The sequence below is a fragment of the Labrys sp. (in: a-proteobacteria) genome, from assembly GCF_047605565.1.
Lineage (GTDB): Bacteria > Pseudomonadota > Alphaproteobacteria > Rhizobiales > Labraceae > Labrys > Labrys neptuniae.
The window spans coordinates 1-56949 of the sequence record NZ_JASGFM010000040.1; the positions used below are offsets into that span (position 1 = coordinate 1).

Here is a 56949-nt window from a genome sequence, read left to right on the forward strand (position 1 = left end):
CCGCTTCGACGCCGCCGCCAAGGAGGCCGGCTACAAGATCGACTGGCGCCAGTTCAGCTCGGCCGGCGACATCACCACCGCGCTGGCCTCGGGCGACGTGCCGATCGGTGTCATCGGCTCCACCGGCACCGCCGCTGCCGCCACCCGTGGGGTCGACCTGCAACTCTTCTGGATCCTCGACAATATCGGCAAGTCCGAAGCGCTGGTGGCGCGCGAGGGTTCCGGCATCACCAAGCCGGAGGACCTGAAGGGCAAGAAGGTCGCCGTCCCCTTCGTCTCGACCTCCCACTTCCATCTTCTGGTCGGTATGAAGCAGGTCTGGAAGCTCGACCCGCGCGAGGTCAACATCCTCAATCTCAAGCCGCCGCAGATCGTGGCCGCCTGGCAGCGCGGCGACATCGATGCCGCCTATGTCTGGCCGCCCGCTTTGTCGGAAATCCTGAAATCGGGCAAGGTGATCGCCGATTCCGAGGGCATAGGCGCCGCCAGCGTACCAACCTTCGACGGCCTCGTGGTCTCAAAGGGCTGGGCGGAGGAAAATCCCAAACTCATGGCAGCCTTCACCAAGGTCCTGGCGCAGGCCTATGCCGACTACAACGCCAACAAGGCGGCGTGGACCGCTGACTCCCCGCAGGTCCGCGGCATCGTCAAGCTGATCGGAGGCGATGGCCCCAGCACTGTCGAGGCCCTGAAGCTGCTCTCCTTCCCCAATGCAGCCGAACAGGCTTCGGATAGCTGGCTCGGCGGCGGCGCGGTGCGCGCCCTCAATGCGAGCGCAAAGTTCCTGGTCGAGCAGAAACAGATCAGCAAGTCGCTCGACGACTACGCGCCCTATGTGAACGCGAGCTTTGCCCGGAGCGCGGCCAAATAGAGCGCCCCGATCGCGCACACCGTCGATCGCCCGTGCAACCCTTGCTCCGGGCGGCCGACAGCACATCCAACGTGCCCCGTGACCAAGCTGCCGGGAGGCATTCGTTATGGAAACGCTTAGTGTCAAGAACGTCAGCCTGACATATCCAGGCCTCTATTCGGACCAGGCCGTCATAGCCCTCAAGGGCGTCAATCTCAGCATCAACAGCGGGGATTTCGTCGTTGCCCTCGGTGCATCGGGGTGCGGCAAGACCACATTGCTCAACATCATGGCCGGTTTCATGGCGCCGTCCGATGGCGAGATCTCACTCGGGAACAATCGGATCAGCGGTCCGGGCGCCGACCGGGGCGTGGTGTTCCAGAAACATGCGCTGCTGCCCTGGCTCAACGTGATCGACAACACCGAGTTCGGCCTCAAGCTGCGCGGCGTCGACAAGACCAGGCGGCGGGAGCTCGCCACCAAGAACCTGGCCCTGGTCGGCCTGCAGGACTTCCATCGCCACATGATCTACCACCTGTCGGGCGGCATGCAGCAGCGCGTGGGCATCGCCAGAGCCCTGACTTGCGACCCGGCCATGCTCCTGATGGACGAACCGATGGCGGCGTTGGACGCGCTGACCCGCGAGACCATCCAGGAACTGCTGCTCAAGGTCTGGCAGCTCACCAACAAGATGTTCTTCTTCATCACCCACAGCGTCGAGGAAGCGCTGTTCCTGGGGTCGCGGCTGATCGTGATGTCGCCGCGCCCCGGCCGCATCACCCACACCTACGAACTCGATTTCAATCGCCAGTTCCTCGCGGAGGGTAACGCCCGTGCCATCAAGTCCAGCCCCCAGTTCATCAGGATGCGTGAAGAAGTACTCGGCATCATCTATGGCGACGAGCGCGCCAATCCGGAGGCAGCCCATGCTTGAGGGTGTCCTGAAGGCGCGGCCCGTCCAGCCCGGCAAGATCTTCGGTGCCCCCGGCGACGGCAGCAGCGGCCTGATCAGCCTGGCCACCGCCATCGTCCTGATCGCCCTGTGGTTCCTCGTCACGGAAACCGGCTGGGTCAAGCCCCTATTCCTGCCATCCCCCCTGGCCGTCTGGGACAAGTTCGTACTGGCGCTCACCGACGGCGTCTCCAACTCGACCCTCGCCGAACACACCATGGCCAGTCTCGGCCGCGTCGTCGGTGCCTTCCTGCTCGCCCTGGTTACCGCCGTGCCGATCGGCATCCTGATGGGTGTCAACCGCTTCGTACGCGGCCTGTTCGATCCGATCATCGAGTTCTACCGGCCACTGCCGCCACTCGCCTATCTGCCGCTGATCATCATCTGGCTCGGCATCGGCGAGTTCCCGAAAGTATTCCTGATCTATCTGGCAATCTTCGCACCGATGGCCATCGCGGCCCGGGCCGGCGTGCGCTCGGTCTCGACCGAACAGATCCATGCCGCCTATGCGATGGGGGGTACCCGCAGCCAGGTCATCAGCCAGGTCATTCTGAAGGCCGCCCTTCCGGAGATCTTCACCGGCATGCGCATCGGCATCGGCGTCGGCTGGACCACGCTCGTCGCGGCCGAAATGGTCGCCGCGAACCGAGGCCTCGGCTTCATGGTGCTCAACGCGGCCGAGAATCTGGAAAGCGACACGGTGATCATGGGCATCTTCATCATCGGCATCTTCGCTTTCGCCTTCGACCTTTTGATCCGCCACCTGGAAAAGGCGCTCATCCCCTGGAAGGGCAAGATCTGACGGCCGCGCAACCGTACTTGAGGGTGCCCACCCTGGGCTGATCGCCCGACGCCGGCGCCGCACCGGACCAACTTGAAAACAAGACCAACGGGCCGCCCAGCCGGCTCACGGCGAAGCTTTGCCCGAAGGGTCGCCGCGAAAATACGAGGAAACTGAAATGTCGATGACCGCAGCCGATCTTGCCCGCCTCTTCGATGCCTTCAACCGGCACGACATCGACGGCGTCATGGCCTTCTTCGCCCCGGACTGCGTGTTCGACGCCGTCGGCGGGCCGGAAGTCTACGGCACCCGCTTTTCCGGCGGCCAGGCCATCGCCGATGCCTTCAGCGCTGTGTGGCAGGCGATGCCCGATGCGCGCTGGGCCCATCACAGCCATTTCGTCCATGACGACCGGGCGGTTTCGGAATGGGTCTTCTCCGGCACCCAGGCCGACGGCAGCCGCATCGAGGCGGAGGGTTGCGACCTCTTCACCCTCGCCGACGGCAAGATCATCCGCAAACAGGCCTTCCGCAAGAACCGGCCGCCGCAGGCTGCGCAGGGCTGAGCTCAGCGCGGGAGGACAATCCGATGGACCAGCTGCTTGCCAGGACGACGGCGCCAAGACAGCCCTTCGATCCGGCCTATGATCCGATCCATGCCCCCGATCCGGGCACCGGCAAGGACTATGCGCCGACCTACTGGATCGGCACGGCGGGCACGCCGCCCGCCGACGATGGCCCCGTGACCAGAGACCTCGATGTCGATGTCGCCATCATCGGCTCGGGCTATACGGGTCTGTCCTGCGCCATCCATCTTGCCAGGGAACATGGCATCAAGGCGACGGTACTGGAAGCCAACGGCGTCGCCTGGGGCTGCTCGACTCGCAATGGCGGCCAGGCGCAGATCTCATCGGGCCGATTGAAGCGCTCGCAATGGATCGAGCGCTGGGGGATGGATGTCGCCAAAAAGCTCCATGGCGAGATCGCCGATGCCTTCGAGCTGTTCCGAGAACTGATCCGCTCGCCGGAGATCGACTGCGAGCCCCAGGATGGCGGCCATCTCTACATCGCCCATCGCGAGAAGATGATGCCGGCGCTGGAGAAGGAAACGCAGCTGCTGAACGAGGTGTTCGGCTACCGTGCCCGCATGGTCGGACGCGACGAGATCCACAGCGATTTCGTGCGCGACGCCGAGGCCAAGGGCGCCATGTACGAGCCCGACGGCATCGGCATCCATGCCGCCAAGCTCGCCTTCGGCTATCTGAAGCTGGCACGCAAGCTCGGAGCCAGGGTGCATGTCTCGAGCCCCGTGCTCGGCTGCGAACTCAAGGGCGGCGTCCATCATCTGAGGACGCCGGGGGGAACCGTGCACGCCCGCGCCGTCTGCATCGCCACGGCCGGCTACACCTCGCCCGGGTTGCATCCCCTGACCCGGCACCGGCTGATGCCGATCCTGTCCAACTCGGTCGTCACCCGCTCGCTCACGCAGGAAGAGCGAGAAGCGCTGAATTTCAGGACCCACATCCCGCTGACCGATACGCGCACCTTGCGCCATTATTATCGCCTGCTGCCGGATGGCCGCCTGCAGATCGGCAGCCGCAGCGCCATCACCGGCGGCGATGCGGCCAATCCCAAGCATCTCAACCTGCTGGTCGAAGGGCTCTACCGGAAGTTCCCGATCCTGCGCGGCATCGAGATCGACTATTCCTGGTGGGGCTGGGTCGATGTCAGCCACGACATGATGCCGCGCATCTTCCGCCCCGACCCGGCCCAGCCGCTGTTCTACGCCATGGGCTATGGCGGCAACGGCGTCATGTACTCGGCGCAGGCCGGCCGCCGCATGGCCCAGATGGTCGCCGGCAAGGGCGGCGGCCTCGATTTGCCGATCTTCACCTCGCCGCTGCCGAGCCACGGGCTGCTGACGCCGTTCAGGCGCCTGGGACAGTGGGGCATGTACCGCTGGTACTACCTCAAGGATGAGATTTTCTAGAGCGCCTGCCGATCAAATTGGTTTTGAAAACCAATGTATCTATTTGAAATAGAAAATGAAAATTAAAACACCCTCTCAGCATCGAATGGCCCCTTCGAAAGGAACCAAGCCATGAAAATGACCACGGAAGAAGCCTTCGTCAAAGTCCTCCAGATGCACGGCATCGAGCATGCCTTTGGCATCATCGGCTCGGCCATGATGCCGGTGTCGGACCTCTTTCCCAAGGCCGGCGTCAAGTTCTGGGACTGCGCTCACGAGACCAATGCCGGCATGATGGCCGACGGCTTCAGTCGCGCCACCGGCACCATGGCCATGGCGATCGGCCAGAACGGACCGGGTGTTACCGGCTTCATCACCGCCATGAAGACGGCCTATTGGAACCACACCCCGCTCCTGATGGTCACCCCCCAGGCGGCCAACAAGACCATCGGCCAGGGCGGCTTCCAGGAAGTCGACCAGATGGCGATGTTCGAGGAGATGGTGTGCTATCAGGAAGAGGTGCGCGATCCCTCGCGCATTCCCGAAGTGCTGAACCGGGTGATCGAGAAGGCCTGGCGCGGCTGCGCTCCGGCGCAGATCAATGTTCCCCGCGACTTCTGGACCCAGGTGATCGATGTCGATTTGCCGGCGATCGTCCGCTTCGAACGCCCGGCCGGCGGGCCGCAGGCGATCGCCCAGGCCGCCAAGCTCCTGTCCGAGGCGAAATTCCCGGTGATCCTCAACGGCGCCGGCGTCGTCATCGGCAATGCCATCGGCGAGTCCATGGCGCTGGCCGAACGGCTCGATGCGCCGGTGTGCTGCGGCTATCAGCACAACGACGCCTTCCCAGGCAGCCATCGCCTCGCCGTCGGGCCGCTCGGCTATAACGGCTCCAAGGCCGCGATGGAACTGATCGCCAAGGCCGACGTGGTGCTGGCGCTCGGCACCCGCCTCAACCCGTTCTCGACCCTGCCGGGCTACGGCATCGACTATTGGCCGAAACAGGCTGCGATCATCCAGGTCGACATCAATGCCGACCGCATCGGCCTCACCAAGAAGGTCACCGTCGGCATTTGCGGCGACGCCAGGCAGGTGGCGGGCCAGATTCTGGCGCAATTGTCGCCGGCGGCCGGCGATACGGGCCGCAAGGAGCGCGTGGCCACCATCCACCAGACCCGTTCGGCCTGGCTGCAGCAGCTCTCCTCGATGGACCATGAAGACGACGATCCGGGCACGGAATGGAACGACGGTGCCCGCCGGCGCGAGCCCAACCGCATGTCGCCGCGCCAGGCCTGGCGCGCCATCCAGGCCGCGCTGCCGAAGGAGGCGATCATCTCCACCGACATCGGCAACAATTGCGCGATCGGCAATGCCTATCCGAGCTTCGAGCAGGGTCGCAAATATCTGGCGCCCGGCATGTTCGGTCCCTGCGGCTACGGTTTCCCCTCCATCGTCGGCGCCAAGATCGGCTGTCCCAACACGCCGGTGGTGGGCTTTGCCGGCGACGGCGCCTTCGGCATCTCGATGAACGAGATGGGGGCGATCGGCCGCGAGGACTGGCCGGCCATCACCATGGTGATCTTCCGCAACTACCAATGGGGCGCGGAAAAGCGCAACACCACGCTGTGGTACGCCAACAATTTCGTCGGCACCGAGCTCAACCCCAATCTCAGCTACGCCAAGGTGGCCGAGGGTTGCGGGCTCAAGGGCGTCAGCGTCGACACGCCGGCCGGCCTGACCGAGGCTCTCGCCAGGGCGCTCGACGATCAGGCCAGGGGCGTAACCACCTTCGTCGAGGTCGTGCTCAACCAGGAGCTGGGCGAACCCTTCCGGCGCGACGCCATGAAGAAGCCCGTGCCGGTCGCCGGCATCGACCGCGCCGACATGCGGCCTCAGCAGCGCGCCTGACCGACTGCGGCCTGCCCCGAACCGGGCAGGCCCTTCGCGCCGCATGCCAGCTTCCCGACCACAGGACACGCGCCCATGACGACCTCAGCCGTAACGCCCAGCCGGTTCGGAGGGCTTCCCTCGGCGGCAGTCCGCTATTGGCCGGGCGTGGCGGTGACCGGTGCCACCGCCATCGCCGCCCAATTCCTGTCCGACCATTACGGCGCGCCGGCCATGCTGATGGCGCTGCTGCTCGGCATCGCCCTGCATTTCCTGTCGGAGGAAGGGCGCTGCGTTCCCGGCATCGACCTGTGCGCCAGGAAGGTGCTTCGCCTCGGCGTGGCCTTGCTGGGCATGCGCATCAGCGTCGACCTGCTGATCGGGCTCGGCGCCGGCACCATCCTCCTCTTGGTCGCGGCCATCGCGGCCACCATCGGCTTTGGCCTGCTGGCCGCCAAGGTGCTCGGCCGGGGCTGGCGGCTGGCGCTGATAACCAGCGGCTCGGTGGCGATCTGCGGTGCCTCTGCCGCCATGGCCATTGCGGCCGTGCTGCCCAAGAACGAGTTCTCCGAGCGCAATCTGATCTTCACGGTGCTCTCGGTCACCGTGCTCAGCACCATCGCCATGATCGTCTATCCGATCCTCGCCCACGCGATCGGGCTTGATGCGCGCGCCACCGGCATCTTCTTCGGCGGCACCATCCACGACGTCGCCCAGGTGGTCGGGGCGGGCTTTTCCGTCTCGCCGGAGGCCGGCGAGGCGGCCACGCTGGTTAAGCTCATCCGCGTGGCCATGCTGGCGCCGGTGGTGCTGGTCTATTCGCTGGCCACCCGCAACATTGCCGGCCCGGACGATGCTGCCGGCCGCCCGCCCCTGCTGCCCGGCTTCGTCATTACCTTCCTCATCCTGGCCGCGATCAATTCGTTCGGCCTGATCCCGCGGGTGGTCGCCGAAGCGGGCGCCGAGGTCTCGCGCTGGGCCCTGCTGGCGGGCATCGTCTCCGTCGGCATGAAGACGGCGCTGCGCCGGGTGCTCGAAGTCGGCGGTGACGCAGTCGCCCTGATCGTCGCCGAGACCGTCTTCCTCGCCCTCTTCATCCTCGCCGGCATGTATCTCCTGGGGCATGTGTCATGAAACCGCTCGACCGCATCATCGCCGCGGCCAAGGCCGCACCCAGGCGCATCGTCCTTGCCGAGGGCGAGGACCCGCGCATCGTCGAGGCGGCCTTGCGGGCCAGCCGGGATGGCATTGCCCAGATCATCCTCGTCGGCAGCGGCGACATCATCAGGCAGCGTCTGCTCGAAGCCGGTGCCGCAAGCGAAGAGATCCGCATCGAGGACCCGGCCACCTCGCCGCTCGCCCCTCGCCTGGCCGCCGCCTATCACCGGCTGCGCCAATCCAAGGGCGTCGACGCGCAGGCGGCGGTCGAGGCGTTGCGCTCGCCTTTGACCTTCGCCGCCATGATGGTGCGCGAGGGCGAGGTCGACGGCACGGTGGGCGGTGCCGTGGCGACCACCGCCGATACCGTGCGCGCGGCGCTGCAATGCATCGGCCGGGCGCCCGGCGCCGCCCTGGTCTCCAGCTTCTTCCTGATGATGCTGTGCCAGCCCTACCACGTGAAGAAGGGCGCCTTCCTGTTTGCCGATTGCGGCCTCGTCATCGATCCCGATGCGGCAGAGCTCGCCGATATCGCGCGGGTGTCCGCCCGCTCCTACCAGGCCCTAGCCGGCGTATCGGCCAAGGTGGCGATGCTGTCCTTCTCCACGATCGGCAGCGCTTCGCACGAACGCGTCTCCAAAGTGGTGGAGGCGACGCGCCTTGCCCATGCCGCCGATCCCGATCTTGCCATCGACGGAGAGCTGCAGTTCGACAGTGCGTTCGTCGAAGCGGTGAGTGCCGCCAAGGCACCGAACTCACCCCTGCACGGCGGCGCCAATGTCTTCATCTTTCCCAATCTCGACGCTTCCAACATCGGCTACAAGATCGCCCAGCGCATCGGCGGGGCGAGCGCCATCGGGCCGATCCTGCAGGGGCTGGCCAAGCCTGCCAACGACCTCTCGCGCGGCTGCAGCGCCGAGGATGCCTATCACATGATCGCGGTCACCACGCTCCAGGCGGCCGACATGCGTCAGCCGACTGCGTCCTTCCTCCATGGCGGTGACGGTGACTCCAAGCCTTGAGGCATGGGACAGGAACAAGGCGGCCGGCCTCGCGTTTTTCCGGTCAAGTCAACGCCCGCATATCTGCGCAAACGACCGCACGACACCACCAACGATAACCCCAGGAAGGTGACCATGATCAGCCGACGCAATGTCCTGAAGCTGGGCGGCTCGACTGCCGCCGCCTTGGCAAGCGGAATGATTTTGCCGCCTCTCGCCCACGCGGAAGAGACGGTCACCCTGCCCTTTGCCAATGGCGAGCGCCCCTTGGTGACATATCCCGGCAAGCGCCCCCTGATCGGGCTGACCGAGCGCCCGCCGCAGCTCGAAACGCCCTTCCAGATCTTCAATGAAGGCATCATCACCCCGAACGACGCCTTCTTCGTGCGCTACCACCTCTCCGACATCCCGCTCGGGATCGATCCCCAGACCTACCGGGTCGAGGTCAAGGGGCTGGTCAGGACGCCGCTTTCCCTGTCGCTGGATGACCTCAAGGCTTTCGAGCCGATCGAAATGGTGGCCGCCCACCAGTGCTCGGGCAACAGCCGCGGCTTCGTCGAACCGCGCGTCGCCGGCGGACAGCTCGCCAACGGCGCCATGGGCAATGCCAGCTGGAAAGGCGTTCCCCTCAGGGCTATTCTCGACAAGGCCGGCGTGCAGCCCGGCGCGGTGCAGGTATCGTTCGGCGGCCTGGACGGTCCGGCCGCGCCCGATACACCCGATTTCGTCAAGGCTCTCGACATCGACCATGCCCGCGACGGCGAGGTGATGCTGGCCTATGCCATGAACGGCGAGGACCTGCCCTGGCTGAACGGCTTCCCGGTTCGCCTGGTCGTACCGGGCTGGTACGGCACCTACTGGCTCAAGCACCTCAACGAGATCACCGTGCTCGACAAGCCGTTCGAGGGCTTCTGGATGAAATCCGCCTACCGCATTCCCGACAATGACTGCGCCTGTACCGAACCCGGCAAGGCGCCGGACAAGACCGTGCCGATCAACCGGTTCAATGTGCGCTCCTTCATCACCAGCGTGCTCGACGGCCAGAAAGTGCCGGCCGGCGCACCCATGAAGCTGCGCGGCTTCGCCTTCGATGGCGGCTCGGGCATCAGGCAGGTTTCCATCTCGACCGACGACGGCGCCACCTGGCTGCCGGCACGCCTCGGCGAGGATCTCGGCAATTATTCCTTCCGGGAGTGGACCACCGATATTCGGCTCGAGCCGGGAGCCCATGTGCTCAAGGTGCGCGCCACCGGCAATGACGGCAAGACCCAGCCCGACAAGCCGCTGTGGAACCCGGCCGGCTACATGCGCAACTGCGTCGAAGCCACCAAGGTCACGGCAGCCTGAGGAGAGCCATGATGAAACGTATCGTCACCGCATCACTGGCAGCCGCCCTCGCTTTGCTGCCTGTCTCCCTGGTCTTCGCCCGGCCGCTGACCTACCAGCTTCCCGACGAGGCTTCCAAATTCAAGGACGGGCCGAACCTCGAAACCGCGCAGAACAATTGTACCGCCTGTCATTCGGCGGACTATATCCGCACGCAGCCGCCGAAGAAGGGACAGGCCTTCTGGGCTGCCGAAGTCAACAAGATGATCAAGACCTACAAGGCGCCGATCGCCGAAGCCGACGTGAAGGCGATCGTCGAATATCTTGACTCAACATACTGACATATCACGATAAAATCATATATGGAGATCGCAGGGCGATCTCCGCCAACGGGTGGCGGCATCGTCAGCCCCGACGAGCCGCCTCGATCGCCGCGACGTCGATCTTGCGCATCGCCATCATCGCTTCGAAGGCGCGTTTGGCTTCCGCGCCACCGGCAGCCAAGGCCTCTGTCAACACCCGCGGCGTGATCTGCCAGGAGATGCCCCATCTGTCCTTGCACCAGCCGCACGCGCTTTCCTGGCCGCCATTGCCGACGATGGCATTCCAGTAGCGATCCGTCTCCTCCTGGTCGTCCGTGGCGATCTGGAAGGAAAAGGCTTCGCTGTGCTTGAACGCGGGTCCGCCATTGAGGCCGAGGCAGGGAATGCCGGCAACGGTGAATTCGACCGTCAGCACGTCGCCCTCCTTGCCTGACGGGTAGTCGCCGGGTGCGCGATGGACGGCATGCACCGTGCTGTCGGGAAAGATCTCGGCATAGAAGCGGGCCGCAGCCTCGGCTTCCTTGTCGTACCATACGCAGATCGTGTTCTTGGCGACGGCCATTGCTTGTCCTTTCACTTTCAAGGCCAATACGGCCCTGGAATGTCACTGAACCTCGCTCAGTGTCGCTGAATCTCGCTCGCCCTCGGTTAACTCCATGTCAGTCCCGCCCCAGTATCTCGATATGAAAAGCCTCGCTCGCTTCGTCAGCCGGGAACATGCATTCGATGCGCAGTTCCTGGGCGGCGACCGCCTGGGGCGTACCAACGGTGGTGACCATTGAGAAATAGTCGAGCACCCTGCCGTCCTTGACAAGGCCGATCGGGATGACCGGCATCGCCGCAAGGGGGCTTGCAGCCTCGGGCGAGGTCCACGCGGGCTCGACATCCGGATAGGCCAGAAGTGCCGCCAGCAGTTCCTTGACCTTGTCGTCGATGATGCGTCCCACGGCTTCACGATGAACACGCTGGATCAGGCTTCGTGCAACAGCCGGCCAATCCGCAATGAAGCGGCGCAGGCCATTTGGATCAAAAACCAGATGCAGCAGGTTGCGCGGCGCCTTGCGCACCGACAAATCCGTGAAACGGCTGAAGAGGCGCGGCGCAGATCGGTTCGTCATGAGCACGTTCCAATAGCGATCCATGACCAGGGCCGGGAATGGTTCGTGCTGATGCAGCATACGCTCCAGGGCCTTGGTGATGCTGCGCATCTCCACGCCGTCCCAGGCACCATCGCGATATATGGGCGCGTAACCGCCAGCCAGCAGCAGCGTATTCCGGTCGCGCAAGGGCATGTCCAGAGCGGTGGCGAGGTCGATCAGCATCTGACGACTGGGCACCGTGCGACCGACCTCGATGAAACTGAGATGTCGCTGCGACACGCCCGTGTCGAATGAGAGTTCCAATTGGCTCTTGCGACGCAAATCACGCCAATGGCGCAGCAGGGCGCCCACTTGGCCACCCCGCGGCGTGGCTATCGTATCCTGCATGGACATGGCCAAGCCCCTTCGGAAACGTCGTTGGATGGGAGAGCGCCGTGCCAGGGCACGGCGCCGGCGATGTGGCCGGTCAGGCTCGCCAGGCATGCGGCTGCAAGAAGCCTTCGAGTGGCGGCCGGGCAATGGTGCCGACATAATTGGTGATCGTCGAGGCCGCGGTCACGGCCAGCATCTCCAACACCTGCTCCCCATGGAACCCGGCGTTGACGAAGGTTTCGAGATCGTGGTCGCTCACATGGCCGCGCCTCTCGATCAGCTTCCGGGCCAGGCTGGACAGCGCAGCCAGCCTTCCATCCGCAGGGATGCCGCGCCTGCGGACCGCCTCGACATCGGCAGGCGCGAGGCCCTCCTTCAGAGCCAGCATGGTGTGGAACGCCACCGCCCAATCGCAGGAATTGGCGACGGCATTGGTCAGCAGCAGGATCTGGATCTCCGCCTCGGTGAACGTACCGGAATGAACCTGCCGGAACAGGCCGGCGAACGCCTTGATCAGCGCCGGCGAGTTTGCCATCGCACCTGCGATGTTGGGGATCACGCCGAAGGTTTTGGCGAGTTCACCGAGAACCGGCCGCGCCTCCTCGGGCGCGGTGGCGACGGTGTGGATGGGATAGGATGGCATGTTGGCTCCTCGTCATTTCTGGCGAACGGCATCGTTCGCGTCGAGGGGAGTAAAGCCACTTGCTGGGGGTCGCCCAACTACCTCCGGGGTAGTGGCGTTGGGCAGCGCGGGAGCGAATAGGCCGGCAGATGGTTTCGTAGCTCCCGTTTCCTGCGCCTGGGCGCCAGGCATGGCTGGAGCGACCGCGCGGCCGACTTGTTCGCGTGCCGTCGCCAAGGTCTCGGCACCGGCCGACTTCCTGGTCACCGAATTGGCGGATGCGCGCTGGAGCACGCAAGTGGTGATGGGTTGGCAGTTACTGCCTCACCATCGAAGAACAACTGCAGCGAGCGCGCCGGCCGCACGTCCAGGACAAGCAGCACTGCCAGCAACTCTCATGCATGCAGCGGCTTGGGTTCTCGCAGGTTCGGTAGGAGCACCGTGAGAATTCCGAGTGCCGGCAGGAAGGCGCAGAGTTGGAAGACGAAATTGATGCCCGTCCAGTCGGCCAGCGTGCCGAGCGCCGCCGCCCCGATGCCGCCGATGCCGAAGATGAAGCCGAAGAACAGGCCGGAGACCATGCCGACGCGGCCAGGCATCAGTTCCTGCCCATAGACCACGATTGCAGGGAAGGCCGAGGAGATCACAAAGCCGATGATCACGCTCAGCACGGCGGTTGCCATCAATCCGACATGCGGCAGCAGCAGGGAGAACGGCAGCACACCCAGGATGGAAACCCAGATCACGACCTTCCGGCCGAGCCTGTCGCCGATCGGCCCGCCGGCAATCGTACCGGCCGCAACCGCCGCGAAGAACACGAACTGGTAGATCTGGGCCGTCTGCGTGGCCAGGCCGAACTTGTCCTTGAGATAGAAGATGTAATAGCTCGTGAAGCTGCCGAGATAGATATATTTGGAGAAAAGCAGCGCGATCAATATGGCCATTGCCCGCGAAACCTGCCCACGCGACAAGGTCGCATGATGGGTGGGTGCCTTGTGTGACGGCCGCCTGGCATGGCCGTTGAGCCGGTACCAGTGCCCGAGCGCCGTCAATATGACGATGCCGGCAAGAGCTGCGAGCGCGAACCAGGCCAAGCCGGCCTGCCCACGCGGCAGCACGAAGAAGGCGGCGGCCAGGGGACCGAGCGCCGAGCCGAAATTGCCGCCGACCTGGAACAGCGATTGCGCCAGCCCATGAGCCCCGCCCGATGCCAGGCGAGCGATACGCGAGGACTCCGGATGAAAGATCGAGGAGCCAAGTCCCAGCAGCATGGAACCGATCAACAGGACGCCGTAGTTCGGGGCGAAGGCGAGCGTCAATAAGCCGGACATCGATGAAGTCATGCCGACCGGCAAGGAATATGGCAGGGGCCGACGATCGGTATAGTAGCCGATGAAAGGCTGAAACAGCGACGCCGTGATCTGGTAGATGAAGGTCAGAAAGCCGACCTGCGCGAAAGTGAGCTCGAAATTACCCTGGAGGATCGGATAGACGGCGGGCAGAAGCGCCTGCAGCATGTCATTCAGCAAGTGACAGAAACTTGCGGCCCACAGGACGGAGAACACTGTCTTCGTATTCTTCTGCGGCTGCGGATGTATGCGTTGACGCGGTAGATCTTGGGTAGACACGGAAGATCCTCAGAGAAAGCCATGGTCGATCGGCGCGAAAATCTTGCGCACGGCCTATCAACAGCGTACCGAGAGGTCGTACGGCCTGCCACCAATGTTGGGCCATATTCCTACGAGAGTGGGCCAACATGCGCGATGTCCATATCGACACGGTCGACCATATCCCCCGACCGATCATCGCGATCGGTCGCGATTATCCCGACGGCTTCATCGTCCCGCCCCACCATCATCGACGAGGACAATTGATCTCGGGGGCGTCCGGCGTCGTCGTGCTCGCGACGCCGAGCGGCACCTGGGTCATGCCCCCGCAGCGCGGCATGTGGATTCCTCCCGGCACGACGCATCACGTGCGCATGGTCGGTGCGGTCGGCATGCAAAGCCTCTATCTCGAACCCGACGCGGTTCCCAGCATGCCCGCCCACTGCCAGGTCGTCTCCATTTCGCCCTTCATGCGAAGCCTGTTGACCGAGGCGCTCAACCTGCCGCTCGAATATGACCTCGACAGCCGCTCGGGCGCCTTGATGGAGTTGATACGGCACGAAATGCAGCAAATGCCGGTGCTGCCGCTTTCCCTGCATTATCCATCGCATGGGGCGTTGGCCCTTCGCTGCCGACGCTTCGTCGAGCGGCCGACCATTCATGAGAGGATCGACGACTGGAGCACGGCGCTCGGCATGAGCCGGCGCACCTTCACCCGCCTCTTTCGGCGCGAGACCGGCCTCAGCTTCCTGGCCTGGCGCCAGCAGGCCTGCCTGTTGTGCGCAATGCCCCGCCTGGCCGCAGGTGACCCCGTCACGACGGTTGCAATTGATCTGGGCTATGAGAACCCTGCCGCCTTCACGATCATGTTCAAGCGCGCCTTCGGCAGCCCGCCCCTGACCTATCTCGGCATGCGGAATAGTCGCACCGCCTGAACCGATAGTGCGAAGGACTTTGCGAAGTTCGTCCACAATCTCGACAAGTGCCGCGGCGGCCCCAAAGATCCATGTCGCCCGGAAATCCGCCTCGATCTACCCGTCGTCTCGAAGATCCGAAGTTGTGCTCTGGCGTTTCATATGGTCGATGAAGGCGCGCAGTTTCGGCAAGACCTGCCGTCTGTCCGGATAGTAAAGAAAGACGCCAGGCACGGTAATGGCGTAAGGCGCCATCACCGCCTGCAATCGACCTTCGGCGATCGGCGCCCTGGCGAGCGGGCCGGGCAAGTGGGCAAGTCCCAGCCCCCGGATCGCCGCGCCCAGGAGGGTGGGAAAGTCATGTGCGATCAGCGGCCCTGAGACGATCGCCTCCACCGTTCTATTGCCCTCGACAAAACGCCATGGCGCGATCGATCCATCCGAGCGGCGCATCCGCATGCAGGCATGCTGGCGCAGATCGTCGATGCGCTCGGGGCCCTTGCGCTTGACTAGATATTCCGGACTGCCGACGACCACGAACGGGAACGCAGGCGTCAGGCGCAGCGCGATCATGTCGGCCGCAATGAACTGCCCCATCCGGATGCCGGCATCGAATCCCTGAGCCACAAGATCGATCAGTTCCCCGCTCGCCGCGATCTCTACCTCGATTTCCGGATAAGCCTGGCAGAAGGATGCGATCAGCGGCTCGAGCAAAACCGACACCACGCCAGGGGGCACGGCAAGGCGCAGCAGGCCGGTCGGCCTGCTTCCGAGCGCGCGCGCAACCTCGCTTGCGGCAACCAGTTCCTCGAAGGCGGGCCTTGCCCGCGACAAGAAGCGTTCGCCGGCTTCGCTCAGCCCGACGCTGCGTGTCGTCCTCAGGAGAAGCGCTGCGCCGAGGCGCGCCTCCAGCGCCCGTACCGACTGGCTTATCGCCGACGGTGTCACCCCGAGCGCGGCGGCCGCGCGACGGAAACTGCGGTGCTGGGCGACGTTCAAGAACGCCTCCACACCGTCCAGCGCGCTGTGTCTGACTGTGAAGTTTTGCTTCATAGCACATCAACATTATCGCAGATATGCGCTCATCGAAAGGGAGCATAGTTTGAGGGGCGTTTTCGAAGCGTTCCGGCCCGAAGGCCGGGCAATCGCGTCAACCCGTGAGAGGGCTCCACATGTCGCCGGCAACCATCTTCCTGCTGCATCTGGTATTGGGCTATGTGCCATGGCTGCTATGTTTCGGTGCCTATGGCTGGCCGAGGCTTCGGTCGATGGACAGGGTCGAGGCGCAACGTGCCATCGCAACCCTGCACAGCTTTCGGTTTTTCGGGCTCGTCTTCCTCGTTCCGGGTGTGGTCGGTCCCAATCTGCCCAGCGGCTTTGCCGAGTTCGCCGCCTATGGCGACTTCGCCACCGGCTTGCTGGCCATGCTGGCCCTTGTGATGGTCAGGATACGCCCGCTGTTCTGGAGCTTCGTGGTCGCCTTCAACGTCGCGGGAACAATCGACATCATCGTCGACTATTATCACGGCAACCAGCTCGGCCTTCCGGATCTCGCCGGGGCGTTGGGCGCCGCCTACGCGATCCCGATGCTCTACGTACCCCTGCTGATGATCACGCATGTTGCCGCATTCTATATGCTGGCACGTCGCCAGCCGCAGGCAACTCAGGCCTTCTCCGCGAACCACTGAACACGGATGACGCTACGCCAGACCACACCCAATTCAGCTTGGCGAGCAGCCATCATACAGCATTGGCAAACAGAAGGCGGCGGCAACTCATTCTGTCCGCACGCGGCGCTTCCCAACAAGAAGATCGAATCACTTCAATACTTGAAATACCTGAGACGTCTTCCACTGCCTGGTTATGTCCGCATTGTCTTTAAAAAATATCGTACCGTATTCATCGGGTACGCGAGTTACAACATCGCCTGTTTTTCCTGTCGAGATCCTGGCGATATTCACTAATGACTGCGTTCCGTTGTCCAGATATGCACCATGGCCCTCAGCCCCTTCAGTTGAGAAAGTTATGGCACCGAAGTTCCTGTCGGTCGGCTCACTATCGGCGAGCCACCCCTGAGGCACCACGTCATCTCCCTTGGCACGCGCTGCCCAGACATGTCCCTGCGAACCAAGCTCGGTTGCATTGGTCCCGTCCACTCCAGGCGAGCCAACTACGACAAGATCGTCAACACGAAGACCATTTTCATGAATGGCTACACTCGCCATATAAGACCCATAGCTGTGTCCAATAAGAGTGATGTGACTATGGGGATTCGTCCTCGCCACTTCGTATCCGGTGACATCCTCTTTTAGCGCTTGCGCGCCATGACGACTATCGCCGTAAGTTCCATTTATGCCTGCAGGAATATTGTCGGGCATATCCGCCCCCATCCAGACAATGATGGAATTTTTAGCGTTAGGTTGTCCCTCGAAATTCATCTGGTGAAAGAGAGAGAGGCCCTGCGTCACAGTCGGGAACTGAGATCCGATCCCATCTTCTTTTTTGGCGTCATGACTGACGCCGGGAACGAGAACACCTATATTGTGAGCTGTATCAGGATTTCCCAAGGCTACGGCAAATCGTCCATCATCTGCAGGATCATATGTAAGAAGATAGGCCTCCGATCCTCCTTGTGAATCGAGCATCTCCATCTGAATGTGGATTTTTTTGGCAATTGAAAGTTCACCTCTCAGGCGGCTTTGCTCATCTTTCAACGCCCGGATCTTCTCCTGATAGTTTACTCCGTCTCTTCCTGCCTCCCCACTCGGCATGGCATTTTTCAGCGCTTGAATTTCGTTAGGGATTTCCCAAAGTCTTTCCTGGTCCCTGGCAATATCCAGATTGACGCGCTTCCTGTTTATCTTGTCGATGTCCTCGGCCGGCAAACCTCTGAGCTTTCCAAGCTCGTCGGTGTGATTGGCGATCAGATCCTGGCGCGTCTCAGTGGACAGAGTGCCCCACCATGATGACACCACCGACGGATCGCTGCCTTCGGGAAGCACGGTTGTGTGATCCGGCTCAGGCTCGCTGATCGGCCTTTGGTGGATCGGCGTGTTGGCGTAGGCGAAGGTTTTCTTCGGAGCGGACGTCTTGGATACCGACGTCCTTGCTTCATCGAGAGCCGCGTCGAACGATACCTGATGCGACAGGGCGACAGAAGAATCCGGCCTGGATGATGGGAGAGCACCACCTATCGCACCGATTGCAGGATTGCTCATGAGACCTGTTCCTTCTCAAGATGTCATGGCCTGATTGTTGCGCAGGTTCTGCGTGGAGGACTATTCCCCCGGGGACTGCGCCAGTTTCCTTTTGCTCGGCTGCGATTGTTTGAGGTCCCGGACTCGCCGGCGGAAACGGCGTCTCCATCGCACCAAATACAGGAATAGGTCGTGAATCGGGATCTACCGTGCCAATCCCAGCACCCCCACCGTTCGTGACGTCGTCCCGACCCGTATTGGCAACACCCGAAAAGTCGATGAGGGCTTAGGCGTGGCGGGGTACCGGCCCGCTGTGGATCGCGATATCGCTGGAACCGGCAGGAACATGACGATCAGGATCCCACCAGGGGCATGCTGACGGTCCGCCGCCCTTGCGTTTTGGGAGCGCCGCCAAACACGCTGCGCTTCAAACCTGTGCCGGCTGCCCGCTACCGACATCGATCGCATGGCAGGCGACGCGCACGTCGCTTTCGACCATGCGCATCTCAGGCCGCTCGCGCTTGCAGATCTCCATGGCCAGCGGGCAGCGCGGATGGAAGGCGCAGCCCGGCGGAGGATTGAGCGGGCTCGGCAGGTCGCCGGCCAGGGGAGCCCGGTCGCGGTTGGGGTTTTCGATATCAGGGATCGTCTCGAGCAGCAGCCGCGTATAGGGATGGCGCGGCCTGTCGAACACGGTGCGGCCCGGCCCCTCCTCCACCAGGCGGCCGAGATACATCACGCCGATGCGGTCGGTCAGGAAGCGCACCACCGACAGATTATGGCTGATGAACAGGTAGGTCAGGCCGAGGCGCTGCTGTAGGTCCTTGAGCAGGTTGAGCACCTGCGCCTGGACCGAGACGTCGAGAGCGGAGGTCGGCTCGTCCAGAAGCAGCAATTCGGCCTCGGCAGCCAAGGCGCGGGCAATGGAGATGCGCTGGCGCTGGCCGCCGGAGAACTCATGCGGATATTTGGTGCCGTCACCGGGCGCCAGCCCGACGGTCGACAGCAGGGCACCGACCCGGGCACGGCGCTCGGCCCGCGGCAGATGCCGCATCGGCTCGGCGATGCTGCGCCCGATGCGCCAGCGCGGATTAAGGCTGCCGACCGGATCCTGGAACACCATCTGCAAGTGTACCGGCTTGCCGCCCTGGCCGACGAAGTCGATGCGGCCCTCGCTCGGCGCCTCCAGCCCGGCGATCAGGCGGGTGATGGTGGATTTGCCGCAGCCGGACTCGCCCACGATCGAGAAGGTGGTGCCCCGCGGGATCGAAAAGCTCACGCCGTCGACGGCCCGCACCAGCTTGCGGCCGGCGTGGGTGACGACGCGCTGCAGGAAGGGCGCGGAGACGTCGAAGATCTTGGAGAGATCGGTGACCTCGACCAGCGCGGCGGCGTTGTCCTGCTTCATGGCACCTCGCCGTCGATCCATTGATTGTCGGCGGCCACCACCCGGCCCCGCTTCACCACGAGTGCGCGCGCCGGACGATCCACCAGGATCTGCGCCAGGTTCTCGCCCGCGATCAGGACGAGGCTGCCCTCGCAGCCCACCTCGAGCCCATAGCCTTCCAGGCCGAGCAGGTCGGCGCCGCGGCGCGTGCCCATGTCGAGGGCCCTGAGCAGCTCCGCATCGGTGCGGCAATGGGTGCGGTAGGCCAGGAGCCAGCAGCGGTCGAGCATGTCGCCGTCGCCGTGCGGGTTCCAGGTGTCACGCAGGGAATCCGAGGCGACGGCACAGCGCACGCCGCGCGCGGCGAGCTCGAACATCGGCGGGAAGCCGATCTCGCCCGGCACGGCGGAAATGATGCCGATCCCCGCTTCGGCCAGCACGTCGATCATGCGCTGCACCTTGTGCGCCGGGCCGTCGCCAAGGCAGAAGGCATGGCTGACGACCACCCGCCCCTGCATGCCCAGCGCCCGCGTGCGCTCGGCGATCATGCCGAGCTCGAACAAGCCGAGCTCCCCCGGCTCGTGCAGATGGATGTCGATCTTGGCACCCTTCCGGCTGGCGATGCCGAAGATGGTGTCGAGATGGCCCTTGGGGTCGGCGTCGATGGTGGCAGGGTCGATACCGCCGATGACGGAAGCGCCTTCGTCCAGAGCTGCCTCCATCAGTTCCGCGGTGCCGGGGTCGATCATCAGGCCGGTCTGGGGAAAGGCGACGAGTTCGAGGCCGACGGCATGCTTCACTTTCTCCCAGGCTTCCAGGACACCATGGAGATTGTCGAGCTTGTAGCCGGTAGAGATATCGACATGGCTGCGGATATGGGTCGAGCCCATTTCCACGCAGCGCCGCATCAGATTGCCGGCACGCTCGGGCACGCCCCAGGGCAGATCCTTGCGGATGGCGACCTCGTTGTCGATCATCGCCCGGAGCGATGGCGGCACGTTGATGGAGTGCCAGGGCAGGCCCCACAGTATCTTGTCGAGATGGACATGCGCCTCGACAAAGGGCGCGATGGCGATGGCCCCCTTGCCGTCGACCACCGGCACACCCTCGGGCCGGTCGAGATCGCGGCCGATGGCGGCGATCCGGCCGCCGCGGATCAGGATGTCGGCGCTTTGCCTGGCGTCCGGGCGGATATTGGCGAGAAGAAGATCGGTCATTTCACAACTCGGGCATCAACGAAGACGGGGATTGAGGACATCGCGCAGCCAGTCGCCGACGATGTTGACGGAAAGGACGAGCAGGACGAGCGCTGCGCCGGGGAACAGCGAAATCCACCATTCGCCGGACAGCAGGAGGTCGTTTCCGGCGCGGATCAACGTACCGAGCGAGGGCTGGGATGGCGGCATGCCGAGCCCGAGGAAGGACAGGATCGCCTCGGTGAGGATGGCGACGCCGAGGCCCAGCGTGGCGAGCACCAGCACCGGCCCGATCGTGTTGGGCAGGATATGGGAGAGCACGATCCTGAAGCTCGATACCTTGGAGATCCGCGCGGCGGCGACATAGTCCTTGCGCCGCTCGATCATGGTGGTAGCGCGGACGGTGCGGGCGAATTGCACCCAATCGGCGACGCCGATGGCAAGGATCACCACGTAGAAGCGCATGTCCTCGCGCAGCGCCGCCGGCATCACGATCTTGGCGACGCCATCGATGAAGAAGGCGATCATGATGGTGGGAAAGGAGAGCTGCACATCGCCCAGGCGCATGATCACGGCATCGACCCAGCCCCCGAAATAGCCGGCGAGCAGGCCGAGCAGTACGCCCAGCGTCACCGAGAACAGCACGGCCGCGACGCCGACCAGGAGGGAGATGCGCATGCCGTAGAAGATCGCCGACAGGATGTCGCGCCCCTGCTCGTCGGTGCCGAGCAGATAACGCGCGCTCCCTCCTTCCGACCAGACCGGTGGCAGGCGCGCATCCATGATGTCGAGGGTGGCCGGATCGAAGGGATCATGCGGTGCGATCAGGTTGGCGAAGACCGCGCATAGCACCAGAAGGCCGAAGATGATCGTGGCTATGATGACGGCAGGCGAGGTCCGAAAGCGCCAGGCGAGTTCGCTGGCAGCCACGCTTCTGACGATGGCGGCAAGTTGGCTCATTTCACCCTCAATCTCGGATCGACCAGCAGATAGGTCAGGTCGACGATCAAATTGATCAGCACGAAGCTGAAGCCGACGAAGGCGAGATAGGCCGCCATCACCGGAAAGTCGGCGAACTCGATCGCCTGCAGGATCAGGAGGCCCATGCCGGGCCATTGGAACACTGCCTCGACCACGATGGCGAAGGCGATCAGCGAGCCGATCTGCAGGCCGACGATGGTGATCACCGGCAACAGACTGTTTCGTAGCGCATGGGTGAGATGCACCGCCCGGTCCGACAGGCCGCGTGCCCGGGCGAACTTGATGAAATCGGAGCGCAGCACCTCCAGCATCTCGCCGCGGATCAGGCGCATGATCATCGAGACCTGGAAGACGGCGAGCGTGATGGTGGGCATGATCAGGGCCTTGAGGCCGCTCACGGTGAGGAAGCCGGTGGTCCACCAGCCGATCCGCACCGTGTCGCCGCGCCCGAAGGCCGACAGCCAGCGCAGCTCCACCGAAAAGACCAGGATCAGCAGCATGCCGATCAGGAATTGCGGCATGGAAATGCCGAGAAGCGAGCCCATCTGAAACAGGCGGCTCAACCAGCCGCGCGGCCTCAAGGCCGTGTAGACCCCCATGGGAATGCCGACCAGCAGGGCGGTCAGGGTCGCCGCGAAGACCAGCTCCAGCGTCGCCGGCAGGCGGGTGAGGATAAGGTCGAGGACGGGCTGCCTGTTGCGGTAGGAAACGCCGAAATCGCCGACCACGGCCCGTTCGACGAAACGCCAGAACTGCACGATCGTCGGCTGGTCGAGGCCGAGGGCGGCCCGCAATTCCTCGCGCTGCGCCAGCGTTGCATTGACGCCGAGCACGTTGTTCACGGGGTCGCCGAGGAAGTTGAAGATGCAGAAGGACAACCCGGTGACGACCAGCATGACCAGGATGACGCTGGTGAGACGAGTTGCGAGCATGGAGATCATGAGGGTCTCTCGATCCCTGGCGCATTTTCCGGAAGAGCCCATCGGCTCTTCGATGAGGAAGATGCATCAATGCGAAAAATTGGACGAAGTCTGCGGCCCAACGGTAGTGAATCCGGATTGTGCTGCCCCTCACCCCTACCCTCTCCCCGCAAGAGCCGGGCGAGGTAGGTTGAGGTGCGGCGCTACCTCGTCAGCACGGCTCGGAACTTGCGGAGGGGCGGTGGGAGATACCGCCCCTCCGTTTGCGCATGATGCCGGACAGTTTCGGGGGACCCGGAAAAAACATCATGCGGCAAAGCGAAGGCCGGAGCAGATGCGGCAGGCGCCTGCCCTCGCGCGCCTCAGTTCATGGTGTAGTACCAGAAGCGCGTATACTCGTCGGCGGGCACCACGGCATTGACCTTGTCGCTCATGCCCCAGGTCAGGAACTGCTGGTGCAGCATGATCTTGCCGACTTCGTCGCGGTGGATCTTCACCACTTCCGAGATCATGGCCTGGCGCTTGGCCGGATCATATTCGGTACCGATCTGCTCGATCAGCTTGTCGACCTTGGGGTTGGAATAGCCCTTGGGGTTCCAGGTGCCCAGATCTCCGGTCGGCGTATGGATCGTCGCCGACATGATGTTGTAGGCATCGATCGAGGGCAGGCCGGCCCAACCGAGCATGTAGAAGGAATATTTGCCGGCCGGCAGTTCGGTATCGGTCTGGACCGGCGTGTGCATGGTCAACTGGACCTTGATGCCGATCTTGGCGAGCATGCCGACGGTGGCCTGGCAGATCCTTTCGTCATTGATGAAGGAGCCGGCCGGGCAATCCATCGGCAGGGTAAAGCCCTTGGCATAGCCCGCTTCCGCCAGCAGGGCCTTGGCGGCCGCCACGTCATAGGGGAAGCGAACGTCCAGGCTGGCGTCGTAGAAGGGCAGCTCGGGCGCGAGCGGCACGGCCGTCGGGCGCGAATTGCCGCGCATGATGCTGCGCTTGATGCCTTCGATATCGATGGCCTGGTAGATGGCCTTGCGCACCCTGACATCCGCAAGCGGATTGCCCTCGACCCCACTGCCCGGCAGCGTCTTGCTCTGCTGGTCCATGCCGAAGAAGATCGAGCGCAGATGCGGCGCGCGCATGATCTTCATGCCGGGTGTCGATGCGATGCGGTCCACGTCCTGTGGGGGTGCATTGCGGATGAAGTCGACCTCTCCCGACAAGAGGGCGGCGACGCGGGTGGCGGCATTGGTGATCGGCGTGTAGACGATCTCGTCGAGATTGTGCTGGGGCTTGTCCCACCAGTCCTCGTTCTTGACCAGCACGGTGCGGATATCGGGCTGGCGCGAAGCCAGCTTGAACGGCCCGGTGCCGATGCCCTGGGTGGTCATGGCGCCGCCGGTGTTGGAGGACAGGTCGATCGGCTTGGTGGCACCGACCGATTCCTGGAACTTCTTGTCCAGGATGTACCAGCCGGCGAAATCGTTGAGCAGCAGCGCATATTTGCGCTTGAGCGTCACCGTCACCGTATGGTCGTCGACCTTGGTGATCTTGGCGATCGGCTCAAGCAGGCCGGCGAAGGGTGAGCCCGGCGCGCCCGCCCGCTCGAAGGAGAAGATCACGTCATCGGCCGTGAAGGGGTCGCCATTGTGGAACTTGACGCCCTTGCGCAGATGGAACCGCCACTCGGTGTCCGAAACGGCCTCCCAGCTCTCGGCCAAAGCCGGCTCGAGCTTGAGGTCTTTATTCCAGCGCACCAATCCTTCATAGACATTGCTGAGCAGGCTGAGCGTGAAGTCGTCTCGCGCCGCATGCGGGTCCATGGAACTGATTTCCTGGGCTTCGGCGAAGCGCAGCGTCTTGGCGCTGGCTGCTCCCGTGGCCAGCACGGCGCACGAAGCGATCAGCAGGATCTTCAAATAGGTCTTCACGGATATCTCCCGGTTAAACGGTCCTTCGTCAGCGGTCACGACGGCGCGGCTTTGTTGTTGTCTCGCGCTTCGTCACCAAGCGACCGGCTGCTTGTCGGACGGTCGGTGACACCGTTCGCCGCAGACGATCCATTCCCCTGCCCATCCTCAGATCGGCCACTGCGATCATTCCATAAGCGGCAACAGCCGTCTACAAATTTGTACTATATAGAGTATACAATCTTGTACGACGACGTTGGAGACGAGTTTCGACGACGCGGGAAACAGCATTCCCTCGCGATCGTCAGAGCGTCGTACCGCCTTGATGCAAGAAACAGGCTGCCGTGGTGGCGCCTGCACTGGCGAGCCGGGGACTCTCGGCCTGGCAGCGCGGCCCGTTTTGCCGGCAGCGCGGATGGAAGGCGCAGCCTTTCGGCCAGTTGCCCAGGCGCGGCATCGCCCCGTCGATCTGGGCCAGACGCTCGACCTGGCGGCCCAACGAGGGAATCGAAGCCATCAGGCCGGCTGCATAGGGATGGCTCGGCCGCTGCACTACGGCCTCCACCGGGCCGATCTCCACCACGCGGCCGGCATACATCACCGCTACCCGGTCGGCGATCTCGGCAATCACCCCCATATCGTGGGTCACCAGCATGATGGCCGTGTTCTTCTCCCGCGCCAGGCGCTTCAGCAAAGCGAGGATCTGGGCCTGGATCGAGACATCGAGCGCCGTCGTCGGCTCGTCGGCGATAATCAGCTCCGGTTCCCCCGCCAGCGCCAGGGCAATCACGATACGCTGGCGCATGCCGCCCGAAAACTGGTGGGGATATTGCTCGAAACGATTGACGGGATCGGCGATTCCAACTTCGGTGAGGAGGCGGATCGCTTGGCTGCGAGCCTCCTCGCGACCGAGGGCCGGAAAATGGGTGCGGATGGTTTCGGTCAGCTGGCGCCCGACGGTGAACAGCGGATCGAGGCTCGTCAACGGATCCTGGAAAATGGCGCCGATGCGACGACCGCGGATCAAGCGCTGACGATGGGGAGGAAGGTTGTCGATGCGCTCGCCACTCAGATGGATACTGCCGGCCGCAATACGCCCCGGCGCTTGCAGGAGCCCGATCAGGGCATTGCCGGTCATCGACTTGCCCGCGCCCGATTCACCGACCACCCCGAGGATCTCGCCCGGTGCGATATCGAAGGAGACATTGTCGATGGCGACCAGCGTACCGGTACGCACCGGAAATTCGATGCGCAGGCCCCGGACTTCCAGCACCGGCGGAGGCAACGACGTCGCCCTGCCTGCTTCATCGTGCGCGCTGGTCATGCCGCCTCGCAATCAGGGCGTCGCGCCTTGGCTGCGGCCGCCGCAACAGAGGTTGTTTCCAACTCGATAATATACAATGTAGAATACACTTGTTTTCCTCCCTAGAGTCAAATCGCAAGGCCACACCATGCCTCCATCGTCCGGGCTTCTCGCCAAGCAAGTGCCTGCTGCCCCCAAGCGCCGCGGACGGGCCGATGAGCGGATCCATTCGGAGATCTATTCGGCCATCATCAACCATCAGCTTCGCCCGGCGACCCCCTTGCAGGAGGATGCGCTCGCCACGGCCTTCGGCGTCAGCCGCACACTGATCCGAAAGGTCCTACAGCAGCTCTCCCACGAGAAGCTGGTCGAGCTCATTCCCAACAAAGGCGCGATCGTGGCCCGGCCCTCGGTGGAGGAGGCCCGGCAGGTGTTCGAGGCGCGACGCGAGATCGAGTGCATCCTGATCCGCCGCCTGGCCGCGACCATCACCGATGCGGAGATCACCAGGCTGCGGGCCGCAGTGGAAGCCGAGGCCCGGGCCCAGGAACAGGGCGACAAGCGCCGGCGGCTGCAGCTTTCGGGAGACTTTCATCGTGAACTCGCCTCCCTGGCTGGCAATGACGTTCTCAAGGATTTCGTGCATGAGCTCGTCTCGCGCTCCTCGCTGGTGATCGCCCTCTATGAATCCCCTGGCGCGGTTCCCTGCGCCTATGACGAACACAAGCGCATCGTCGATGCGCTGGCCAAGCGCGATGGCGAGGATGCCGCCCGCAACATGGAGCACCATCTGCGCCATGTCGAAGCCCAGGTCGACCTGTCAGACGTTCCGGCCCGCATCGACTTCAAATCGCTCTTCCGGCCGCTGGGCTGACCCCCGCCAGCTGGCGGGCGCATAGGCGGCCAGCTTACCAGCATAGGGCTTGGCAAGCGGGTAAGCGAGATCACCATGCTTGGAGGTCTTGAGGCCCATGCCGACCAGGGCCTCGGCGAATTTGACCGCCGCGCAGACGCCGTCGATCACCGGAATCTGCAGCCTGTCCTCGAGATAGTCGGCCAGGCCCGCCATGCCGGCGCAGCCGAGCACGATCGCCCCGGCCTTGTCCTCCTCCAGCGCTCTGAGGCATTCGGCCAGGATGACGTCACGCGCCCGCGTGCCCGGCTGTTCGAGTTCGAGCACCGGCAGTTCCGTCGCCCGCACGCGGCGGCAATGATGCTGCATGCCGTAATTGCGCACCAGATGCTCGGCGATGATGCGCGTGCGCTCCAGCGTGGTGACCACGGAAAAGCCGGTGGCCACGAAGGCGGCCGCATGCATGGCCGCCTCGGCAATGCCGATCACCGGAGCGTCGGTGATCTCGCGCGCCGCCAGCAGGCCGGGATCGCCGAAGCAGGCGATGACATAGGCATCGGCCGGCGGCCCGTCGCGGATTTCGTCGACCAGGCCGATGACGCTCATGGCTTCATCGAAATGGCCCTCGATCGAAGCCGCCCCCGAGCGCGAGGTCGCGGCGGCGATCTCGGTGCCGGGCGCAGCCACGGCGCAGGCACTGACACGCATCGCCTCGGTCATCGATGCCGTGGTGTTGGGATTGATCAGCTTGATGCGCATGGGCTTCCTCAGGTGGCGGAATATCTTGTTCTTAGTATTGTATACGATGTTGTATCTTTATGTGATTTCCAACGAGCGTCAATGGCGTTGATGCGCATCGACAGTCCCACGCCGTCCAGCGCATGAGTGCGATCGGCCGAACCTCTGGCGCCGGATCGGATCAGGGATCTCCGCTTGGCAGGAAGAAGCGCGGCGCGAAAGTCCGTGAATTCGGCGCGCTCGACCCGTCGGATGCAATACATCCATAGATTGAATTTCATTGTTGACACATAATTGTATACATGTGAGGCTTTGAATCGTATCCGACAGAACCGCCTGCAAGGGAGATGTCGATGGATGGCGATAACCACCCCGTCCTCAGGGTGCGCAATCTCAAGACCGGGTTTGCCACGCCGGCAGGCATGGTGGTGGCGGTCGATGGCGTCGACTTCGACCTCCATCGCAACGAGATCCTGGCGATCATCGGCGAATCCGGCTCGGGCAAGACCGTGACGGCCCTCTCGCTGATCCGGCTGATCACCTCGCCGCCCGGGCGCTATCTCGGCGGCTCGATCGAGATCGATGAGCGTGACCTGCTCAGCCTCGACGAGACGGCGATGGAGACGGTTCGCGGCAAGACCATCGGCATGATCTTCCAGAACCCGCGCGCCTCGCTCGACCCCTCCTTCACCATCGAATCCCAGCTCACGGAGACATTGCTGCGCCACGACGCGGCCCTCGGCCGCAAGGGCGCCCGCGCCGCCGCGACCAAGGCATTGCAGGAAGTCGGCTTTCCCGACATTCCGCGCGTGCTGGCAAGCTATCCCCACCAGCTCAGTGGCGGCATGTGCCAGCGCATCGGCCTGGCCATGGTGCTGGCCTGCAAGCCCGAACTCCTCATCGCCGACGAGCCGACCACCGCCCTCGATGTCGGGGTCCAGGCCAAGATCCTGCTGCTCCTGAAGAAGCGCAGCCGCGAAACCGGCCTGCCGATCGTCATCATCACCCATGATATCGGCGTGGTCCGCGCCATCGCCACCCGAGTGCTGGTGATGTATGGCGGCCATGTCCAGGAGGCCGGCGAGATCGACGAGCTCCTGGCCGAGCCGCTGCATCCCTATACCAAGGCCCTGATCCGATCCATTCCCGATCCGGATGCCCCGGCCGACACCATGACCTTCATCAAGGGCGAGCCGCCCAATTTGCTGGCGCCGCCGCCCGGATGCCGCTTCGCGCCGCGCTGCGACCAGGCGATCGGACTGTGCCACCAGAAGCTGCCGGAGTGGCGTGCGGCCGGCCCGGGCCGGATGGTGCGCTGCCATCTCGCCGCTGCGGGAGGGCCGCAATGACCCGCCCTGCCCTGATCGAGGTGCGGTCCGTCAACAAGACCTTCAGCGTCAGCAAGGGCGGCCTGTTCCGTCGGCCCGCCGCCAGCACCAAGGCGGTCAACGATGTCAGCCTGACCATCGCCAAGGGCGAGATCCTGGGCTGCGTCGGCGGCTCGGGATCGGGCAAGTCGACGCTCGGGCGCATCATCCTGCGTCTCATCGAGCCCGACAGCGGCGAAGTGCGCTATGGCGGCACCGACCTGCGCGCCCTCTCGCGCGAGCAGATGCGGCAATATCGCCGCCGGCTGCAGATCGTCTTCCAGGATCCGCTGCAATCGCTCAATCCGCGGCGCACGGTGGCTGAGAACATCGCCCGGCCCCTGCTCAATTTCGGCGTCGCGACCGTGGCCGCCAACCGGCGCGTCGACGAACTGCTCGAACTCGTCGGCCTCGATCCGCGCCAGTCCTATCGCTATCCGCACGAATATAGCGGGGGCCAGTGCCAGCGCATCGCCATCGCCCGCGCCTTGGCGCTCGAGCCGGAATTCCTGTTCCTGGACGAGCCGGTCTCGGCCCTCGACGTCTCGATCCAGGCCCAGATCCTCAACCTCCTGGCGGAGCTGAGAAAGAAGCTCGATCTCACCTTCCTGTTCGTTTCCCACGATTTGAAGATCGTCAAGCAGTTCTGCGACCGCACCATGGTGATGTATCGCGGCTGCGTGCTCGAAGAGGGCAGCAGCCAGCAGGTCTATGCCGAGCCGCTTCATCCCTTCACCCGCGACTTCCTAGGCACCGTGCTGCATCTGCGCAAGGACTCGCGCTGGGAACAGGCGGCCGAGCGGGCCGAGGATCTGGAAGGCACGGCCGGGCTCACGGGATCGGGCTGCATCTATGCAGGCAACTGCGCCGAACGCTTCGAGCCCTGCACCCGATCGGCACCGGCACTGACGGCTCTCACCGGCGAAAGGAGGGTCGCCTGTTTCCGCCATAGCGGGCCCTGAACGTCCAGACACCATCCCAACGACAATCAAAAATCACGAGGGGAACCATCATGACGACAACACATCGCAAGGAACGAACGAGACCGCGCAGATCCTGGAAGGGCCTGCTGCGCGCCGGCGTGACGGCGGCGGCACTGGTCGCCGGCGGTCTTGCGGTCTTCGGCACGTCGCAGGCGTTCGCGGCCGGCAATACCATCACCTTCGCGGTGGAATCGGATTTCAGCCGCCTCGACCCGCATGCCTCGCGCACCTGGAACACCTTCAAGGTCGTGCGCCATCTGTTCGAGACCTTCGTCGAGGAGGACCTTACCAAGGGCCCCGATATCGCGCCCAAGATCGTGCCGGCCCTGGCCGAGAGCTGGGACGTCTCGCCCGACGGCAAGAGCTATACTTTCCACCTGCGCAAGGGCGTCCAGTTCCACGACGGCACGCCCTGGAACGCCCAGGCGGCGAAGTTCAATCTCGACCGCATGACGGACAAGAATTTCAAATATTTCCAGCCCGTCTCCCCTGGCCTGATGGGCTGGATGTGGCAGGACCTCGCCGGCTATGAGGTGGTCGACGACTATACCTTCAAGATCAATCTCAAGCAGCCCAATGCCGAATTCCTGCGCCGCATGGCCGCCGGCGGTTCCGGTGCGCCGCGCATGATCAGTCCCACCGCTGTCGAAACCTATGGCAACGACAAGATCGAGCAGCATCCCATCGGCACCGGCCCTTTCAAATTCGTGGAGCGAGTGGTGGGCGAGAAGCTGGTGATCGCCCGCAACGACAATTACTGGGATCCGGCGCGCAAGCCCAAGGCCGACCAGATCATCTTCAGGGGCATTCCCGAAGTCGCCACGCGTGAACTGGCGCTGGTCGGCGGCGAGGTGGACGTGATCGGCACCCCCTCCCCCGATTCACTCGACTTCCTCAAGCAGCAGGGCATCCAGATCATCTCGGGCCAGAGCCCGATGATCTATGTGCTCTGGCTCAACCACAAGGACGAGCATTTCAAGGATGTGCGCGTGCGCAAGGCCGCCTGCATGGCGATCAACCGCGACGACATGGCAAAGTACCAGCGCAAGGGCCTGGCGCGCCCGGCCTACGGCGTGCTCAATCCCGGCGGTCCGGGCTTCGATCCCGGCTACAAGGACTGCAACTACGATCCCGAAGGCGCCAAGAAGCTGCTGGCCGAGGCCGGTTACCCCAACGGCTTCACCACACGAATGGACTGGACCTTCGGTGCCGGCGCCGACGTCAACACCAAGGGTGACGCCGAATGGCTGCAGCGTGATTTCGAGAAGATCGGCATCAAGGCCAGCATCGAGATGTTCGACAACAACACCTTCTGGGAGATGATGTCGAAGGGCATGCGCGAGGGCACCGGCCTGACCTCGGCCTCCTGGGGCGAAAGCACCTTTGCCTGGCTCGACCAGATGGTGACGACCACGGCCTTGCCGCCGAACTGCTGCAATTCGGGCTATTATAACAACCCCAAGATCGACACGCTGCTGTCGGAAGCCCGCGGTTCCGCCTCGGCCGAGGCCATGGACAAGAAGCTGCATGAGGTGCGCGACGCCATCGCCACCGACATGGCCTTCACCTCCTATTACACGGCCGACTCCGTCTATGCAGCCAGGCCCGAAGTGAAGGGCTTCGTGCTGGCGCCGCAACATTGGTTCGACCTCACCGGCATCACCAAGCAGTAGCAACAACCTTCGTCCAGTCGCCGCCGCCGAGATTTCGGTGTTCGCGCATCGACGCCGAGACGAGCAAAGCGCAACGATCCCTCCCCGGCTTCGGGGAGGGTGGGCCGGCAAAGCCGGCTCGGGTGGGGTAGCGTGGCGCTCAGGACTGCCAATTGGTCCATGTCGCGCCACTCTCCCCCATCCGCCGGTGCTGCACACCGGCACCTTCCCCGAAATCGGGGAAGGATCTCCGCGCTCCATCCGTCCGGGGTCGAGATGCGTGAATCCGAAGGCTCGGTGGGGACGGCCAGATGTGCCAATGAAGGGCTTTGCCATGTCCATCTTCGCCTTTGCCGGCAACCGGCTGCTCTATGCCATCCCGGTGCTGCTCGGCGTGACGCTGGTGGTGTTCCTGTCGCTCCAGCTCATTCCCGGCGACATCGCCCTGACGCTGCTCGGGCGCATGGCCACCGAAGCGCAGCTCGAAGCCCTGCGCCAGCGCCTCGGCCTCGACCAGCCGCTGATCCTGCAATATCTGCGCTGGCTGTGGCACCTCCTGCATGGCGACATCGGCAATTCCGTCTCGCAGCAATTGCCGGTGGTGCAGATCCTGCTGCCCAAGATCCTCAACTCGCTCATCCTGATGGCCGGCAGCCTCGTGATCGTGCTGGCCTGCGGTTTCGGGCTCAGTGTGATCTCGGCCCCGCGCTTCCGCAGCCCGACGGACAAGTCGGTGGTAGCCCTCACTTTGGTGCTGGCCTCGCTGCCGGTGTTCTGGCTCGGCATCGTGCTGCTCTATTTCTTCGGCTTCAAATGGAAGCTCTTCCCGATCTCCGGCATGTACAACATGATCGATCCCGGCGGCCTCGGGCAACTGCTCCATCATATGGTGCTGCCGGCAATCGCCACCGCCGCCTCCTCCATCGCCGTCGTCACCCGCGTCACCCGTTCGCGCATGCTCGACGTTCTCGGCCAGCCCTATATCCTGGCCGCCCGCGCCCGCGGCCTCAGCCGCCGGCAGATCGTGCTGCGCCACGGCGTGCGCAACACGCTGCCGACCTTCGCCAGCATCGGCGGCCTGCAGATCGGCTATCTGTTCGGCGGCGTCATCTTCACCGAGATCATCTTCAACTGGCCCGGAGTCGGCCAACTCCTGTTCGACGCCATCATGCAGCGCGACGTGCCGGTGATCCAGGGCTGCGTGCTCGCCGTCGCCATCGTCTTCGTCCTCGGCAATCTGGTCTCGGACGTCGTCGTCCACGCCCTCGATCCCAAGCAACGGTGAGGCTGCCATGACCGCGGTCCCTTCCCTGGCTCCGGCCAGCAAGCTCTCGCCGCAGCGCCGCGGCAATCTCTATTTCGTCTGGCGCGGCGTGCTCGGCGATCCCGTCGCCCGTATCGCCGCCGGCATCATCATCCTGCTGGTGCTCCTGGCGATCTTCGCGCCTCTTCTCGCGCCCTTCCCGCCCAACGAGGCCAATCCGGCCCTGCGGCTGAAGCCCCCTGGCACGTCGGGCCATCTGCTGGGGCTCGACCAGCAGGGCCGGGACATCCTCTCGCGCCTGATCTACGGCGCGCGCCTCACCTTGATCTCGGGTGTCATCCCGGTGTTCCTGGGGGCGGCCATCTCGATCCCGCTCGGCCTCATCGGCGCCTGGTATCCCCGGCTCGGCGAAGTGATCATGCGCCTGATGGACGTGCTGTTCGCCTTCCCGATGGCGCTGCTCGCCATCATGCTGGCGGCTCTGATGGGCCCGGGCCTGGTCAACATGATGATCGCCCTGGTGGTGACTCTGGTGCCCTACAACACCCGCGTCGTCTATGCGGCGGCCCGCCAGGAGCGGGATCTTGCCTATGTCGAGGCTTCGCGTGCCATGGCCACGCCCGACCTCAAGATCCTGTTCGTGGAGATGCTGCCCAACGTGGTGGCCGCCTCCGTCGTCTATAGCTGCACCATCGTCGGCGCCGTGGTGATCACCGCTGCAGGCCTGAGCTTCCTCGGCCTCGGCGTGCAGCCCCCGATCGCCGAATGGGGCATCATGACCAGCGAAGGCCGCAGCTTCGTGTTCGTGGCGCCCCATATCGCCGCCATCCCGGGCCTCGCCATCACCATCCTGGTGATGGCCTTCAACCTGCTCGGCGACTCCCTGCGCGACTCCCTCGATCCCAAGACGCGCCTGCAGCTGGTCAAGCACCGGGCCGATCCGGCCGACAAGGAGCACTGAGGCCATGCTGACCCTGATCAAGGATGCCCGCGTCCTCACGCTCGACGAAGCCGATGGCGAGCATTCGAGGGCCGACATCCTCATCCGCGGCGACACCATCGAGGCGATCGCCCCGGATCTCGCGGCTGAGGTCACCACCGACGGGGTGCGGGTGATCGAGGCCGCCGGCAAGCTCGCCATGCCGGGCCTGGTCAACGGCCATTTCCATTCGCCCGCCAACTTCATGAAGGGCGCGCTCGACAATTGGCCGCTCGAGCTGTTCATGCTCTACGAAGTGCCGCCCTTGATGCGCGAGGTCGTCTCCGCACGCTTTGCCTATGTGCGCACCATGCTGGGCGCCATGGAGATGCTGCGCCAGGGCGTGACCGCCGTGCATGACGACTGCTTCTTCGTGCCCGTGGTCACGCAGACGGAAGTCGACAATGTCATGCAGGCCTATGAGGATGCCGGCATCAGGGCCACGGTGACGCTCGACCAGCCCAACGTGATCGAGCACACCAAATACCCCTTCCTCAAGGATCTGCTGCCGCCCCACCTGCGCGAACGCATGGAAGCGGTGCCCCTGATGTCGGACGCCGAGCTGCTCGCGCATTACGAGGGCTTCCTCGAGCGCTGGCATGAGCGCGCCGGGGGGCGGCTGCGCTGTGCGGTCTCGTGCTCGGCGCCCCAGCGCGTCACGCCTTCCTATTTCAAGGCGCTCGGCGCTCTCGCCCGCGAACGCGACCTGCCCTACAACATGCACATCCTGGAAACGCGCCTGCAGCGCGTGCTCGGCGAGATCAATTACGGCAAGTCGCTGATCCGCCATGCCCATGAGAGCGGCGTGCTCAACGAGCAGGCCATGGTCATCCATGCCATCTGGATCGACGAGGACGACCTGGCGCTCCTGGCCGATTCCGGCTGCTCGATCGCCCATAATCCCGTGTCGAACCTCAAGATCGGCAGTGGCATCATGCCGTTCAGGCGGCTGCGCGAGCGCGGCATCAATGTCTGCCTCGGCAATGACGAGGCGGCCACCGATGACGGCATCAATCTGTGGACCGTCGGCAAGGTCGCCGGCCTGGTCCACAATGTCGCCGATCCCGATTTCGACCGTTGGCCCGTGCCCCTGGAGATCCTGACGGCGCTGACCTCGGCCGGCGCCAGGGCCATGCGCCTGCCCCGCCCGACCGGGCGGCTGGCACCCGGCTGGCAGGCCGACATCATCCTGCTCGACCTCGACAGCTTCGCCTTCACGCCCCTCAACGACCTCAAGCGCCAGCTCGTCTATTGCGAGAACGGCTCCTCGGTCACCACGGTGATGGTGGGCGGGCGGATCGTCGTCGAGAACCGCCGTCTGCTCACCGTCGACGAGGACGCCCTCAAGCAGGAAGCCCGACTTCTGGCCGGTGAATTCGCCGGCTACATGGCTCGCTGCAAATCCGCCGCCGACGAACTCGAACCCCACTACCGGCGCATGTACCGCCAGGCGCTCGACACGCCGATCGGCCTCAATCGCTGGGCCGGGCCGATGACGCCCTGACTCTCCTTTGCATCTCATCCCGAACGGACCGGAAACCATGACCAGCACCAGAGTGAAAGCGCGCTATGTGATCGGCTTCGACGGCGAGCAGCATCGCACGCTCGTCGATGCCGAAGTCGTCTATCGCGGTGATACCATTGTCTTCGTCGGGCGCGGCTATCAGGGCGAGATCGACGAGGAAATCGACGGGGGCAATGCCATTCTCGGCCCGGGCTTCATCGACCTCAACGCCCTGGGCGATCTCGACACCACCATCCTCGCCTTCGACAACCAGCCCGACTGGGCGAAGGGGCGCGTCTGGCCGGAGGACTATCTCGCCGCCGGTCCGATCGAGATGTATTCAACCGAGGAACAGACCTTCAAGATGAAATATGCCTTTGCGCAGCTGGTGCGCAACGGCATCACCACGGCCTTGCCGATCACCTCGATGTTCTACCGGCAATGGGCGGAGACCTATGACGAATTCGCCCGCTCGGCCGACAGCGCGGCCGAGATCGGCATCCGGGCCTATCTCGGCCCCTGCTACATGACCGGCGTCACCGTCATCCGCCAGGACGGCAGCTTCGATACCTTCTGGGACGAGGAACGCGGCCTCAAGGGGCTGGAGACGGCCAGGGCCTATGTCCGCGCCCATGACGGCGCGCATGGCGGACTAATCCGCGGCATGCTGGCGCCCGATCGCATCGAGAATTGCACCCCCGAGCTGCTGTTGCGCTCGGCCCGCATCCGCGACGAGCTCGATTGCCCGATCCGTCTGCATTGCTGCCAGGGCATGGACGAGTTCGAGACGATTGTCGAGCGTCACGACAAGACGCCGGTGGAATGGCTGGCCTCGCTCGGCTTCCTCTCCAGGCGCTCGCTGCTGCCGCATGGGGTCTACCTGACCGGGCACAGCAAGGTAGCGCGAACCGGCGACGATATCGGCCTGCTGGTGCAATCCGGTGCCGCCCTGATCCATTGCCCGCTGGTGCTCTCGCGTTATGGCGGCGCGATGGAATCCTTCGCACGCCTCAAGCGCCAGGGCATTCCGATCGGCCTGGGCACCGACACCTTTCCGCCCGACATGGTCGAGAACATGCGCATCGGCATCAGCCTGTGCCGGGTCGCCGACGCCGATGTCGCCGCCTGTTCTTCGGCCGATTTCTACAATGCCGCCACCCTGGTGGCCGCCGACGCCCTCGGGCGATCCGATCTCGGCCGGCTTGCCGCCGGCGCCAAGGCCGACATGACATTGTTCGAGCTCGGGGCCTTCGAGCTCGGCCCGGTCATCGATCCCATCCAGACCATGATGCTCAGTGGCACCGGCCGGGATTTCAAGACCACCATCATCAACGGCCGGGTGGTGATGCGCGACCGGCAACTGCCGGGCATCGACCTGGAAGACTATCGCCGGCGAGCCCAGGCCCAGTTCGAGCGGCTGATCGACAAATATCCGCTGCGCACCTGGCGCCATCCCCCGGTCGAGGAGATCTTCCAGCCTTCATTCAAATTCGCCTGAGCTGATCGAACCGGTCCTGGCTTTGCGGTTGGGGAGCGTTCGCTTCCTGCCTCAGCCAGTCTGTGAACAGGTCGACGGCCGTCTTCCTCGCCTTGCGCCGGGGTGCAATGAAGAAATAGGCATTTTGCGTGACGATCGCTTCGTTCGTCAGCCTGACCAGCCGGTTTTGCGCGAGCAGGTCCTCGACGAGCCGGCGCCAGCCAAGAGCGATGCCGTGGCCGTTCAAGGCGGCATAGATCGCTTCCGTGTAGAAACTGCAATGCATGCCCGAGCCCTTGCTCGGCATCGGCACGGAGAACGCCGCAAACCACTCGGCCCAATTGGTCCAGGTGGGATCGGCCGTGTCATTGGTGATCAGGGGATGGCGCGTGAGCTGGGCGAGATGCTCGATCTGACCGATCTCTTGCGCATAGTCTGCGCTGCAGATGGGAAAGATCTCGTCGCGAAAGAGGAATTCGGCGTCCCCATCCGGCCAGAAACCGCTTCCGAAGCGGATGGCGAGGTCGACGTCCTGGCCATCGACCTTGACGGCATTGTCCTGCGTGATGATGCGCAGCCTGATGGCGGGATGGGCTTTCGAGAACGAGGAAATGCGGGGGAGAAGCCAGAAATGGGAGAAGGCGATCGTCGCTGCGATGGCGAGGTCGTCCTCCGCTTCCTCCTTTGACCAATCCGAGATCGTCTCGGCGATGAGATTGAAAGCCGTCGTGGCCGTGGACGAAAGCTGCCTTCCCTTCTCCGTCAATTCGACCCGTCTGTGCAGGCGCCGGAACAGGGGAAAGCCGAACATATCCTCCAAGAGATGGATCTGGCGGCTGATCGCCGCCTGGGTAACGCCCAGTTCCGCCGCCGCCCTGGTGAAGCCGCCCAGGCGCGCCACCGCCTCGAAGGCGGTGAGCGCGGTGAGCGGGGGAAGCTTTCGCCGCAGATTGGCCATGGCTCATAGCTCTCGGAAACTCTTGCCCAGGAAGGCGTTTCACAGCCCACGGCAGCATAGAAGGGCAGCGTAGATACGCATTACATTGAGTTATGGCAAACGTAAACATTTATGCCGTTGAGAGGGCGGTTTCATGCGCGCAATATGGGGCCAAATCTGGTGATGAAAACTCATGCTCAACACATTCTCATCTGCGATCTCTCCCCTCCTGGACCAGCGCATGCCGGGCCATGCCCTCCCCGCCGGTCTCTACACGCGCGAGGATGTCTTCAAGGCAGATCTCGACGTGTTCTTTCGCCGGCACTGGATCTATGTCGGCCTGGAATGCGACGTTCCCGAGCCGGGCGACGCCCATGTGATCGATCTCGGCAGCTCCAGCATCATCCTGCTGCGCGACGACGACAGCCAGATCCGGGTGCTTCACAATGTCTGCCGCCATCGCGGCGCCCGCCTGCTGGACAGCGGCACATCCATCGTCTCCAAGCTCGTCTGCCCCTATCATCAGTGGACCTATGAGCTCGATGGCGAACTTGCCTTTGCGCCGCATATGGGCACGGGCTTCGACAAGACCTGCAAGAGCCTCAAGCCGGTCCATTTTCGGTCGATCGGCGGCCTGATCTATGTCTGCCTCTCGGACAATCCCCCCGAGGACATCGGCACGCTCGAAACCGTGATGCGGGAGCGCCTGGCACCCTACGATATCGCCAACAGCAAGGTCGCCTTCCAGAGCGAGATCATCGAGAAGGGCAATTGGAAGCTCACCATCGAGAACAACCGGGAATGCTATCACTGCTCGTCCAATCATCCCGAGCTCTGTGTTTCCTTCATCGATCTCGATTTCGGCTTCGATCCGGCCAGCCTGAGCCCCGAGGACCGGGAAGAGGCCGAGCAGCACCAGGCCCTCTACGAGGCGCGTACCAAGGCCTGGGAGGCCGAGGGCTATCCCTCGGCAGCCGTCGAGCAACTCGTCGACTGCGCCACCAATTTCCGTACGCAGCGCCTTATCATCGCAGGTGCCGGCGAATCCCAGACGCCGGACGCCACTGCCGCCTCGTCCAAGCTCCTCGGCTCGATGACACGCAAGGATCTCGGCGACGTGCATCTGTGGGGCCATAATTGCTGGCATCATTTCATGGGCGACCATGCCGTGTGCACGATGATCATTCCCCTCAGCGCCGACGAGACGCTCGTCCGCACGAAGTGGCTGGTGCACAAGGACGCCGTCGAGGGCCGCGACTACGATCTCGACAAGCTGACCAGCGTGTGGGTCGCCACCAACGAACAGGACGCGCAACTGGTCGCCCGTTCCTATTCGGGCGTCGTCGACCCCGCCTATGAACCCGGTCCCTACTCCCCCTTCACCGAGGGCCAGCTCGACAATTTCGTCACCTGGTACATCGATCGGATGCGCGCCAATGGCTACTGACAGCTCGTTGCAGACTGGCGCTGGTATGGCCGTTGCACTGCACGCCGAAGCATTCGACCAGCTCCTGTGCGTCGATGTCCATGACGAAACGCATGACGTGAAGAGCTTCACCTTCCTGTCACCCGACGGCAAGGCCTTCGATTTCGAGGCAGGCCAGCATCTGTCGCTCGAACTGGAGATCGACGGCCTACCTGAAAGCCGCTGCTACAGCATGTCGTCCTCGCCGGCGAGGCGAAAGGCCATCACCGTCACCGTGAAGCGCACCGAGGGCGGCCGCGTCTCGAACTGGCTGCACGACAATCTGGTTGCCGGCATGACGGTCAAGTCCATGGGGCCGCTTGGCGCCTTCGTGCGGCCGGCGACAGCGCCGGCCAAGCTTGCCTTGCTGTCGGGTGGCTCGGGCATCACCCCGCTGATGTCGATCGTCAGGGACATTGCCGACTCCGCGCAAGCCGCGGACGTGGTGTTCGTCCATGCGGCCAGGACACCCCGCGATCTCGTCTTCCGTGACGAACTCGGCGTGCTGGCGAACCGCTTGAAAGGCCTGCGGCTCATCCTGCTTCCCGAGCAGGTCACCGGCGAACCATCCTGGCCGGGATTGACCGGGCGGTTATCCAAGGCATTCCTGTCGCTGGCCATTCCGGATCTCGCGGATCGGGTCATCATGTGTTGCGGCCCAGCGCCCTTCATGCAGGCTGTCCGCTCCTTCAGCGCCGAATTGGGAAGCCCCGCCCAAAACTATTACGAGGAGAGCTTCGATGGTGCCGGCGTCGAGGAGCCGCCAGCCGAAGTCCTGCCGCAGGCGAGAGCCTTCAAGGTCGAGTTCGCCAAGCAGTCGCGCACCATCGAGGTGGCCGACGGGCAGACGGTGCTGTCGTCGGCCAAGAAGGCCGGCATCCGCCTGCCCTCCTCCTGTGCCAACGGCCTGTGCGGCACCTGCAAATCCAAGCTCGTCAGCGGCAGCGTCGACATGCAGCACAATGGCGGCATTCGCCAGCGCGAAGTCGAGGCAGGCTTCTTCCTGCCTTGCTGCTCGAAGCCGCTGAGCGACCTGGTGATCGACAGATAGCCCCCGGTGCGGATCCTACCGACCGCAATGGCCGTGCCGATCGCAGACATCCTTACCCATAAGTGCTGACCATACGAGGATGTTGCCGAATCGGACTGTCGATCTCCAGATCGACAGTCCTGGATATGGCGCGCTTACTGAAAGACCTCTGAAAGAAAGATGTCGATTCGGGGATCGACACGCCAGCGCCCATGGCCAAGGATGCCTGCGATCCCGGGAAGAGGCGATTTCGGTCCAAGATGCTACAATGACTTGAGTACCTTCCCACCCGGAAGCGGGAGGGCATTCACGTGTGTCCATCGCAGTCCTGGTTTGCCGCGTCCCGGCAATGGGGCACTATCAGGGTCGACAAGGCGCCCGAATGCGGTTGCAGATCTGTACATTTATGTCTACTAAATCGACACAATTGACGCTATGCTCGACATCTATGTGCATTTCGCCTGATCGCCGATTTGCCGTTTGATGGGGGCGTTTCATGGAACAGATTTTGGGCGAAACGGGCTGGCGGGGCTCGGCAGAAGTCTGGCTGGAGGCGGCCTATGAACTCCTGCTCGAATCCGGGGTCAGTACGGTCAAGATTCTGCCTCTGGCCAAGAAACTCGGCCTGTCGCGTACCAGCTTCTATTGGTTCTTCAAGGATCGCGAGGAACTCCTCGGCGCCCTCATCGCGCGCTGGCGCGACAAGAACACCGGCAACCTCGTCAAGCAGGCGCAGGCCTATGCCGAATCGATCGCCGAGGCGATGCTCAATGTCAATGATTGCTGGATCGACAAGAGCCTGTTCGACGCCCAGTTCGAATTCGCCGTACGCAGTTGGGCTCTCGAATCCTCGGACATCCTCGCTGAAGTGAGGACTGCCGACCAGATCCGTCTCGAAGCGCTTGCGCAGATGTTCACACGGTTCGGCTACACCGCCATCACGGCCGACGTGCGGGCCCGGACGACCTATCTCACCCAGATCGGCTATATCTCGATGCAGACGCAGGAAGATGTCGGCGTTCGCATGAAGCGCATTCCCGAATATGTCGAGATCTTCACCGGTGTCCGGCCTGAACAGCGCGAACTCGATCGGTTCCACGCCAGGCATGACTTCAGGGCGTAACTTGTTTCGGGCCCCGATCAGCCCAGGGCTCCCTCAGGGCCGGTTACCCGCCTGCAAGGCCCAGAAGGCGAACAGCGGCGTGTCGAGCGAGCGCATCGCATGCCTGATACCGGGCCTGTTGTAGAACGAGCCGCCAATCCCTGGCGAAAACCAGTCTCCCTCCCCCTGCCGGAACTCGCCGTCCGACAATACCAGATAGACCTCCTCCGGGGCATGGTCATGGTCGGGATAGCGTACCTTCGGCGCCATCAGCGACACGCCGAGCCAGACGTCCCCGCGTTCCTCCAGGCCACCGGGGCCCAGAAGCATCGCATTGGCGTGCCCGTCCTCGAAATTGGTGCTGGCCGTGCCGTCATTGTTCGGACGTCGGCGCCATTGGAGGTCGGGCTCGACCGCCCTGAAGCATTCCAGCAGCCTGACGAGCGTCGTGTGGCCTGTTTCGAGCCCAAGAGCCTGATCGAGATGCTCGCAAGCCGGAAGGCGAGCGCCAGCGCCTGCTCTTGCCTCCCTTGGCTCTTCCAGCACCCTGAAGATCTCTCCGATGGACCGGCGTGCCTCGGGGGCCTGCGCGAATTGACCGAAAGCCTCCCGGGCTGCATCGACGAAATTCTGAAGGACCATGCTCCGCTGCGTCATCGAAACCCTCGCGATCAAATATCCTTGGCCAGCCTGAGGCCATCATAGATGGCCGCATGGGTATTGCGAGCGGCAACCGCATCACCGATGCGGAAGAGCTGGAACTGGCCCTCCCCGTTGCGAACCACGGATTGGGGCTGGCCGGCGATCAATTGCTCGTAGGACATCTCGCCGAGATTGCTCGAGGACGGCTTCAATTCGAAATAGAGGTCGTCGAGCGGGATCGTGCCGTGATTGACGACGATCTGGTCGAAGCTGCGCTGCCTGACAATGCCGCCATAGTCGCTGCCGATGTGGGCAACCAGCTGGTTTCCCGCCTTTTCGACGGCAAGCAGGCGATAGGTGACGGTGAAGGTGACATCCAGCTTCTGCAGGGAACGCATATAGGGCACGAGGTTCATCGCCATGACCTCGGGCGCGAAAGAGCGGTCCGGCGTCATGATCTCCACCTTCGCCCCGGCCTGCGCCAGGATCTCGGCAGCCTGCAAGCCGGCATGGTCGCCGGCATCGTCGAAGATGAGCACGTTGGAACCGGGTTTGACATCGCCGGAGATGATATCCCAGGCGGAGACGACGAGCTCGTTGCCCTTGGAGAGCACTTCCGTATGCGGCAGCCCGCCGGTGGCGACGATCACCACGTCCGGCTTCTCGGCCCCGATGCTGTCGGCATCCGCCCAGCTGTTGAAATGGAAGGTCACGCCCAGCTTCTCGCACTGGCTCATGCGCCACTCGATGATGCTGATCATCTCCTTGCGCCGCGGGCTCTGGGCAGTGAGCCTGACCTGCCCGCCCGGCTTGCCGGCAGCCTCGAAGACGACGACCCGGTGCCCCCGCTCGGCAGCGACGCGGGCCGCCTCCAGGCCCGCCGGACCGGCGCCGACGATGGCGACGGTCTTGCGGACTGCCGCCGGCTGCAGGGCATGCGGCATGGTCAGCTCGCGGCCGGTGGCCGGATTGTGGATGCAATAGGCGGCTCCGCCCTGATAGATGCGGTCGAGACAGTAATTGGCGCCGACGCAGGGCCGGATGTCGTTCTCGCGTTTTTCGATGATCTTGCGGACCAGATGCGGATCCGTCATGTGGGCACGTGTCATCCCGATCATGTCGACCTTACCTGCGGCGATGGCGTGACGTGCCGTGGCGACATCCGGAATCTTGGCGGCGTGGAAGGTCGGAAACTGCGTAGCAGCGCGGATCTCACCCGCGAAATCGAGATGCGGCGAGTTCGCCATGCCCTGGATCGGAATGACATCGGTCAGCCCGGCATCGGTATCGATATGGCCGCGGATGACGTTGAGAAAATCGATCAGGCCGCTGTCCTTGAGGCGGCGTGAAATCTCCAGCCCCTCTTCCTTGGTCGTGCCGCCTTCCAGCTGCTCGTCGGCCGTGTAGCGCACGCCGACGATGAAGTCGGGCCCGACCCGTTCGCGAATGGCCTTCAATACGTCGAAGCCGAAGCGCAGGCGATTTTCGAGCGATCCGCCATAGGGGCCATCCAGTTCGTTGGTGAGCGGTGACCAGAACTGGTCGATCAGATGGCCGTAGGCCTCGAGCTCGATGCCATCCATGCCGCCGGCCTTCATGCGCTCGGCCGCGTCGGCGAAATCCTTGATGATGCGCGCGATGTCCCAGTCTTCCAGCTTCTTGGGAAAGGCGCGATGCGAGGCTTCCCTCTGGTGGGACGGTGCCACGACAGGCAGCCAATCGCCCTTGTCCCAGCGCGTGCGGCGGCCAAGATGCGTGAGCTGGATCATCACCGCTGCGCCATGCTCATGAACGGCGTCGGTCAGGTCCTTGAGCCAGGGGACGATCTCGTCCCTGTAGGCGAGCAGATTGTTGAAGACCGGCGGGCTGTCCTTCGAAATGGCGGCGGAGCCCGCCGTCATGGTCATGGCGACCCCGCCCTTGGCCCGCTCTACGTGATAGGCCCGATAGCGCTCCTTCGGCATGCCGTCCTCGGGATAGGCCGGCTCATGCGAGGTCACGATGATGCGGTTGCGCAGCGTGAGATGCTTGAGCTGAAAGGGTTGCAGGAGGGGATCGTTCGACATGGCTCGGTGTCCAGCGTTGCATATGCGTCGAAAATGCTAGGCAGAATGTACACCAGTGTCAATCATGAGCTAACGAACTAGTCATGTTTTTTGACAATGGTGTACATTTTTATTGCTTCTAAACGGATACCTATGGCAGCATGTCCCCGTCCATGAGCGGCGGCGCTTTCCAACCGGAGAAACCGTGGCCGTCTCATCGCCAGCCCTGGTTCTGCGCCACCCCCATGAGCAACGCACGATGAGAGAGCCTCTGAAAATCGGCGTGATCGGCGCAAATGGCTGGCTTGGCGGCGCCATCGTCCAGGCCCTGCTCAATGCCGGCATCACCTCACCCGAGCATCTGGTCCTTTCCCTCCGTAGCGGCGAGCCGACCCGCTTTCCCGGCGCACGCTGGACCCGGGACAATCAGGACCTCGCCGACAGCGTCGATCTCATTGTCGTCAGCGTGCGCCCGGTGGACTGGCCGGCGCTGAACATCGAGGCGGCGGGCAGACTCATCATCTCCGTCATGGCGGGCATTCGCCTGGAACAGCTCGTTGCGGGCGTTGGCTCCGACCGGGTAGTGCGCTCGCTACCCAACGCCGCGGCCGAAGTACGGGCCTCCTTCACGCCCTGGGTTGCCTCTGCGGCGGTATCGGCGGAGGAGCGCCGCCTCGTGGGCCGGATATTCGAGGCCTGCGGCACCGGTGCCGAACTCGAGAGCGAGAGCGAACTGGACTATCTGACCGGCCTTGCCGGCTCAGGCCCCGCCTTTCCGGCGCTGCTGGCTACGGCGATGGCGCGTCACGCCGCCGCCCACGGCATCGAGGCGAAAGTGGCCCGGCAGGCCGTGACCCAGCTTCTCATCGGCACGGGGCGGCTGTTTGAAAAGAATGGCTATGACCCGGCGGACACGGTCGAGGTGTTTCTCGACTACCGAGGCACCACCGCCGCCGCCATCGAGGCGATGCAGGCGAACGGCTTCGACGAAGCCGTCGGGGCGGGTCTCGCCGCGGCGTTCCGGAAATCCATCAGCATGGGTCTGTCGACCTAGCTGCAAGGGGCACGGTGACGGCGGCGCACCGACAGCCTGACAAAGCCGCCTGAAGCAGAGGGATATGACCGTGAAGAAACTACTGTTGACGAGTTGCCTTGCCCTCGGCCTGGCCGGGCCGACATCGCTGGCTCAGGCGGCCGAATGCGGCTCGGTGTCCATTGCCAGCATGAACTGGCAGAGCGCCGAAGTGCTATCCAACATCGACAAGTTCATCCTCAACAACGGCTATGGCTGCACCGCCGAGATCACGGTGGGCGACACGGTGCCGACGATTACCTCCATGTCCGAGAAGGGCGAGCCCGACATCGCGCCGGAGGCCTGGATCGATCTCCTGCCGGACGTGGTCAAGCGCGGCATGGACGAGGGCAAGCTCATCACGGCCGCGATCTCCCTGCCCGATGGCGGTGTGCAGGGCTGGTGGATTCCCAAATATGTGGCCGATGCCCATCCCGACATCAAGACGATCGGCGACGCCCTCAAGCATCCCGAACTCTTCCCGGACCCCGAGGACTCCAGCAAGGGTGCCATCTACAACGGCCCGCAGGGCTGGGGCGGCACCGTGGTGACGGCGCAGTTCTACAAGGCCTACAATGCCGAGAAGGCCAATTTCAGGCTGGTCGACACCGGTTCGGCGGCGGGCCTCGATGGCTCGATCGCCAAGGCCTATGAACGCAAGAAGGGATGGATGGGCTATTACTGGGCGCCGACTGCGCTACTGGGCAAATATGAGATGGTGCGCCTCGACAACGGCTATCCGCGCGACGAGGCAGAGTGGAAGCGCTGCAATACCGTCGCCGACTGTGCCGATCCCAAGCCCAATGCCTGGGTTCCCGACAAGGTCTACACGCTGGTCGCCAAGAAGTTCTCCGAACGCGTCACTCCCGACGTCATGGACTATCTGAAGAAGCGCGCCTGGCACAACGATACCGTCAACAAGGTGATGGCCTGGATGACCGACAACCAGGCCAATGGCGAGGACGGCGCCAAGCACTTCCTGAAGGAAAATCCCGACATCTGGACGCAATGGGTCTCCCCGGCGGCGGCCGACAAGATCAAGGCCGCGCTCTGATGGCAAAAAGGCGGCGCGCATCGCGCGCGCCGCTTTCGTGACGCCCATACAAGAACAACAGGGCTGCCATCGCGGCGAAGAGGGGTTATCCGATGGAATGGTTCTACAAGTTTCCCCATATGAACGACGACAGCCTTCGTGACCTCAAGAAGGCAATCGACGAGGGGTTCCGCACGTTCACACGCACCTATGGCGATGCCATTGAGAGCTTCTTCTCGCCGCTTCAGTATTTTCTGATGCAGGCCGAGCGCTTCATGACGCAGACGCCCTGGCCGGTCATCATCCTGATCATCCTGGCCATCGCCTGGTTCGCCAGCCGCAGCTGGGCGGTGGTGCTCGCTTGCCTCGTGACCCTGCTGGCGATCGGCTACTTCGGCATGTGGGACGACACCATGCGCACGATCTCGATGATCTTCGTGGCAACGGTGCTCTCCATCGTGATCGGCATTCCCATCGGCATTCTGATGTCGCTCAATGACCGCCTGCAGAAGACGGTCAATCCCCTGCTCGACGTCATGCAGACCATGCCGAGCTTCGTTTATCTCATCCCTGTCGTCATGCTGCTGGGGATCGGCCGCGTGCCCGGCCTGATCGCCGTGGTCATCTACGCCATTCCACCCATCATCCGCCTCACCAATCTCGGCATCCGCCTCGTCGACAAGGATGTTCTCGAGGCGGCCGACGCCTTCGGATCCTCCGGCTGGCAGAAACTCAAGAACGTCCAGCTTCCCCTTGCCTTGCCAACCATCATGGCCGGCATCAACCAGACGATCATGATGGCGCTCGCCATGGTGGTCGTCGCCTCGATGATCGGCGTCCAGGGACTCGGCCAGCCGGTGCTGAAGGCCATCGCCAACCAGTATTTCACCCTCGGCATCTTCAACGGCCTGGCGATCGTCGGCATCGCCGTCATCTTCGACCGGGTGAGCCAGGCCTATGGCCGCCGCCTCCAGAAGCACCGGGAGACAGTCCATGGCTGAAGGCACGAACCAGTATGGAATCGATATCCGTAACCTTTCCAAGATCTTCGGACCAAATGCCAAGGCGATGGTTGAGCTCGTTCGGCAGGGCGCGACCAAGGCCGAGCTCAACGAACGGCATCGTCATGTCCTCGGCCTGCGCAACATCAACATCAGTATGCCGGCCGGTGGCATCCAGGTCATCATGGGCCTCTCCGGATCGGGCAAGTCCACGCTCATCCGGCACATCAACCGCCTCGTCGACCCGACAGACGGCGAGGTGCTGGTCGGCGGCGAGGACGTCGTCAAGATGAACCAGCGCGAATTGCGCGAGTTTCGCCGGCACAAGACGGCGATGGTCTTTCAGAAATTTGCATTACTGCCTCACCGCACCATCCTGGAGAACACGGTCTACGGCCTCGAAGTGCAGGGCGTGCCGCGCGCCCGGCAGGTCGAGGAAGCGATGCGCTGGATCGAGCGGGTCGGCCTCAGCGGCTTCGAGGCCCGCTATCCCAACCAGCTGTCGGGTGGCATGCAGCAGCGCGTCGGCCTCGCCCGCGCGCTTACCAACGACGCCCCGATCCTGCTGATGGACGAGGCCTTTTCCGCGCTCGATCCCCTCATCCGCATGGACATGCAATCCGTGCTCCTCGACCTGCAGCGGGAGATCAAGAAGACGATCGTGTTCATCACGCACGATCTCGACGAGGCGCTGCGGCTGGGTGACCGCATCGCTATCCTGCGCGACGGGGAAGTGATCCAGCAGGGCACGAGCCAGGACATCGTGCTCAATCCGGCCGACGACTACATCGAGAACTTCGTCAAGGAAGTGAATCGCGGCCGCGTCATCCAGGTGGACGCGATCATGTCCCCCCTCGCCGAGGGCTACGAGACAAAGGGCATGACGGTCTCGTCCGGCTCCACCCTGGAAGGCGCCATCCGGCTGCTCGCTCACCAGCCGCATGACGACGTCGCCGTCCTCGACCCGGCGGGCAAGCCCATCGGCGTGGTGAATCTCAGGCAGCTCGCTGCCGCCGTCGTGCCCTCGCACTGACGGGCGACAGCCGAGGCAAGAAATCCGGGGGGGCCGAGCCAAACGTTCTGCCCCTCGCCCCCCTCTCAACCCGCCGGATGGCCACGGTGTCCAAGCAGTTCTCCCGCCTGTTTTCATCCCTCACGATCGGCACGCGCACGCTGAGGAACAGGATCGTTTTCGGCGCCCACACTGCCAACATGGCGGTGAACGGACTGCCGACGGAGCGGCATGCCGCCTATTATGCCGAGCGTGCCAAGGGCGGTGCCGGCATGATCGTGGTGGAGCCGATGCCCGTCCACCCCGCCGCCATCCTTACCCGCGGCAATTTCCGCCCCTGCGACGACAGCGTCATCGCCCCGTTCAAAAAACTCGTCGGCGCCATCAAGGACAATGGTGCCGTCGCCATCCAGCAGCTCTACCACATCGGCGCCCATGGCGATTCCGACAACTCCTTCCATCCGCATTGGTCCCCGTCGGGCCTGCCGAGCTATCATGACAGCGACGGCTCGCACGCGATGAGCGAGGCCGAGATCTGGGAGACGATCGAGGGCTTCGTTGAGGCCGCGCGCCGGTGCCGCGCCGCCGGCTTCGATGGCGTGGAGGTCTGGGCAGCCTATCTCGGCCTAGTCGACCAGTTCTGGACGCCCTGGACCAATCGCCGCCAGGACCGATGGGGCGGCACGTTGGAGAACCGCATGCGCCTGTCGCGGGAAATCCTCACCCGCATCCGCGAGACATGCGGCGAAGACTTCATCATCGGCCTGGCCATCAGCGACGAGCCTGACTACAGCGTCGCGCTCAGCCGCGACGAACTGGCCGAAATCGTCGGCCTGCACGACCGCCAAGGCCTGATCGACTACGTCACCTGTGGTTCCGGCGGTTATCTCGACTTTCACAAGCTGATGCCGACCTTTCTCTATCCCGAAAAGCTCGGTGCGGATCTGGCGGCCAGGATCAAGGCCGTGACGACGCATGCAGTCGTCATTGCCGAAAGCCATATCCGCACGCCCGAAAATGCCGAAACGGTGCTGAGTGAAGGCTCGGCCGACCTGGTCTCTATCGTACGCGGCCAGATCGCCGACCCGCATCTGGCTCGAAAGGCCAGCGAAGATCGCGCCGCAGACATCAGGGGCTGCATCTCCTGCAACCAGATGTGCTGGGGACGCCGCTCGCGCGACTATTGGATCAGCTGCCTGATCAATCCCTCCGTCGGGCGGGAGTTCATGTGGGGCGGCGACCGCTTCGAGCCGGCCACCACGCCAAGGAACGTCCTGGTGGTGGGTGGCGGACCGGCGGGCCTTGAGGCCGCCCGCGTCGCCGCCGAGCGCGGGCACAAGGTGACGCTGGCAGAGGCCTCAAGCCGGCTGGGCGGCAATTTCCACCTCGCCGGGCTGCAGCCGCGCCGCGCCCAGATCCTCGATCTCCTTGCCTGGTATGAACGCCAGCTGCACAAGCTCGGCGTCGATGTCCGCCTGAACTGCTATATGGAGGCCGACGACGTGGCGGTGATGGCGCCGGACGCCGTCATCCTTGCCACCGGCTCCCTGCCGCCCGACACCGGCTTCCAGAAGGCCCTTCCAGCCATCGAAACGCTGCCCGGCATCGATAAGGGCAATGTCTTTTCGATCGAGGCCGTCATAAGCCGACAGACCCGCCCCGGCAAACGGGTGCTGCTGCTCGACGAAGGCGGGGGCTGGCGCGGCGGCGGAACGGCCTGGAAGCTGGCTGAGGAAGGCCACGAGGTCACCATCCTCACGCCCGATGCCTTTGTCGGCAAGGAACTGCAGCGCACTACCGCCGACGTTCCCCTGCGGCGGACCCTCAAAAAGCTCGGCGTCACCTGGCAGGTCGAGGTCAGCATTGCCGAATGGCATGGCCAGGGCGCCACGATCATCGACCATAACAGCGGCGAACGGTCGTTTATTGCAGCCGACAGCCTGGTGCTGGCCATGACCAACTTGCCGGCAAGCTGGCTTGCATCGGACCTGGCGGCCCAGGGCATATCCTATGTCGAGATCGGCGATTGCGCCGCGCCGCGCCAGGCCCCCTATGCCTTCTTCGACGGGCGAAAAGTCGCGCTCGGCCTTTGACCGGGCGCACAAAGGCACGATACCAAGGCCGTTGCGCTCCATCGGCGAGCGACCTGCCAGCTTCACGCCGCCTGCGCAAATCGCCTCTCGCCGTCCCCGATCAGATCCCCGTCGAGCTCGAAACCGAGGCCCGGCCCTTGGAGGGCCTCGATCCGGCCCTGCTTCGGGTCGAGATCAGGCGAGGCCACGATATCCTTTTGCACCAGCTGCCACATGATCTGATTGCCATCATCGAGATTGGGGATGGCAAGTGCGATGTGGTGCTCGGCACAGGTGGTGATGCCGGTAGTGAACGAACTATGGATGCAGATCTTCAGCCCCGCCGCCTCGGCGACAGCCGCCGCCTTCAGCATGGGCTGGATGCCGCCGATTTCGCGCGGCCCGATGCAGATCATGTCGGCAGCGCGCTGGCGGCAGATCTCGTGGACGTCGTAGAGCGTGAAGGCCGCCTGGTCGGCGACGATCGGGATGCCGACGGATTCCCGCACCTGCGCCATGGCCGGGATGCTCCAGCTCACCGTCGGCTGCTCGATGAACTCGATCTCGAATTTCTCCAGCTTGCGGCACATGTTGATCGCCTCGTGCACGCCCCAGCCTTCATTGGCATCGAGCCGCAGGCGCGCATCGCCGATTTCGCGGCGCACCGCCGCGGTGATTTCGAGGTCGAGCTTCTCGCCCCGGCCAACCTTCAGGTAAAAGACGCGCTCCCCACGCGCCCGGCCCTCAGCAGCGTCACGTGCCAGTTCTTCGGCGGTCTCCCCCTGCAGGAAGTAGAAATAGCCGACGGCCGGGCGATGGGCCCCGCCAAGGAGACGATGGACCGGCAGGCCGGCAAGCTTGCCCTGCAGGTCCCACATCGCCATGTCTACGCCCGAGAACATCTGGTTGGCCGCACGCATGATATTGGCGCCATGGCCGAGATATTCCTGGTGGAAGATGCGTGCGATCAGCGGCGCGACGTCATAGGGGGACTGGCCGACCAGATGGCCCGTCAGGCGCCTGAGGATCGCCGCCGTCCCGGCCTGGTCCGGTGCCACGGTGCATTCGCCGATGCCGACCATGCCATTGTCGGCCTCGATCTCGATCAGATTGACGGCGAAATTCTCCCTGATGCCATAGGACCAGTGGTAGGGCTGCTTGAGAGGCAGCACCAGCGGCCTGACGCGCACCTGCGAGATCTTGACCATATTGCTCGTTCCTTCCTGATATCGATGCGGGTGGCGCTGCCGGCGCCTTGCCTAGGCCCGTTTCCCGGCCGCCAGTGTCGTGAGGGCCTGGGTGATGCGTTCCATCGCCGCCCTGGCCCGCGATGACATCCCGCGGGCCCTCAGAAAACTGTGCGGCAGGCCCTCCTCCTCGTGCCAGGAAGCAGGCACGCCCTCGACGCGCAGCCGGCCGCAATAGACCTCGCCATCGGAAGAAAGCGGGTCGCATTGAGCCGTGACGACGACGGTCGGCGGCAGATGACGGAAGCTCGAGCTCGCGAGTGGCGTGAAGCGCGGATCCTTGCTGCAATCAATGCCGCCGCTGCGCACGTCGCGATAATAGAGGACGTCGCGGGTCGTCAGCAGGGGCGCTTCGGCATGGGTCAGATAGGAACCTTTGTCGATATCGGCTCCCAAGAGGGGATAGATCAGCGCCTGCCCGATCGGTCCCCGCCCCTCTCTGCCCACATGATCTGCCAGGCAGGCGGCGAGATTGCCGCCGGCTGAATCGCCCGCCAGCACCACCGGACGTTCGAGGCCGGCCGTTACCCAGTCATAGGCGGCGATGGCATCTTCCAGCGCTGCCGTTCCCCCATGTTCGGGCGCCAGGCGATAGTCGACCGAGACGACCGCCAGTCCTGTTGCCGCGCAGAACTCTGCACAGACGTCGTCATGGCTGTCGAGGCCGCCCAGCACGAAGCCGCCGCCGTGGAAATAGAGGATCGTCGCGCGATCATTGCCACGTTCTGTCGAATAGATCCGGATCGGGATGACATGGCTCGGTGTCTCCACAGCCGTGGTCTCGACGGCTATGCCGGGGGGACGACCGGCATGAAAGGCCCGGGCCATCCGATCATAGACCTCCCGGTTGCGTTCGATCGGCCAGTCGACCGCCTCAGGCGGATAGAAGGCATTCGTCCGGTTGATGAAGCCCCAGGTTTCGGCGTCTATCAGTCGAGTGTAGTCCGGCGTCATTATCGGGTACCGCAGGCAGGCATGAGGTGAGGTCTCGTCGGCAGTTCGCTCGTCATTGCAAGCGCAGCGAAGCAATCCAGAGGTTACCAACACTGCGTCCGAAGCCCTGGATTAGTTCGCTGCGCTCGCAATGACGGTAATTCATCGTGCAAGTCCAGGTGCCCACCAAAATCAAAGCAATCCTGTCTGTTTGAGATAGGCCTTGGCGACATCCTCGATCGCTTTCTTGTGGACGTCGACCTCGCCGTTCAGCGTCTGCATGGTGGCATCGTCCAGCTTGGCCGACAGCGCTTCGAGCGTGGCTTTCAGGTCCGGATGGGCATCGAGCGTGGCCTGGCGGACGACCGGGACGAGTGCGTAGTTCGGGAAGAAGCCCTTGTCGTCCTTGAGCAGGGTCAGCTTCATGGCAGCGATGCGCCCATCGGTGGCGCCCACCGTGGCCACGTCGATGTCGCCGCTGGCGAGGGCATTATAGACGAGCCCGATCTCCATCGGCCGCAGATTGGAACGGCCGGCCTTGAAGCCGTATTTCTTCTCCAGGCCGATCAGGCCGTCCTCGCGCTTGGGAAACTCGGCCGTGGCCCCGAGCAGGACCGGCTTGCCGTCCTTGTAGGCGGCAGCGAGGTCGGAAAAGGTCTTGAGACCGTCCGTCTTGGCGTTGCCCGGCCGGATCGCCAATGCATAGGTGTTGTTGGCCTTGGAGGGGGCGAGCCAGACCAGCCCCTTGGCGCCATCCAGTTCCTTGACCTTGGCATAAGTCTGCTCGGGCGAGAGCGGCTCCGTCACCTTGTTGAAGGTCACCAGCGAGGTGCCCGTATATTCCCAGTAGAGGTCGACCTGTCCGTTCTCCAGGGCGGCACGCACGATATTGGTGCCCATGCCGTCCTTCTTGTTGATCGTATAGCCCTTGCTCTCCAGGAGCTGCTTGGTCATCTCGGCCAGCAGGAACTGTTCGGTGAAGTCCTTGCCGCCGACCGTGAGCGTGGCTGCAAAGGCCGTCGTCGACACCACGAAGGAGGCTGCGACGCACAAGGCGGCGATCGCGCGCTTCGGCAGAATGCTGATCATGGTCTGTCCTCCTGCCGGCCGCCCTCGGACGGCACTGGCGCGAAAATTTGGGAAGAATGGGGCCAGCCCTGTCAGGGCCGGCCCATCGGGCTCACTTCAGGCCGTTCTGCTTGAGGAAATCGGCCGCGACGACTTCGACCGTCTTCTTGTCGACGTCGACCTCGCCGTTCAGCTTCTGCATAGTGGCGTCGTCGAGCTTGGCCGAGAGCGCCTCGAGGGTCGGCTTCAGGTCGGGATGGGCGTCGAGCACGGTCTTGCGCACCACAGGCGTGAGGGCATAGTTGGGAAAGAAACCCTTGTCGTCGGCGAGCACGCGCAGCCCCAGCGCCGCGATCTGGCCGTCGGTCGCCTGGGCAGAGATGACGTCGAGATCCTTGTTGGCCAAAGCCCTGTAGGCAAGGCCAAGGTCCATCGGCTTGACGTTGGCCCGGCCGGCCTCGAAATCATAGGTCTTCTGGAGGCCGAGCAATCCGTCCTGGCGCTTGGGAAATTCGGCCGTGGTGCCCATCATCAGCGCCGTTCCGGCCTTGTAGGCAGCGGCCATGTCGGAGACTGTCTTCAGCCCGTCGGTCTTCGGGTTGTCCTTGCGCACCACCATGGCATAGGTGTTGTTGGCCTTGGAAGGCGCCAGCCAGACCAGCCCCTTCTCGCCATCGAGCTGCTTGACCCGATCATAGGTCGCCTGCGGCGAGAGCTTGTCGGTCACCTTGTTGAAGGTGACGAGGGAGGTGCCGGTATATTCCCAGTAAAGATCGACCTCGCCGTTCTCCAGGGCAGCGCGGACGATCTTGGTGCCCATGCCGTTCTTCTTGTCGATCGTATAGCCCTTGGCGGTCAGAAGCTGCGTCGTCATCTCGGCGATGATCTGCTGCTCGGTGAAATCCTTGCCGCCGACCGTCAGATTGGCCGCCAGGGCCACGCCCCCGGCAGCCACCAGCACGACGGCTGAAAACACGCCCGAACACACGCTCCTGCCCAGTTTCTTCAGCATTGTCATCGTCTTTTCCCTCTGTTGCTTGTTGCCGCTGTTCAGCGCAGCGGATTGATGCCTCGCGGGACGAGGTAATATTGCAGCCGGCCGACCAAGAAATCGGTGAGCACGGCCAGGATCGCGGTGGGAATGGCGCCGGCGAGCATCATCGGCAGCTCGTCGAGGGCGATGCCGGTGAAGATCAGTTCGCCCAGGCTCCCCGCCCCGATCAGGAAGGCGAGCGGGGCCGAGCCCACGCAGATCGCCAGCGCGGTGCGGATGCCACCGAAGATGACGAACAATGCATTGGGCAATTCCACCCGCCACAGGGTCTGCAGCGGCGTCATGCCCATGCCGCGCGCGGCCTCCAGGAGATGGGGCGGGACTGCCCTGAGCCCCGCATAGGTGTTGCGTACGATCGGCAGCAAGGTCGCTGCCCACAGCCCGAACACGGATGGCAGGGTGCCGATGCCGAGCCAGGTCATCGACAAGGCGAGGATGGCGAGCGTCGGGATGGTGCTGCCCAGATTGAAGACCTGCATCACGAATTCGGAAAAGCGCCGAAGGGCCGGCCGCGACAGCAGGATGCCCACGGGAACGGCGGTGAGGATGGCAAGCCCACCCGCCCAGGCCACCAGCTCGATATGCTGCACGCTCAGATAGGTGATGTCGTCCCAATAGGCGAGGATCTCGCCCGCCATACCGCTGAGCCACAGCCACACGCAGATGGCGAGCAGCACCGCCCACATCGCGAGCGGTACCAAGAGGTGTGAACGCCCTCTGCCCGGACTGGTCGCGATGGCTGCCGCAGGCCCGCTCATCCCGCTTCTCCGGCATGGCTGAGGCTGGCGACGATCGAGCGATAAGTCAGGACGCCCCTGAGCTGCCCGGCCTCGTCAACGCAGGGCAGCACCGGCATGTCCTGGGCGAACATCGAGGCCACCGCATTGCGCAGGTCCGAATGGAGCGCGGCCGTGGTCTCGACCGGGCGCGCATGGTCACCGACAGTCCCGGTCGCAGTCCTGGCGCGGTCGAGCGCGAGCAGGCCTTCGGGTTTGCCGTCCGCCGCAACCACGATGATGGCGTGCTGGCCCGAAGCCTGCATCTTATCGAGCGCGAGCGCGATCGGATCCTCGGGCCGCACCGCATCGAACTCCGCGGCCATCGCCTCTCCCGCCGTGACGAGCCGCAGGCGCTTGAGGGCCCGGTCGGAACCGAGGAAATTCTCGATGAAGGCATTGGCCGGCCTGGCCAGCAATGCGTCGGGGCTGGCATATTGCTCCAGGCGCCCGCTGCGGAAGATGGCGATCTTGTCGGCCATCTTCACCGCCTCGTCGAGATCGTGCGAGACGAAGATGATGGTCTTGCGGATCGCCTGCTGCATCTTCAGGAACTCGTCCTGGATCACCTCGCGATTGATCGGGTCGATCGCGCCGAAGGGCTCGTCCATCAACATCACCGGCGGATCGGCGGCGAGCGCGCGCAGCACGCCGACGCGCTGCTGCTGGCCGCCGGACAGTTCACGCGGATAGCGGCTGAGGAAGAGGTCGGGCTGCATGCCCACCAGTTCGAGCAGTTCGCCCGCCCGGGCACGCGATTTCCTGCGGTCCCAGCCGAGGAGATCGGGCACCACGCAGATGTTCTCGCAGATGGTCTTGTTGGGGAACAGGCCGATCTGCTGGATGACGTAGCCGATCGAGCGGCGGAGCTGGATCGGGTCGGTGGCGCTGGTATCCTTGCCGTCGATATAGACCTTGCCGCCGGTGGGCTGGATCAGGCGGTTGATCATCTTCATGGTCGTCGTCTTGCCGCAGCCCGACGGTCCCAGCAGCACGCAGATCTCCCCCGCCGGCAGGTCCAGATTGATGTCGTCGACGGCGACGAAAGGCTTGCCCGCGGTTTCGAAGGTCTTTGTCAGATGTTCGAGACGGATCATCGGCTCGCTCCGCCCTTGATGCCCTTGGAAGTCAGCAGCCACTGCACCAGAGCAAGGAGCAGGTCTGCGGCGATCGCCAGGAGGGACACGGCCAAGGCTCCTGTGATCAGTTGCCGGGGATCGGATTGACTGATGCCGCGCGAGATGAAGGTGCCGAGCCCGCCCGCGCCGATATAGGCGGCAATGGCGGTCACCCCGATATTCATCACCACGGCGGTACGCACCCCTGCCATGATCACCGGCACGGCCAGGGGAATCTCGACCTGGCGCAGCCTCTGAACCGTACTCATGCCCATGCCTGTCGCCGCCTCGCGCAAGGCCGGATCGACATTGGCGATGGCGGTATAGGTGTTGCGGATGATCGGAAGCTGCGAATAGAGGATCACCGCAATCACCGCCGGCACATAGCCGATGCCGTGGCCGAGGGGCGAAAGCAGCGGGATCATCAGCCCGAACAGCGCAATGGACGGTACGGTGATCATGATCGAGGCGAGGTAGAGCACGGCGTCGGCGGCGGTTTTGGACTGGGTGATCGCAATGCCGATCGGCACCGCCGTGGCGATGGCGATGCCAACCGCCACGAAGACGATGGAAATGTGCTCGAGTGCCCTGGCACCGATCACATGGAGATTGTCGGAGATGAAAGTCAGGATTTCCATCATGCCGTTGTGCCGCAATCCTCGTTTTGTTGCCGCCGTTCGTAGCTGCAAATCACTCCTCAAAGTTCCGCGTAGAGACCGGAGGCGTTCTCGTAGGTAAAGCGCAGGGGTACCGAGCCCTTGACCTGC

General features: G+C 63.8%; 52 protein-coding genes (1 of these 52 only partly in view). 28 read left to right on the forward strand and 24 right to left on the reverse strand.

Going from position 1 to position 56949, the window contains the following annotated elements; translation table 11 throughout:
• From tauA to QM672_RS26300, 10 genes are all read left to right on the forward strand, one after another.
• The coding region (gene tauA, locus QM672_RS26255) for a taurine ABC transporter substrate-binding protein (protein ID WP_415086142.1) at positions 1 to 871 on the forward strand (871 nt) is incomplete at its 5' end.
• Positions 872 to 977: 106 nt separating this feature from the next.
• The gene (locus tag QM672_RS26260) at positions 978 to 1784 is read left to right on the forward strand and encodes a taurine ABC transporter ATP-binding protein (protein WP_367624462.1); all 807 of its coding nucleotides are present in this window, start codon (positions 978 to 980) and stop codon (positions 1782 to 1784) included.
• Positions 1777 to 2604 (forward strand): ABC transporter permease subunit, encoded by an 828-nt coding sequence (locus QM672_RS26265; protein ID WP_367624463.1) that lies wholly within the window; start codon positions 1777 to 1779, stop codon positions 2602 to 2604. Before QM672_RS26260 ends, QM672_RS26265 begins: the two co-directional genes overlap by 8 nt.
• Before the next feature lie 163 nt (positions 2605 to 2767).
• Entirely contained in the window at positions 2768 to 3148 is a 381-nt protein-coding gene (locus tag QM672_RS26270; protein WP_311944567.1) for a nuclear transport factor 2 family protein, read from the forward strand.
• A gap of 23 nt (positions 3149 to 3171) precedes the next feature.
• Positions 3172 to 4572 carry an NAD(P)/FAD-dependent oxidoreductase gene (locus tag QM672_RS26275; RefSeq protein ID WP_415086145.1) on the forward strand — a complete coding sequence of 467 codons (1401 nt, stop codon included), beginning with the start codon at positions 3172 to 3174 and terminating at the stop codon, positions 4570 to 4572.
• A gap of 111 nt (positions 4573 to 4683) precedes the next feature.
• Positions 4684 to 6459 carry a sulfoacetaldehyde acetyltransferase gene (gene xsc / locus QM672_RS26280; RefSeq protein WP_415086147.1) on the forward strand — a complete coding sequence of 592 codons (1776 nt, stop codon included), beginning with the start codon at positions 4684 to 4686 and terminating at the stop codon, positions 6457 to 6459.
• 75 nt (positions 6460 to 6534) lie between these two features.
• On the forward strand, positions 6535 to 7572 hold the full coding sequence (locus QM672_RS26285) for a YeiH family protein (protein WP_415086149.1): 1038 nt from the start codon (positions 6535 to 6537) through the stop codon (positions 7570 to 7572).
• The gene (gene pta, locus QM672_RS26290; protein WP_415086151.1) at positions 7569 to 8618 is read left to right on the forward strand and encodes a phosphate acetyltransferase; all 1050 of its coding nucleotides are present in this window, start codon (positions 7569 to 7571) and stop codon (positions 8616 to 8618) included. Before QM672_RS26285 ends, pta begins: the two co-directional genes overlap by 4 nt.
• A 114-nt stretch (positions 8619 to 8732) precedes the next feature.
• On the forward strand, positions 8733 to 9944 hold the full coding sequence (locus QM672_RS26295) for a molybdopterin-dependent oxidoreductase (protein ID WP_415086153.1): 1212 nt from the start codon (positions 8733 to 8735) through the stop codon (positions 9942 to 9944).
• 8 nt (positions 9945 to 9952) lie between these two features.
• Positions 9953 to 10264 carry a cytochrome c gene (locus tag QM672_RS26300; RefSeq protein ID WP_311944528.1) on the forward strand — a complete coding sequence of 104 codons (312 nt, stop codon included), beginning with the start codon at positions 9953 to 9955 and terminating at the stop codon, positions 10262 to 10264.
• 64 nt (positions 10265 to 10328) lie between these two features.
• Here the strand turns inward: QM672_RS26300 and QM672_RS26305 are convergent, their stop codons facing one another.
• From QM672_RS26305 to QM672_RS26320, 4 genes are all read right to left on the reverse strand, one after another.
• Positions 10329 to 10808 carry a VOC family protein gene (locus tag QM672_RS26305; protein WP_415086155.1) on the reverse strand — a complete coding sequence of 160 codons (480 nt, stop codon included), beginning with the start codon at positions 10806 to 10808 and terminating at the stop codon, positions 10329 to 10331.
• Between the two features lie 97 nt (positions 10809 to 10905).
• Positions 10906 to 11739: a helix-turn-helix domain-containing protein gene (locus QM672_RS26310; RefSeq protein ID WP_415086157.1), complete on the reverse strand. Its 834-nt coding sequence runs from the start codon at positions 11737 to 11739 to the stop codon at positions 10906 to 10908.
• 73 nt (positions 11740 to 11812) lie between these two features.
• The gene (locus tag QM672_RS26315) at positions 11813 to 12361 is read right to left on the reverse strand and encodes a carboxymuconolactone decarboxylase family protein (RefSeq protein WP_415086159.1); all 549 of its coding nucleotides are present in this window, start codon (positions 12359 to 12361) and stop codon (positions 11813 to 11815) included.
• A gap of 374 nt (positions 12362 to 12735) precedes the next feature.
• Entirely contained in the window at positions 12736 to 13938 is a 1203-nt protein-coding gene (locus QM672_RS26320; RefSeq protein WP_376717791.1) for an MFS transporter, read from the reverse strand.
• 158 nt (positions 13939 to 14096) lie between these two features.
• On the opposite strand from QM672_RS26320, the gene QM672_RS26325 reads away from it, so the two are divergent.
• A complete protein-coding gene (locus QM672_RS26325) occupies positions 14097 to 14882 on the forward strand; it encodes an AraC family transcriptional regulator (protein ID WP_415086161.1) in 786 nt (261 codons plus the stop codon).
• Between the two features lie 96 nt (positions 14883 to 14978).
• Here the strand turns inward: QM672_RS26325 and QM672_RS26330 are convergent, their stop codons facing one another.
• Positions 14979 to 15914, reverse strand: coding sequence for a LysR substrate-binding domain-containing protein (locus QM672_RS26330; protein ID WP_415086163.1), 936 nt, complete (start codon positions 15912 to 15914; stop codon positions 14979 to 14981).
• A gap of 119 nt (positions 15915 to 16033) precedes the next feature.
• Here QM672_RS26330 and QM672_RS26335 point away from each other — a divergent pair, with 119 nt between their 5' ends.
• Positions 16034 to 16549: a hypothetical protein gene (locus tag QM672_RS26335; protein ID WP_311944517.1), complete on the forward strand. Its 516-nt coding sequence runs from the start codon at positions 16034 to 16036 to the stop codon at positions 16547 to 16549.
• 129 nt (positions 16550 to 16678) lie between these two features.
• On the opposite strand, the gene QM672_RS26340 is transcribed toward QM672_RS26335, so the two are convergent.
• The 7 genes from QM672_RS26340 to QM672_RS26370 form a co-directional block, all read right to left on the reverse strand.
• Complete coding sequence (locus QM672_RS26340; RefSeq protein WP_415086166.1) at positions 16679 to 18079, reverse strand: alpha/beta hydrolase; 1401 nt, start codon at positions 18077 to 18079, stop codon at positions 16679 to 16681.
• Positions 18080 to 18485: 406 nt separating this feature from the next.
• Positions 18486 to 19466, reverse strand: a complete 981-nt coding sequence (locus tag QM672_RS26345; protein ID WP_415086168.1) for an ABC transporter ATP-binding protein — start codon at positions 19464 to 19466, stop codon at positions 18486 to 18488.
• A complete protein-coding gene (locus QM672_RS26350) occupies positions 19463 to 20662 on the reverse strand; it encodes an amidohydrolase family protein (protein ID WP_311944513.1) in 1200 nt (399 codons plus the stop codon). The genes QM672_RS26345 and QM672_RS26350 overlap by 4 nt, the downstream gene beginning before the upstream one ends.
• A 15-nt stretch (positions 20663 to 20677) precedes the next feature.
• On the reverse strand, positions 20678 to 21601 hold the full coding sequence (locus QM672_RS26355) for an ABC transporter permease (protein ID WP_311944512.1): 924 nt from the start codon (positions 21599 to 21601) through the stop codon (positions 20678 to 20680).
• Positions 21598 to 22563 carry an ABC transporter permease gene (locus QM672_RS26360; RefSeq protein WP_149249863.1) on the reverse strand — a complete coding sequence of 322 codons (966 nt, stop codon included), beginning with the start codon at positions 22561 to 22563 and terminating at the stop codon, positions 21598 to 21600. The genes QM672_RS26355 and QM672_RS26360 overlap by 4 nt, the downstream gene beginning before the upstream one ends.
• A 341-nt stretch (positions 22564 to 22904) precedes the next feature.
• Positions 22905 to 24476 (reverse strand): ABC transporter substrate-binding protein, encoded by a 1572-nt coding sequence (locus QM672_RS26365; protein ID WP_311944510.1) that lies wholly within the window; start codon positions 24474 to 24476, stop codon positions 22905 to 22907.
• A 283-nt stretch (positions 24477 to 24759) separates the two neighbouring features.
• The gene (locus QM672_RS26370; protein ID WP_415086171.1) at positions 24760 to 25779 is read right to left on the reverse strand and encodes an ABC transporter ATP-binding protein; all 1020 of its coding nucleotides are present in this window, start codon (positions 25777 to 25779) and stop codon (positions 24760 to 24762) included.
• Positions 25780 to 25906: 127 nt separating this feature from the next.
• Here QM672_RS26370 and QM672_RS26375 point away from each other — a divergent pair, with 127 nt between their 5' ends.
• A complete protein-coding gene (locus QM672_RS26375; RefSeq protein WP_415086173.1) occupies positions 25907 to 26632 on the forward strand; it encodes a GntR family transcriptional regulator in 726 nt (241 codons plus the stop codon).
• Here QM672_RS26375 and QM672_RS26380 read toward each other — a convergent pair.
• Positions 26579 to 27370, reverse strand: coding sequence for an aspartate/glutamate racemase family protein (locus tag QM672_RS26380; protein WP_415086175.1), 792 nt, complete (start codon positions 27368 to 27370; stop codon positions 26579 to 26581). The two genes, QM672_RS26375 and QM672_RS26380, sit on opposite strands and share 54 nt — an antisense overlap.
• Positions 27371 to 27702: 332 nt before the next feature.
• Between QM672_RS26380 and QM672_RS26385 the strand changes: the two genes are divergently transcribed.
• From QM672_RS26385 to QM672_RS26415, 7 genes are all read left to right on the forward strand, one after another.
• Entirely contained in the window at positions 27703 to 28698 is a 996-nt protein-coding gene (locus QM672_RS26385) for an ABC transporter ATP-binding protein (RefSeq protein WP_415086177.1), read from the forward strand.
• The gene (locus QM672_RS26390; protein ID WP_311944505.1) at positions 28695 to 29678 is read left to right on the forward strand and encodes an ATP-binding cassette domain-containing protein; all 984 of its coding nucleotides are present in this window, start codon (positions 28695 to 28697) and stop codon (positions 29676 to 29678) included. The genes QM672_RS26385 and QM672_RS26390 overlap by 4 nt, the downstream gene beginning before the upstream one ends.
• A 50-nt stretch (positions 29679 to 29728) precedes the next feature.
• Positions 29729 to 31372 (forward strand): ABC transporter substrate-binding protein, encoded by a 1644-nt coding sequence (locus tag QM672_RS26395; RefSeq protein WP_415086180.1) that lies wholly within the window; start codon positions 29729 to 29731, stop codon positions 31370 to 31372.
• Between the two features lie 313 nt (positions 31373 to 31685).
• Positions 31686 to 32636 carry an ABC transporter permease gene (locus QM672_RS26400; protein ID WP_394312232.1) on the forward strand — a complete coding sequence of 317 codons (951 nt, stop codon included), beginning with the start codon at positions 31686 to 31688 and terminating at the stop codon, positions 32634 to 32636.
• Positions 32637 to 32643: 7 nt separating this feature from the next.
• On the forward strand, positions 32644 to 33576 hold the full coding sequence (locus tag QM672_RS26405) for an ABC transporter permease (protein WP_415086183.1): 933 nt from the start codon (positions 32644 to 32646) through the stop codon (positions 33574 to 33576).
• A 4-nt stretch (positions 33577 to 33580) separates the two neighbouring features.
• Complete coding sequence (locus QM672_RS26410; RefSeq protein ID WP_415086184.1) at positions 33581 to 35098, forward strand: amidohydrolase family protein; 1518 nt, start codon at positions 33581 to 33583, stop codon at positions 35096 to 35098.
• Between the two features lie 37 nt (positions 35099 to 35135).
• On the forward strand, positions 35136 to 36596 hold the full coding sequence (locus QM672_RS26415) for an amidohydrolase family protein (RefSeq protein ID WP_415086186.1): 1461 nt from the start codon (positions 35136 to 35138) through the stop codon (positions 36594 to 36596).
• On the opposite strand, the gene QM672_RS26420 is transcribed toward QM672_RS26415, so the two are convergent.
• Complete coding sequence (locus tag QM672_RS26420; protein ID WP_415086188.1) at positions 36583 to 37533, reverse strand: LysR substrate-binding domain-containing protein; 951 nt, start codon at positions 37531 to 37533, stop codon at positions 36583 to 36585. The two genes, QM672_RS26415 and QM672_RS26420, sit on opposite strands and share 14 nt — an antisense overlap.
• Before the next feature lie 172 nt (positions 37534 to 37705).
• Between QM672_RS26420 and QM672_RS26425 the strand changes: the two genes are divergently transcribed.
• From QM672_RS26425 to QM672_RS26435, 3 genes are all read left to right on the forward strand, one after another.
• A complete protein-coding gene (locus tag QM672_RS26425; RefSeq protein WP_367624482.1) occupies positions 37706 to 38959 on the forward strand; it encodes an aromatic ring-hydroxylating oxygenase subunit alpha in 1254 nt (417 codons plus the stop codon).
• Positions 38960 to 38984: 25 nt separating this feature from the next.
• Complete coding sequence (locus QM672_RS26430; protein ID WP_415086191.1) at positions 38985 to 40028, forward strand: 2Fe-2S iron-sulfur cluster-binding protein; 1044 nt, start codon at positions 38985 to 38987, stop codon at positions 40026 to 40028.
• 475 nt (positions 40029 to 40503) lie between these two features.
• Positions 40504 to 41130 carry a TetR/AcrR family transcriptional regulator gene (locus QM672_RS26435; protein WP_415086193.1) on the forward strand — a complete coding sequence of 209 codons (627 nt, stop codon included), beginning with the start codon at positions 40504 to 40506 and terminating at the stop codon, positions 41128 to 41130.
• Positions 41131 to 41163: 33 nt separating this feature from the next.
• Here the strand turns inward: QM672_RS26435 and QM672_RS26440 are convergent, their stop codons facing one another.
• Together QM672_RS26440 and QM672_RS26445 are read right to left on the reverse strand one after the other, a co-directional pair.
• Positions 41164 to 41766 (reverse strand): dimethylsulfoniopropionate lyase, encoded by a 603-nt coding sequence (locus QM672_RS26440; protein WP_415086195.1) that lies wholly within the window; start codon positions 41764 to 41766, stop codon positions 41164 to 41166.
• Between the two features lie 14 nt (positions 41767 to 41780).
• Entirely contained in the window at positions 41781 to 43817 is a 2037-nt protein-coding gene (locus QM672_RS26445; protein WP_415086197.1) for an FAD-dependent oxidoreductase, read from the reverse strand.
• 238 nt (positions 43818 to 44055) lie between these two features.
• On the opposite strand from QM672_RS26445, the gene QM672_RS26450 reads away from it, so the two are divergent.
• The 5 genes from QM672_RS26450 (at position 44056) to QM672_RS26470 (ending at position 50007) form a co-directional block, all read left to right on the forward strand.
• Positions 44056 to 44850, forward strand: coding sequence for a pyrroline-5-carboxylate reductase family protein (locus tag QM672_RS26450; protein ID WP_367624485.1), 795 nt, complete (start codon positions 44056 to 44058; stop codon positions 44848 to 44850).
• A gap of 70 nt (positions 44851 to 44920) precedes the next feature.
• Positions 44921 to 45922 carry an ABC transporter substrate-binding protein gene (locus QM672_RS26455; RefSeq protein ID WP_311944490.1) on the forward strand — a complete coding sequence of 334 codons (1002 nt, stop codon included), beginning with the start codon at positions 44921 to 44923 and terminating at the stop codon, positions 45920 to 45922.
• Positions 45923 to 46014: 92 nt separating this feature from the next.
• On the forward strand, positions 46015 to 46902 hold the full coding sequence (locus tag QM672_RS26460; protein WP_415086200.1) for an ABC transporter permease: 888 nt from the start codon (positions 46015 to 46017) through the stop codon (positions 46900 to 46902).
• On the forward strand, positions 46895 to 47935 hold the full coding sequence (locus QM672_RS26465; protein WP_311944487.1) for a quaternary amine ABC transporter ATP-binding protein: 1041 nt from the start codon (positions 46895 to 46897) through the stop codon (positions 47933 to 47935). The genes QM672_RS26460 and QM672_RS26465 overlap by 8 nt, the downstream gene beginning before the upstream one ends.
• Positions 47936 to 48012: 77 nt before the next feature.
• The gene (locus tag QM672_RS26470) at positions 48013 to 50007 is read left to right on the forward strand and encodes an FAD-dependent oxidoreductase (protein WP_415086202.1); all 1995 of its coding nucleotides are present in this window, start codon (positions 48013 to 48015) and stop codon (positions 50005 to 50007) included.
• A gap of 62 nt (positions 50008 to 50069) precedes the next feature.
• On the opposite strand, the gene QM672_RS26475 is transcribed toward QM672_RS26470, so the two are convergent.
• From QM672_RS26475 to QM672_RS26510, 8 genes are all read right to left on the reverse strand, one after another.
• A complete protein-coding gene (locus QM672_RS26475; RefSeq protein WP_415086204.1) occupies positions 50070 to 51194 on the reverse strand; it encodes a mandelate racemase/muconate lactonizing enzyme family protein in 1125 nt (374 codons plus the stop codon).
• A 51-nt stretch (positions 51195 to 51245) separates the two neighbouring features.
• Complete coding sequence (locus tag QM672_RS26480) at positions 51246 to 52187, reverse strand: alpha/beta hydrolase (RefSeq protein WP_415086206.1); 942 nt, start codon at positions 52185 to 52187, stop codon at positions 51246 to 51248.
• Between the two features lie 171 nt (positions 52188 to 52358).
• Complete coding sequence (locus QM672_RS26485) at positions 52359 to 53255, reverse strand: glycine betaine ABC transporter substrate-binding protein (protein ID WP_311944482.1); 897 nt, start codon at positions 53253 to 53255, stop codon at positions 52359 to 52361.
• Positions 53256 to 53346: 91 nt separating this feature from the next.
• Positions 53347 to 54252, reverse strand: coding sequence for a glycine betaine ABC transporter substrate-binding protein (locus QM672_RS26490; RefSeq protein WP_311944481.1), 906 nt, complete (start codon positions 54250 to 54252; stop codon positions 53347 to 53349).
• Between the two features lie 32 nt (positions 54253 to 54284).
• The gene (locus QM672_RS26495) at positions 54285 to 55046 is read right to left on the reverse strand and encodes an ABC transporter permease (RefSeq protein ID WP_311944480.1); all 762 of its coding nucleotides are present in this window, start codon (positions 55044 to 55046) and stop codon (positions 54285 to 54287) included.
• Entirely contained in the window at positions 55043 to 56161 is a 1119-nt protein-coding gene (locus QM672_RS26500) for an ABC transporter ATP-binding protein (protein ID WP_415086209.1), read from the reverse strand. Before QM672_RS26500 ends, QM672_RS26495 begins: the two co-directional genes overlap by 4 nt.
• Positions 56158 to 56820, reverse strand: a complete 663-nt coding sequence (locus QM672_RS26505; protein ID WP_311944565.1) for an ABC transporter permease — start codon at positions 56818 to 56820, stop codon at positions 56158 to 56160. The genes QM672_RS26500 and QM672_RS26505 overlap by 4 nt, the downstream gene beginning before the upstream one ends.
• A 59-nt stretch (positions 56821 to 56879) precedes the next feature.
• Positions 56880 to 56949 carry the end of an isochorismatase family protein gene (locus QM672_RS26510; protein ID WP_415086211.1) on the reverse strand. It continues 611 nt past the right edge of the window, so only the last 70 of its 681 coding nucleotides appear in the window; its start codon lies beyond the right edge, outside the window; the stop codon is at positions 56880 to 56882.

Bases quoted from the DNA above. Each gene is read 5' to 3' on its own strand.
- QM672_RS26260 (WP_367624462.1), top strand. From the start codon at position 978: ATGGAAACGCTTAGTGTCAAGAACGTCAGCCTGACATATCCAGGCCTC.
- QM672_RS26265 (WP_367624463.1), top strand. From the start codon at position 1,777: ATGCTTGAGGGTGTCCTGAAGGCGCGGCCCGTCCAGCCCGGCAAGATC.
- QM672_RS26270 (WP_311944567.1), top strand. From the start codon at position 2,768: ATGACCGCAGCCGATCTTGCCCGCCTCTTCGATGCCTTCAACCGGCAC.
- QM672_RS26275 (WP_415086145.1), top strand. From the start codon at position 3,172: ATGGACCAGCTGCTTGCCAGGACGACGGCGCCAAGACAGCCCTTCGAT.
- xsc (WP_415086147.1), top strand. From the start codon at position 4,684: ATGAAAATGACCACGGAAGAAGCCTTCGTCAAAGTCCTCCAGATGCAC.
- QM672_RS26285 (WP_415086149.1), top strand. From the start codon at position 6,535: ATGACGACCTCAGCCGTAACGCCCAGCCGGTTCGGAGGGCTTCCCTCG.
- pta (WP_415086151.1), top strand. From the start codon at position 7,569: ATGAAACCGCTCGACCGCATCATCGCCGCGGCCAAGGCCGCACCCAGG.
- QM672_RS26295 (WP_415086153.1), top strand. From the start codon at position 8,733: ATGATCAGCCGACGCAATGTCCTGAAGCTGGGCGGCTCGACTGCCGCC.
- QM672_RS26300 (WP_311944528.1), top strand. From the start codon at position 9,953: ATGATGAAACGTATCGTCACCGCATCACTGGCAGCCGCCCTCGCTTTG.
- QM672_RS26305 (WP_415086155.1), bottom strand. From the start codon at position 10,808: ATGGCCGTCGCCAAGAACACGATCTGCGTATGGTACGACAAGGAAGCC.
- QM672_RS26310 (WP_415086157.1), bottom strand. From the start codon at position 11,739: ATGTCCATGCAGGATACGATAGCCACGCCGCGGGGTGGCCAAGTGGGC.
- QM672_RS26315 (WP_415086159.1), bottom strand. From the start codon at position 12,361: ATGCCATCCTATCCCATCCACACCGTCGCCACCGCGCCCGAGGAGGCG.
- QM672_RS26325 (WP_415086161.1), top strand. From the start codon at position 14,097: ATGCGCGATGTCCATATCGACACGGTCGACCATATCCCCCGACCGATC.
- QM672_RS26330 (WP_415086163.1), bottom strand. From the start codon at position 15,914: ATGAAGCAAAACTTCACAGTCAGACACAGCGCGCTGGACGGTGTGGAG.
- QM672_RS26335 (WP_311944517.1), top strand. From the start codon at position 16,034: ATGTCGCCGGCAACCATCTTCCTGCTGCATCTGGTATTGGGCTATGTG.
- QM672_RS26340 (WP_415086166.1), bottom strand. From the start codon at position 18,079: ATGAGCAATCCTGCAATCGGTGCGATAGGTGGTGCTCTCCCATCATCC.
- QM672_RS26345 (WP_415086168.1), bottom strand. From the start codon at position 19,466: ATGAAGCAGGACAACGCCGCCGCGCTGGTCGAGGTCACCGATCTCTCC.
- QM672_RS26350 (WP_311944513.1), bottom strand. From the start codon at position 20,662: ATGACCGATCTTCTTCTCGCCAATATCCGCCCGGACGCCAGGCAAAGC.
- QM672_RS26355 (WP_311944512.1), bottom strand. From the start codon at position 21,601: ATGAGCCAACTTGCCGCCATCGTCAGAAGCGTGGCTGCCAGCGAACTC.
- QM672_RS26360 (WP_149249863.1), bottom strand. From the start codon at position 22,563: ATGATCTCCATGCTCGCAACTCGTCTCACCAGCGTCATCCTGGTCATG.
- QM672_RS26370 (WP_415086171.1), bottom strand. From the start codon at position 25,779: ATGACCAGCGCGCACGATGAAGCAGGCAGGGCGACGTCGTTGCCTCCG.
- QM672_RS26375 (WP_415086173.1), top strand. From the start codon at position 25,907: ATGCCTCCATCGTCCGGGCTTCTCGCCAAGCAAGTGCCTGCTGCCCCC.
- QM672_RS26380 (WP_415086175.1), bottom strand. From the start codon at position 27,370: ATGCGCATCAAGCTGATCAATCCCAACACCACGGCATCGATGACCGAG.
- QM672_RS26385 (WP_415086177.1), top strand. From the start codon at position 27,703: ATGGATGGCGATAACCACCCCGTCCTCAGGGTGCGCAATCTCAAGACC.
- QM672_RS26390 (WP_311944505.1), top strand. From the start codon at position 28,695: ATGACCCGCCCTGCCCTGATCGAGGTGCGGTCCGTCAACAAGACCTTC.
- QM672_RS26395 (WP_415086180.1), top strand. From the start codon at position 29,729: ATGACGACAACACATCGCAAGGAACGAACGAGACCGCGCAGATCCTGG.
- QM672_RS26400 (WP_394312232.1), top strand. From the start codon at position 31,686: ATGTCCATCTTCGCCTTTGCCGGCAACCGGCTGCTCTATGCCATCCCG.
- QM672_RS26405 (WP_415086183.1), top strand. From the start codon at position 32,644: ATGACCGCGGTCCCTTCCCTGGCTCCGGCCAGCAAGCTCTCGCCGCAG.
- QM672_RS26410 (WP_415086184.1), top strand. From the start codon at position 33,581: ATGCTGACCCTGATCAAGGATGCCCGCGTCCTCACGCTCGACGAAGCC.
- QM672_RS26415 (WP_415086186.1), top strand. From the start codon at position 35,136: ATGACCAGCACCAGAGTGAAAGCGCGCTATGTGATCGGCTTCGACGGC.
- QM672_RS26420 (WP_415086188.1), bottom strand. From the start codon at position 37,533: ATGGCCAATCTGCGGCGAAAGCTTCCCCCGCTCACCGCGCTCACCGCC.
- QM672_RS26425 (WP_367624482.1), top strand. From the start codon at position 37,706: ATGCTCAACACATTCTCATCTGCGATCTCTCCCCTCCTGGACCAGCGC.
- QM672_RS26430 (WP_415086191.1), top strand. From the start codon at position 38,985: ATGGCCGTTGCACTGCACGCCGAAGCATTCGACCAGCTCCTGTGCGTC.
- QM672_RS26435 (WP_415086193.1), top strand. From the start codon at position 40,504: ATGGAACAGATTTTGGGCGAAACGGGCTGGCGGGGCTCGGCAGAAGTC.
- QM672_RS26440 (WP_415086195.1), bottom strand. From the start codon at position 41,766: ATGACGCAGCGGAGCATGGTCCTTCAGAATTTCGTCGATGCAGCCCGG.
- QM672_RS26445 (WP_415086197.1), bottom strand. From the start codon at position 43,817: ATGTCGAACGATCCCCTCCTGCAACCCTTTCAGCTCAAGCATCTCACG.
- QM672_RS26450 (WP_367624485.1), top strand. From the start codon at position 44,056: ATGAGAGAGCCTCTGAAAATCGGCGTGATCGGCGCAAATGGCTGGCTT.
- QM672_RS26460 (WP_415086200.1), top strand. From the start codon at position 46,015: ATGGAATGGTTCTACAAGTTTCCCCATATGAACGACGACAGCCTTCGT.
- QM672_RS26465 (WP_311944487.1), top strand. From the start codon at position 46,895: ATGGCTGAAGGCACGAACCAGTATGGAATCGATATCCGTAACCTTTCC.
- QM672_RS26470 (WP_415086202.1), top strand. From the start codon at position 48,013: ATGGCCACGGTGTCCAAGCAGTTCTCCCGCCTGTTTTCATCCCTCACG.
- QM672_RS26475 (WP_415086204.1), bottom strand. From the start codon at position 51,194: ATGGTCAAGATCTCGCAGGTGCGCGTCAGGCCGCTGGTGCTGCCTCTC.
- QM672_RS26480 (WP_415086206.1), bottom strand. From the start codon at position 52,187: ATGACGCCGGACTACACTCGACTGATAGACGCCGAAACCTGGGGCTTC.
- QM672_RS26485 (WP_311944482.1), bottom strand. From the start codon at position 53,255: ATGATCAGCATTCTGCCGAAGCGCGCGATCGCCGCCTTGTGCGTCGCA.
- QM672_RS26490 (WP_311944481.1), bottom strand. From the start codon at position 54,252: ATGACAATGCTGAAGAAACTGGGCAGGAGCGTGTGTTCGGGCGTGTTT.
- QM672_RS26495 (WP_311944480.1), bottom strand. From the start codon at position 55,046: ATGAGCGGGCCTGCGGCAGCCATCGCGACCAGTCCGGGCAGAGGGCGT.
- QM672_RS26500 (WP_415086209.1), bottom strand. From the start codon at position 56,161: ATGATCCGTCTCGAACATCTGACAAAGACCTTCGAAACCGCGGGCAAG.
- QM672_RS26505 (WP_311944565.1), bottom strand. From the start codon at position 56,820: ATGGAAATCCTGACTTTCATCTCCGACAATCTCCATGTGATCGGTGCC.